This window comes from Rhodococcus cerastii, from assembly GCF_033042195.1.
GTDB lineage: Bacteria > Actinomycetota > Actinomycetes > Mycobacteriales > Mycobacteriaceae > Rhodococcoides.
This window is the reverse complement of the sequence record NZ_JAWLKF010000004.1, coordinates 456,437-501,313: the sequence shown is the minus strand read 5'-3', so window position 1 is coordinate 501,313 and position 44,877 is coordinate 456,437. Positions and strand designations below refer to the sequence as shown.

The 44,877-nt window shown below is 64.7% G+C and carries 43 protein-coding genes (1 of these 43 running past the window's edge); 23 read left to right on the top strand and 20 right to left on the bottom strand.

Annotated elements, in window-relative coordinates; translation table 11 throughout:
• Positions 1-195 precede the first annotated feature (195 nt).
• The 5 genes from R3P93_RS11775 to R3P93_RS11755 all read right to left on the bottom strand — a co-directional run bounded on the left by R3P93_RS11775 (position 196) and on the right by R3P93_RS11755 (position 5,265).
• Positions 196-1,176 (bottom strand): NAD-dependent epimerase/dehydratase family protein, encoded by a 981-nt coding sequence (locus R3P93_RS11775; RefSeq protein WP_317533069.1) that lies wholly within the window; start codon positions 1,174-1,176, stop codon positions 196-198.
• Positions 1,177-1,257: 81 nt separating this feature from the next.
• A complete protein-coding gene (locus R3P93_RS11770; RefSeq protein ID WP_068048531.1) occupies positions 1,258-2,577 on the bottom strand; it encodes an MFS transporter in 1,320 nt (439 codons plus the stop codon).
• Entirely contained in the window at positions 2,574-3,122 is a 549-nt protein-coding gene (locus tag R3P93_RS11765) for a 3-isopropylmalate dehydratase small subunit (RefSeq protein ID WP_149406823.1), read from the bottom strand. The genes R3P93_RS11770 and R3P93_RS11765 overlap by 4 nt, the downstream gene beginning before the upstream one ends.
• Positions 3,119-4,384 (bottom strand): 3-isopropylmalate dehydratase large subunit, encoded by a 1,266-nt coding sequence (locus tag R3P93_RS11760; RefSeq protein WP_394855283.1) that lies wholly within the window; start codon positions 4,382-4,384, stop codon positions 3,119-3,121. The genes R3P93_RS11765 and R3P93_RS11760 overlap by 4 nt, the downstream gene beginning before the upstream one ends.
• A 5-nt stretch (positions 4,385-4,389) precedes the next feature.
• Positions 4,390-5,265 carry an isocitrate lyase/PEP mutase family protein gene (locus R3P93_RS11755; RefSeq protein ID WP_149406822.1) on the bottom strand — a complete coding sequence of 292 codons (876 nt, stop codon included), beginning with the start codon at positions 5,263-5,265 and terminating at the stop codon, positions 4,390-4,392.
• Positions 5,266-5,374: 109 nt separating this feature from the next.
• On the opposite strand from R3P93_RS11755, the gene R3P93_RS11750 reads away from it, so the two are divergent.
• A complete protein-coding gene (locus R3P93_RS11750; protein ID WP_149406821.1) occupies positions 5,375-6,181 on the top strand; it encodes an IclR family transcriptional regulator in 807 nt (268 codons plus the stop codon).
• 41 nt (positions 6,182-6,222) lie between these two features.
• Here the strand turns inward: R3P93_RS11750 and R3P93_RS11745 are convergent, their stop codons facing one another.
• Entirely contained in the window at positions 6,223-7,056 is an 834-nt protein-coding gene (locus tag R3P93_RS11745; RefSeq protein ID WP_149406820.1) for a DUF72 domain-containing protein, read from the bottom strand.
• Positions 7,057-7,150: 94 nt separating this feature from the next.
• On the opposite strand from R3P93_RS11745, the gene R3P93_RS11740 reads away from it, so the two are divergent.
• Complete coding sequence (locus tag R3P93_RS11740; protein WP_149406819.1) at positions 7,151-8,254, top strand: S1C family serine protease; 1,104 nt, start codon at positions 7,151-7,153, stop codon at positions 8,252-8,254.
• Between the two features lie 3 nt (positions 8,255-8,257).
• On the opposite strand, the gene R3P93_RS11735 is transcribed toward R3P93_RS11740, so the two are convergent.
• Entirely contained in the window at positions 8,258-8,671 is a 414-nt protein-coding gene (locus R3P93_RS11735; RefSeq protein ID WP_149406818.1) for a VOC family protein, read from the bottom strand.
• A 59-nt stretch (positions 8,672-8,730) separates the two neighbouring features.
• On the opposite strand from R3P93_RS11735, the gene R3P93_RS11730 reads away from it, so the two are divergent.
• From R3P93_RS11730 to R3P93_RS11705, 6 genes are all read left to right on the top strand, one after another.
• Positions 8,731-9,708, top strand: coding sequence for an LLM class F420-dependent oxidoreductase (locus tag R3P93_RS11730; RefSeq protein WP_179272111.1), 978 nt, complete (start codon positions 8,731-8,733; stop codon positions 9,706-9,708).
• Positions 9,709-9,775: 67 nt separating this feature from the next.
• Positions 9,776-10,384, top strand: coding sequence for an AIM24 family protein (locus R3P93_RS11725; RefSeq protein WP_068048507.1), 609 nt, complete (start codon positions 9,776-9,778; stop codon positions 10,382-10,384).
• A 1-nt stretch (position 10,385) separates the two neighbouring features.
• Entirely contained in the window at positions 10,386-11,063 is a 678-nt protein-coding gene (locus tag R3P93_RS11720) for an AIM24 family protein (protein WP_094669906.1), read from the top strand.
• Between the two features lie 11 nt (positions 11,064-11,074).
• Positions 11,075-11,812 carry an AIM24 family protein gene (locus R3P93_RS11715; RefSeq protein WP_317533068.1) on the top strand — a complete coding sequence of 246 codons (738 nt, stop codon included), beginning with the start codon at positions 11,075-11,077 and terminating at the stop codon, positions 11,810-11,812.
• Between the two features lie 84 nt (positions 11,813-11,896).
• Positions 11,897-12,223 carry a hypothetical protein gene (locus R3P93_RS11710; RefSeq protein WP_037194906.1) on the top strand — a complete coding sequence of 109 codons (327 nt, stop codon included), beginning with the start codon at positions 11,897-11,899 and terminating at the stop codon, positions 12,221-12,223.
• A gap of 69 nt (positions 12,224-12,292) precedes the next feature.
• Positions 12,293-12,763: a hypothetical protein gene (locus tag R3P93_RS11705; protein WP_317533067.1), complete on the top strand. Its 471-nt coding sequence runs from the start codon at positions 12,293-12,295 to the stop codon at positions 12,761-12,763.
• Between the two features lie 7 nt (positions 12,764-12,770).
• Here R3P93_RS11705 and R3P93_RS11700 read toward each other — a convergent pair whose 3' ends face one another.
• Entirely contained in the window at positions 12,771-13,919 is a 1,149-nt protein-coding gene (locus tag R3P93_RS11700) for a macrolide family glycosyltransferase (protein WP_317533066.1), read from the bottom strand.
• Positions 13,920-14,123: 204 nt separating this feature from the next.
• Here R3P93_RS11700 and R3P93_RS11695 point away from each other — a divergent pair, with 204 nt between their 5' ends.
• The 3 genes from R3P93_RS11695 to R3P93_RS11685 all read left to right on the top strand — a co-directional run bounded on the left by R3P93_RS11695 (position 14,124) and on the right by R3P93_RS11685 (position 19,026).
• Positions 14,124-14,711, top strand: a complete 588-nt coding sequence (locus R3P93_RS11695; protein ID WP_317533065.1) for a GNAT family N-acetyltransferase — start codon at positions 14,124-14,126, stop codon at positions 14,709-14,711.
• A 9-nt stretch (positions 14,712-14,720) separates the two neighbouring features.
• Positions 14,721-17,090 carry a lysylphosphatidylglycerol synthase transmembrane domain-containing protein gene (locus R3P93_RS11690; RefSeq protein ID WP_068048496.1) on the top strand — a complete coding sequence of 790 codons (2,370 nt, stop codon included), beginning with the start codon at positions 14,721-14,723 and terminating at the stop codon, positions 17,088-17,090.
• Positions 17,091-17,181: 91 nt separating this feature from the next.
• Positions 17,182-19,026, top strand: a complete 1,845-nt coding sequence (locus R3P93_RS11685; RefSeq protein ID WP_231893754.1) for a bifunctional diguanylate cyclase/phosphodiesterase — start codon at positions 17,182-17,184, stop codon at positions 19,024-19,026.
• 23 nt (positions 19,027-19,049) lie between these two features.
• Here the strand turns inward: R3P93_RS11685 and R3P93_RS11680 are convergent, their stop codons facing one another.
• Positions 19,050-19,346, bottom strand: coding sequence for a putative quinol monooxygenase (locus R3P93_RS11680; RefSeq protein WP_068048495.1), 297 nt, complete (start codon positions 19,344-19,346; stop codon positions 19,050-19,052).
• Between the two features lie 24 nt (positions 19,347-19,370).
• Positions 19,371-20,876 carry a PucR family transcriptional regulator gene (locus tag R3P93_RS11675; protein WP_317533064.1) on the bottom strand — a complete coding sequence of 502 codons (1,506 nt, stop codon included), beginning with the start codon at positions 20,874-20,876 and terminating at the stop codon, positions 19,371-19,373.
• 148 nt (positions 20,877-21,024) lie between these two features.
• On the opposite strand from R3P93_RS11675, the gene R3P93_RS11670 reads away from it, so the two are divergent.
• The 6 genes from R3P93_RS11670 (at position 21,025) to R3P93_RS11645 (ending at position 28,686) form a co-directional block, all read left to right on the top strand.
• Positions 21,025-21,891, top strand: a complete 867-nt coding sequence (locus tag R3P93_RS11670) for an FAD binding domain-containing protein (RefSeq protein ID WP_149406811.1) — start codon at positions 21,025-21,027, stop codon at positions 21,889-21,891.
• A 2-nt stretch (positions 21,892-21,893) separates the two neighbouring features.
• Positions 21,894-22,367, top strand: a complete 474-nt coding sequence (locus tag R3P93_RS11665; RefSeq protein WP_068048485.1) for a (2Fe-2S)-binding protein — start codon at positions 21,894-21,896, stop codon at positions 22,365-22,367.
• Entirely contained in the window at positions 22,364-23,716 is a 1,353-nt protein-coding gene (locus R3P93_RS11660) for an 8-oxoguanine deaminase (RefSeq protein ID WP_149406810.1), read from the top strand. Before R3P93_RS11665 ends, R3P93_RS11660 begins: the two co-directional genes overlap by 4 nt.
• Positions 23,713-26,037: a xanthine dehydrogenase family protein molybdopterin-binding subunit gene (locus R3P93_RS11655; protein WP_269596614.1), complete on the top strand. Its 2,325-nt coding sequence runs from the start codon at positions 23,713-23,715 to the stop codon at positions 26,035-26,037. Before R3P93_RS11660 ends, R3P93_RS11655 begins: the two co-directional genes overlap by 4 nt.
• 122 nt (positions 26,038-26,159) lie before the next feature.
• Positions 26,160-27,602 carry an NCS2 family permease gene (locus tag R3P93_RS11650; protein WP_317533063.1) on the top strand — a complete coding sequence of 481 codons (1,443 nt, stop codon included), beginning with the start codon at positions 26,160-26,162 and terminating at the stop codon, positions 27,600-27,602.
• 1 nt (position 27,603) lies between these two features.
• On the top strand, positions 27,604-28,686 hold the full coding sequence (locus R3P93_RS11645; protein WP_317533062.1) for an XdhC family protein: 1,083 nt from the start codon (positions 27,604-27,606) through the stop codon (positions 28,684-28,686).
• Between the two features lie 13 nt (positions 28,687-28,699).
• On the opposite strand, the gene R3P93_RS11640 is transcribed toward R3P93_RS11645, so the two are convergent.
• Positions 28,700-29,455 carry a dienelactone hydrolase family protein gene (locus R3P93_RS11640; RefSeq protein ID WP_317533061.1) on the bottom strand — a complete coding sequence of 252 codons (756 nt, stop codon included), beginning with the start codon at positions 29,453-29,455 and terminating at the stop codon, positions 28,700-28,702.
• A 133-nt stretch (positions 29,456-29,588) separates the two neighbouring features.
• Complete coding sequence (locus tag R3P93_RS11635; RefSeq protein WP_149406807.1) at positions 29,589-29,948, bottom strand: hypothetical protein; 360 nt, start codon at positions 29,946-29,948, stop codon at positions 29,589-29,591.
• Between the two features lie 386 nt (positions 29,949-30,334).
• Between R3P93_RS11635 and R3P93_RS11630 the strand changes: the two genes are divergently transcribed.
• Entirely contained in the window at positions 30,335-32,821 is a 2,487-nt protein-coding gene (locus tag R3P93_RS11630; protein ID WP_317533060.1) for an HNH endonuclease signature motif containing protein, read from the top strand.
• Positions 32,822-32,825: 4 nt separating this feature from the next.
• Here R3P93_RS11630 and allB read toward each other — a convergent pair whose 3' ends face one another.
• The 7 genes from allB to R3P93_RS11595 are packed head-to-tail and all read right to left on the bottom strand — an operon-like array spanning position 32,826 to position 40,265.
• Positions 32,826-34,199, bottom strand: a complete 1,374-nt coding sequence (allB, locus tag R3P93_RS11625) for an allantoinase AllB (RefSeq protein WP_394855282.1) — start codon at positions 34,197-34,199, stop codon at positions 32,826-32,828.
• Complete coding sequence (gene alc / locus R3P93_RS11620) at positions 34,150-35,193, bottom strand: allantoicase (protein ID WP_269596138.1); 1,044 nt, start codon at positions 35,191-35,193, stop codon at positions 34,150-34,152. The genes allB and alc overlap by 50 nt, the downstream gene beginning before the upstream one ends.
• On the bottom strand, positions 35,190-36,323 hold the full coding sequence (locus R3P93_RS11615) for a glycerate kinase (protein WP_149406804.1): 1,134 nt from the start codon (positions 36,321-36,323) through the stop codon (positions 35,190-35,192). The genes alc and R3P93_RS11615 overlap by 4 nt, the downstream gene beginning before the upstream one ends.
• A 2-nt stretch (positions 36,324-36,325) precedes the next feature.
• Positions 36,326-38,125, bottom strand: coding sequence for a glyoxylate carboligase (gcl, locus tag R3P93_RS11610; RefSeq protein ID WP_149406803.1), 1,800 nt, complete (start codon positions 38,123-38,125; stop codon positions 36,326-36,328).
• Between the two features lies 1 nt (position 38,126).
• On the bottom strand, positions 38,127-39,023 hold the full coding sequence (locus tag R3P93_RS11605; protein WP_149406802.1) for a 2-hydroxy-3-oxopropionate reductase: 897 nt from the start codon (positions 39,021-39,023) through the stop codon (positions 38,127-38,129).
• Between the two features lie 9 nt (positions 39,024-39,032).
• Positions 39,033-39,857, bottom strand: coding sequence for a hydroxypyruvate isomerase family protein (locus tag R3P93_RS11600; RefSeq protein WP_317533059.1), 825 nt, complete (start codon positions 39,855-39,857; stop codon positions 39,033-39,035).
• Between the two features lie 12 nt (positions 39,858-39,869).
• A complete protein-coding gene (locus R3P93_RS11595) occupies positions 39,870-40,265 on the bottom strand; it encodes an allophanate hydrolase-related protein (RefSeq protein ID WP_032385160.1) in 396 nt (131 codons plus the stop codon).
• Between R3P93_RS11595 and uraD the strand changes: the two genes are divergently transcribed.
• Genes uraD through R3P93_RS11570 form a run of 5 tightly spaced genes read left to right on the top strand, consistent with a single transcriptional unit; the run spans position 40,264 to position 44,476 of the window.
• Positions 40,264-41,028: a 2-oxo-4-hydroxy-4-carboxy-5-ureidoimidazoline decarboxylase gene (uraD, locus tag R3P93_RS11590; RefSeq protein WP_149406800.1), complete on the top strand. Its 765-nt coding sequence runs from the start codon at positions 40,264-40,266 to the stop codon at positions 41,026-41,028. The genes R3P93_RS11595 and uraD overlap by 2 nt on opposite strands.
• Complete coding sequence (uraH, locus tag R3P93_RS11585) at positions 41,021-41,359, top strand: hydroxyisourate hydrolase (protein ID WP_149406799.1); 339 nt, start codon at positions 41,021-41,023, stop codon at positions 41,357-41,359. The genes uraD and uraH overlap by 8 nt, the downstream gene beginning before the upstream one ends.
• Before the next feature lie 5 nt (positions 41,360-41,364).
• Positions 41,365-42,255 (top strand): factor-independent urate hydroxylase, encoded by an 891-nt coding sequence (gene pucL, locus R3P93_RS11580; protein ID WP_149406798.1) that lies wholly within the window; start codon positions 41,365-41,367, stop codon positions 42,253-42,255.
• A 12-nt stretch (positions 42,256-42,267) separates the two neighbouring features.
• Positions 42,268-43,668, top strand: coding sequence for a nucleobase:cation symporter-2 family protein (locus R3P93_RS11575; RefSeq protein WP_317533058.1), 1,401 nt, complete (start codon positions 42,268-42,270; stop codon positions 43,666-43,668).
• Between the two features lie 31 nt (positions 43,669-43,699).
• Positions 43,700-44,476, top strand: a complete 777-nt coding sequence (locus R3P93_RS11570) for an IclR family transcriptional regulator (RefSeq protein WP_188078727.1) — start codon at positions 43,700-43,702, stop codon at positions 44,474-44,476.
• 12 nt (positions 44,477-44,488) lie between these two features.
• On the opposite strand, the gene R3P93_RS11565 is transcribed toward R3P93_RS11570, so the two are convergent.
• Positions 44,489-44,877 carry the 3' portion of a spermidine synthase gene (locus R3P93_RS11565; protein WP_149406796.1) on the bottom strand. 436 nt of this gene lie beyond the right edge of the window, so only the last 389 of its 825 coding nucleotides appear in the window; the start codon falls outside the window, past its right edge; it ends in the stop codon at positions 44,489-44,491.

Here is a 44,877-nt window from a genome sequence, read left to right as displayed (position 1 = left end):
CCGCCCCTGCACACCACAACCGCCCGCAACAGTCGGAATCAACAACAACCGACTCCAGACAGCTTGACATTGAGCGTTTTTCCGCAAACGCGCGCGCGTTCGCCATACGCGCGCGAATTCGACACCGATCCGTTGACGATTCCGAACGCGTCTGACAATTCCGCGCGCATCTGTTCCTGCGCGCAACTCGCCGACTCACGTGAGCCCGCGGGCCGCCAGAATTGCCGCTTCACGGTCTGCCGAGAGCCCGTCTGGACGTCGATCACTCCTCATCGGCGATCGACCTGTCAGCGATTGCAGCCACGTCCACGTGTCCGCGACGGTCTCCTGAATCGGTCGCGTCCGAAGCCCCACGGCGAATGCCTTCGATACGTCGGATGCATGCAGCGAATCATGATCCGCGCCCGGCGGAATCCAGATCGGGAGCTCCGTCCACGGCTGCACACCTGCAGTGCGGAGCACGTCCGGCTCCACCCAGCACAAGCGTGCGTCGGACCGGGTGGCGGCGATGCAGCACTGCAGAAGCTCGCCGATCGTGGCGTGACCCGGCCGACTCACCACGTCGAATGCCCCGCCGAGACCCCGGGCGGCAGCGTCCAGACTCCAAGCGACCAGATCACGGCCATCGATGTACTGCAGTGCCAGATCGACCGGACCGGGCGCAAGCACAGCCCCGGCGTGCTCGATTCTGTTCAGCCACCAGGGAAGTCGACCGATATTTTCGTAGGGTCCCAGGATCAGACCGGCACGAACCAGCAACGCATCAGTACCGAAGCCGGCGACTACGGCCTGCTCGCCGCCGAGCTTGCATCGCGCATAGTCCTCGCCAGGTCCCTGCACCGTCGGCCAGGTCTCGGTAGCTCCCGCTTGCGGGGCGTCGTACACCGAACAGCTGGAGACATACACGTAGCTACCGACTCGACCGGCGAGCAGCGCCGCCGACTGTGCCACCACGTCCGGTTCCCACGACCAGGTGTCGAAGGCTATGTCCCAGTTACCTTCTCGGGTCTCATTCAGTCCGTTGGGCGAGCGTCTGTCTCCCCGAAGTTGCGTGACACGAGGATCCGACGCGGTTGTGCCGCGATTGAGTACTGTGACGTCCCACTGCAGATCGAGAGCATGTTCGACGGCAGTTCGCCCCACGAAGTCGCTGCCACCGAGGACCAATAGCTTCATGAATCCAGTGTGCCGGTGAGCAGTCCGTCCGTTCTGCCGAACGCCCGGTTCGGATCTCTGCTGACAGCAGAGCGGCTCGGGCTACACAGGAAGCTTGCTGTGTCCCGTCTCCTTGATGGTCAGTACCGTCGCTACACCGATGACGCACACGCCCATGACCCAGTACGCCGGTGACATGGCATTGCCGGTCGATTCGACCAATTGTGCTGCAACGTAGGGGGCAGTTCCGCCTGCCGCGATCGTTCCGATGTTGAAGCCCAACGACACTCCGGTGTAGCGAACTGCCCGAGGAAAGAGTTCGGTGAACAGCGGGAAAGCCGGGACCTGCACCACACCGTTGAGCACCATGTAGACGAAGTAGACGACGCCGACGACGAGAATGCTCGACGTGGCACCGAGAATCATGAACACCGGCAGCGCAATGATCACGTAGGCCACATAGCCGAACAGCAGCACCGGTTTGCGGCCGAATCTGTCGGTGAGCATCCCACTCAGCGGGAATGTGGCGCAGGCCAATGCAATTGCCACAGCCGACGTCCAGTACACCGAGTCTTTCGAGAAGCCGAGGTCGTTGATCAGATACACGCTGAAGTAGGTCAGTCCGATGTACCCGGATCCGTTCATGGCGATCGCAATGCCGACGACGCGGAGCACCGACCACGGTTGCTTCTTCACCACGTCGCTCAACGGGCTCTTGGCGACCTCGTTCTTGGCTGCCATTTCCTCGAACTCCGGGCTGTCCTCGAGCTTGAGCCGCACACGGAGGCATACGAAGGCCAGGGGCAGAGCCAGCAGGAACGGGATGCGCCATCCCCACGACGACATTTGTTCGTCGGTCGTGATCAGAGCCACGAGCCCGACGACGGCTGCGGCGACGGCGAAGCCGAGAGTCGATCCCACCGGCGTGAAGGACCCGAAGAATCCCCGACGGTTCGGCGGTGCCGACTCGGCAATGTAGGTTGCGGCACCGCCGATCTCACCACCTGCCGAGAATCCCTGGGCGAGCCTGATGATGACCAGCAGAACGGGGGCCAGCACCCCGACACTCGAGTGCGTCGGCAGCAGTCCGAGAATGCCGCAGGCAACACCCATGCACACCACGGTGATGACGAGGGCGTGCCGACGACCCTTGCGGTCTCCGAGCCGACCGAAGAAGATTCCGCCGAGCGGACGGGCGACATAGGCGACGCCGAACACGGCCAGGGTCGCGAGAATCGACACGCCTGGGCTGGTGGATGGGAAGAACAGCGGTGCGATGATGACGGCGAGGAAGCCGTAGACCGCGAAGTCGTAGTACTCGATGAGCGTACCGACACCTCCGGCCAGCGCAGCTCGACGCGCGGTCGTGGTGTCCGCCTTGGGCGGTGCAACTCCTGCGCGGGAGTGTTCGGTGTTCGTCATCGCGCTGATCCTTCTGTGAGTGGTTGCTTGCTTCGGTGTTCGGAGAGAAGAAGTTCGTACGAACCGCCCGCTTCGATGACGGCGACGGTTCGGGCATTCGGTGGATGGCCGGTGATCGTGGTGCCGTCCTGCTTCGACACCTCGGCCCGACGCCAGTCGAGTCTGACATCGTCGCCAACGGCCACCGCGTCGGATATCCCGGGAACGGTGATCAGGGGCATACCGTTGAAGGTCTCTCCACGCCAGAATCCAGGCGAGAACGATTCCGCCACAACGCCGCTGATGCCCAGGTTGCGCAGCGCGACCATCGGCGGATAGTGCGGATGTCCGTAGCCGAAGTTCCGCCCACCGACGATGATGTCTCCGGGTCGAACTCGATCCACGAATTCCGGGTCGTACGCCGCCATGCAGACCGACCTCAAATGATCGGGGTCGTAGGACTTGATGTTCGCAACGCCCACGACCAGGTCGATATCGAAGTCGTCACCGAATATCCACGCGACCGCACCGTCGATGACGTCGGGCGGGGGCGGGTAGGCGCTCACGACCCCACCTGCGCGATCGTCCCGGCGAGGGCGCTGGCCGCGACGGTGAAGGGCGAACCCATGTAGATGTTGGCGTCGGAGCTACCCATTCGCCCGGAGATGTTGAGCACCCCGGTGGAGATACAGTTCTCGCCGGCCGCGAGGGGCTTCTGGTATCCGAAGCAGAAGTCGCAGCTCGACACCGCGATGTGTGCACCAGCTGACCGCAGGATGTCCAGCAGCCCTTCGCTTTCGGCTTGATCATGCACCTTCTGGGAGGTCGGTACCACGTTCAACTCGACGCCGGGGGCGACAGTCCGCCCGTCGAGCACCAGTGCAGCAGCGCGCAGGTCCTCGATGCGGCCGCTGGCGCAGGATCCGATGAACGCCTTCGTGATCGGGATTCCGGCCAGATCGGCAGCGGTATGGGTGTTGGCTGCGCGAGCCGAACCGGGTTGCACCACCTGCGGAACGATGGTCGACAGGTCGATGGTGTGGTGCGCCGCGTAAGTGGCACCCTCGTCGGGGAGCACGGGGGTGAACGCCTGCCGGGCGACGTCGTGGGCGTAGGCGAGCGACAGTTCGTCGGGTTCGAAGATCGCCGAGACCGCGCCGGTGAACATCGCCATTCCGCACAAACCCTGGCGGTGGTCGATCTTCATGGACCGCGCTCCTGGACCACCGAACTCCATCACCTGGTGGGCACACCCGTCGGCACCGACCAGATCGATGATCGTGTGAACGAGATCGCGACTGTCGACGCCGGCACCGAACTCACCCACGAGGTCGAACCGTGTGGTGGCCGGGATGTCGACGTACAGCTGTCCCGTCACCCAGGCCTCGATCAGATCGCGCCTGATGCCCCATCCGAGAGCACCGAAGGCACCGATTCCGCTGATGTGCCCGTCGAAGTGGACGAGAAAGTCTCCTGGCGTCGCGAGTCCGAGTTCGGCTGTGAGCTGGTGGCCGATGCCTCGGCCCTCGTGCAGCTCGATGCCGTAGAACTCGCACCAGTCTCGCGTGACCTGATGCACCTCTTGCTCTTTGGCGTTCTTCTTGGTGAGCATGTGGTCGATGAAGACGACGTAGCGAGATGGGTCGTCGAGTTCGGTGATGCCGAAGTCCTCGCGCATCTGCCGGAACATCACGTCGGTGTAGCCGGGGAAATCGTAGGCAATCATGCGAGCGGGCCGAACTGCGTGATTCTCTCCGGCGTGCACCACATCGGCATCACAGGTTCGGCCGAGGATCTTCTCGACCATCGTCAATGCGTCGGAGCTCATACCGATCACGCCTTCGCGTCGGCGGGAAGGTACTTGCGTTGTGCTGCTTCCACTTCCGGGAAGCCGATGAGATCGACGAACTCGTGGTGCTGCAACGCGTCGGCGCTCACGTCGGCCGGCGCTTCACCTCCGGCCAATCGGCGCAGAGCCTCACGAGCTGCTCCGGTGGCGGCCATCAGCACCTGGGTGGGCAGCAGGGCGAGTCGAACGCCGATCTGCTGCAACACGTCCGGTGTGAACTCACGCTCGGTCCAGGTCGACGCGGTCAGCGTCGCCATCAGCGGAACGCCTACAGCGTCGTGACAGCGAGCCCACTCGTCGGCGGTCTCGAAGGTCTTCGTGACGGGCATGATCATGTCGGCACCGGCGTCGACGTATGCAGTAGCGCGTCGGATCGCGTCGTCGCCACGAGCATCGGTGCGGGCGATCATCAGGACGTGCTCCGGCAGCGAATCCCGGACGGCTCGAACCTTGCCCGACGCTTCCTCGATGCTGATGAGGTCCACCGGCTCGCCAACGCAGATCGGGCACTTCTTGGGTGAGAGCTGGTCTTCCATGAAGACGCCCTGCACGCCCGCGGCAGCGAATCGGCCCGCGGTCCGCGCCGCGTTGACGGCGTTGCCGTAGCCGGTGTCGATGTCCGCGACGAGCGGGAGGGAGGACGCTTCGCCGATCGTGCGCACCGCCTGGAGGTTCTCGGTCATCGTGTAGAGCTCCGCGTCGGGCAGCCCGAGGGCCGCCGACACGGCGAACCCGGATGCACACAGGGCCGAGAACCCGGCCTGTTCGGCCAGCTTCGCCGTCAAGCCGTCCCACACGCCCGGGGCGTACACGAGGCCCTGTTCGGTCAGATCTCTGAGTGTCGCGGTCATGAGCACCATCCATTTCGTATTGCGGAACGCATTCCGAAACTAGAGTGGTGGCGATCACAAGTCAAGGGGGGTTCGTAGGATGGCGGCAGCACTTCCCAGTCCGATCGAAGGAGCACACGTGGCATCGCCCACCGAGTCCGACGACCACGCCGGCCGCGACATCGTGGGCGCGGTGGTCAAGGCCTGCACGCTGCTCGATCATTTCGATACGACGCACCCCGTGTGGACGCTCAACGAGCTGACGACGGCAAGTCGAATGAACAAGACGACAGTGCACAGACTGATGACCACACTGATCCACGCCGGCTGGGTGGACCGGACGGCCGAGGGCTCGTATCGAATCGGCATGCCCGTGTTCGAGATCGGGTCGTCGGCATTGACCCAACTCGACATCCGCGGTGCGGCACAACCGTACCTGTCGGAGATTGCGGAAAAGTTCGGCGACACTGCGTATCTCATGGTTCCCGCAGACGAGGGAGCCGTTTGCATCGATCGCCATGAAGGGAGCAATCCCCTTGTGGTCGCGGGTATTTCCATCGGTTCGGTTCTCCCGTATCACGCCACCGCAGGCCCGATGGCCATGCTGGCGTTCTCAGCTCGGACTCGCGACCGCTGGCTCACCCAGGATCTACCTGCCTTCACGGATCGAACACCGACGGCGCCGGACGAGTTGCTGACACGCCTCGAACAGATCCGATCGAAGGGGTACGCATTGAGCAATTCGGACTACCTCACCGGCGTCGCGGCCGTCGGCGCACCGATACTCGGACGGGACGCCGCGGTCGTTGCGTCGATCAGCGTAGGCGGCCGAGCGGAGACATTCGAGGGCGATGCCCTCAGCGCAAAGGTCGCGACGATTCTGGCCGCCGCGAAGAGTTTGTCTCGGGTTGCAGAGGCCCTACCTGCGCCAGGAGGAGAACATTGAACTATCCGCGTATCTATGAGCTGCGCTAGAGAGCCGAATACTCATCTACCGATTCGTTCGATCAGTTTCATTGCGTCGAAGGGTGCGTGGCCCTTGATGTCGTTGTCGAAGTACACGTGGACGTCTCTGCCGGTTGACGTCCAGTCCGAGATCTTCGCGGCCCATCGATCGAGCGCCGCATCCGTGTAGCCGCTGGCGTACAGCTCCTCGTCGCCGTGCAGGCGGGCGTACATGAAATCGGCTGTGGGGGTGTCGACGTACGGGTACTTACCGGCGGTGTCGGCGACGACGAACGCAATATCGTTCTCTCGCAGCAACTCCACTGCCGCGTCCGAGGCGAAACTCTGATGCCGCGCTTCCACACAGTGCCGAAGCGGCCGCGACGACGAAGCAGGCAACAACACACGATCCTCGGCCAATTTGTCGTCCCTCATGCCCGCCAACGAGACTGCGGCAGAGACCGTTCGGGGCAACATGGCGAAGAAATCCGACATCTTCTGCGCGTCGAATTCGAGGTTCGGCGGCAACTGCCACAGGAACGGGCCGAGCTTGTCGCCCAGCGTCAGTACCCCGGTGGCGAAGAAGTTCGCGAGTGCCGCCTCGACCCCGACGAGCCGCTTGATGTGGGTGACGTACCGACCACCCTTGATGGAGAACACGAAGTCGTCCGGCGTCTCGTCGTGCCACTTGGTGAAGCTCGACGGCTTCTGCATCGCATAGAACGTGCCGTTGATCTCGATCGATGTCAGATGTTCCGACGCGTACCCGAGTTCCTTGCGATGCGCCAAGCCCGCCGGATAGAAATCTCCTCGCCAGGGCGCATACGTCCAACCGGAGATGCCGATCAGAACTCGGGGTCGATGCGACGCGGGCATGAGCAGACTGTAGACGGCCGCACAGGCAGGCACCGCTGGCCGTGATTGCCAACTAGCTGGCACCACCATCGCCACCGGACCATAATCGGTCTCTATGCGGTCGGGTGGACGAGCGGTGGTGCTGACGCTGGTCGCTGCCGGTGTGTGGCTCTTCGCGACGCCGTCGCTCGATCCCGGAACCGCGGACTTCGTCGCAACTCCGGCACCGGCCGTCGCACCCGTCGTCGAACCGCCACCCCTGACGCTCGAAGAGCTCACAGCTCGCGTCGATCCCACCGTCGTCACCTTGTCGGCGTCCGCAGGATTCTCCGGGGTCGCGGGCACGGGCTTCGTCGTCGCCCCCGACGGAATCGTGCTCACCAACTTCCACGTCGTCGAGAACGCCACCGACATCAGCGCAGTGCACATGGGCAACGGACTCATCTACGACGCCACCGTGTTGGGTTACGACAAATCTCGTGACGTGGCGGTCGTGCAGTTGATCACCGCGGCCGACCTGCCGGTGGTCGAGCTTGCCCCGGACCCGCTTCCCGAGGTGGGTGATGCGGTGACCGCCGTCGGGAATGCCTCGGGTGCAGGGGTATTGGTTCCGGCACCGGGAGCGGTGACCGCCCTCGATCAGCAGGTGCGTACGCGCAGTTCGGTGGACGGTTCGGGAAATACGTTGGAGCGAATGATTCGCGTCGATGCCGATGTGCGAGCGGGGGATTCGGGCGGGCCCCTCTTCGATGCCTGGGGCCGAGTGGTGGGCGTGAACACCGCGGGGTTGTCGGACGAGGCGCGCAACGGCACCGAGTTCTCGCCGCCGCAGGCACCCGAGGCGTATGCCGTCCCCATCTCCGAGGCGGTCTCGGTACTCGACCAGGTCCTCGCGGGCCAGTCCGGTGGCACCGTGCATGTGGGTCCCACACCGTATTTCGGAGTGTCGGTGCGCGATGTGTCAGTCTTCGAGAACAAGCCGGCGATCGGGGCGGGGGTGGTATCGGTGACGTTCGATTCCCCGGCGGAGGTCCTGGGACTGTCCGCGGGGGACATCATCGTGACGTTCGACGGCGCGGAGATCGGATCCTCATCGGACCTGTCGGAGGCGCTGCTCGGACGTCGCCCCGGCGAGCCCGCCGTCGTCGAATGGGTCGATGACGCAGGCGTAACCAGCTCCGGCACAATCACACTCGCCGCGGGAATGCCGACAGCCTGAGGGTCAGTCCTGCAGCACCGACAACACATTGCCCGCCGGGTCGGTGAACCAGGCGATCAGCGGTCCGCCATGGCGAAAGATTCCCTTGTCGTCGGTACCCATGGCAGGAGTGGAGCCTGCGGAACGACCCTGTATGTCCGGATACTGCTCGAACACAACTCCTTTGGCGATCAAGGCGTCGACAGCGCTCTCGATATCGGCCACCGGAAAGTTCAGGATGGTGTACTGCGCGGGTACGTGCCCGGGACGCGGATAGATCAGCACGATCGTCCCGGTCCCCAGGTGCAGCTCGAGCATGCCCATCTCGTTCTCGGTGACCGTCAGTCCGAGCGTCTCGGCATAGAACGTGCGCGCCGCCTGCAGGTCGTTTACGCCGAATCCGGAGAACGGCTGCCTGGTCAGCTCCAAGGATGTCATCGTCGAATTATCGCGCTCCGGCACATGCCACGGGCCGATATCCGAGTAGCGTGGATCTCGTGACTATTCGCCTCGGTTACCAGATGCCCAACTTCAGCTACGACGGTTCGGTCGCAGAGCTCTTTCCCCAGGTCATCGCGCAGGCGCGCGAGGCCGAAGCGGCCGGGTTCGACACCGCATTCGTGATGGATCACTTCTACCAACTTCCCGGGATCGGCAAGCCCGACGAGCCCATGCTCGAGGCCTACTCTGCGCTGTCCGCGCTCGCGACGGCCACCGACACCATCCAGCTCTCCGCGCTGGTCACCGGCAACACCTACCGCAACCCGGCGATCCTCGCCAAGACCGTCACCACGTTGGACGTCGTCAGCGGCGGTCGCGCGATCCTCGGGATCGGAGCCGGCTGGTACGAACTCGAGCACCAGAGCTTCGGACTCGAGTTCGGCACGTTCACCGACCGTTTCGAGCGACTCGACGAGGCACTGCAGATCATCGAACCGATGCTCCGCGGCCAGCGTCCCACGTTCGACGGTCTCTGGTACCAGGTCGAGAACGCGATGAACGAGCCCCGCATCCGCGACGACCTGCCGATCATGCTCGGCGGTGGCGGCGAGAAGAAGACCTTCGGCTTGGCCGCCCAGTTCGCCGATCACCTCAACATCATCTGCGACGCAAACGAATTGCCGCGCAAGATGGCGGCCGTCCAGGCCCGCTGCGAGGAAGTCGACCGCGACCCGAAAGACCTCGAGACGAGCTTCCTCGCGTTCGTCATCGTCGACGAGAACGGCGACAAGGCCAAGGAACTGCAGCGCGAGTTCGTGCTGAAGCAGGGCCTCGACCTGACGAACCTGTCGGAGGAGGACGCCGCGAAGGCCACCGATCGGCACTTCTGCGGAACCCCCGACGACGTCGCCGAGCAGGTACAGAAGCGGGTCCTCGATCAGGGCATCGACGGCATCATCATCAACCTGATCACCAACGGTCACCAGCCGGGAGCCGTCGAACTGGCGGGTAAAGCCCTGAAGCCGCTCGTCTAGAAATTTGCTCCAGCAGTAGCCGCGGGGGCGCGTGCGGTGGCATAGTTCCCCCGTGGCTCAGCTGAGGATGAACGGGCACCGCGTCTTGGTCGCCGACCTGACCGGCGACTCCCTGCGCGCGATGTCGGGCTCGATGGTGGCGTACGAGGGCGATGTCGCCTTCAAGAGCGCCGGTATGGGAGGCGGCGGCGGTTTTCGCGCCGCACTCAAACAGAAGGTGACCGGCGAATCGCTGTCGCTGATGGACGTGTCCGGCAAGGGCACCGTCTACTTCGCCGTCGACGCTCAGGACATCACCCTCGTTGAGGTTCAGGGCGACAACCTGCACGTAGAGTCGTCCCAATTGCTGGCTCTCACAGGGCAACTGAAGACCGACATCAAATTCTCCGGCTTGCGCGGTGCCAGTTCCGGCCAGGGACTGTTCACCACCGTCGTCAGCGGGTCCGGCACCGTGGCATTGCTGTCCAAAGGTGGGCCGATCATCGCCCTCGCCGTCGATCCGCAGTACCCACTCGTCGTCGATCCCGACGCGTTCGTCGCCCATCGCGGCCAACTGAACCAGAGCTTCGTCACCGACGTCACGTGGCGCTCCGCCATCGGCGGCGGCAGCGGCGAGGCGTTCTCTCTCCGCTTCGACGGCCAGGGCGTCGTCTACATCCAACCCGAGGAGCGCTGACGTGCCACTCGAACTGGTCAACAGCAAAGTAGTGAAATCCGTTCTGGCACCCAACCAGAACGTGCTCGCGCGTCGAGGATCGATGCTCTATTACACCGGCGACGTTCGGTTCGTTCCGCACTCGATGGGCGGCGGCGCGGGTGCCATGCCGGGCATGGGCGGCGTTGCCGGCATGGCCGGCCGGATGATGGCAGGCGAGCACGTGGCGATGATGGCCGCAGAGGGGCAGGGCGAGGTCTTCTACGGTCACGCCGGGTTGTACATCGAGGTGATCCATCTCGACGGTTCGTCGATGCTCACCGTCGAAGCCGATCGACTCCTGGTGCACGACGGCTACCTCCAGAGTTCCATCGTGGCTCTGACCTCGCAGGGCGGAGTACGCGGAGCAGTGCGCGGCGCGATGACCGGACAGGGCTTGTTCACGACACAACTGACCGGCCAGGGCAGCGTCGCGGTTCTTTCGCACGGGGGCGCGACTCCGCTGCAGATCGGACCGGATCACCCCCAGGTGGTGGTCGATCCGCAGGCGTACGTCTGCCACATCGGCAACATCAACGTCGACATCTCTGCGAACGTCGGGTGGCGCGACGCCGTCGGCAAGGGCAGCGGCGAGGCGATCCAGTTGAAGATGACCGGCATGGGCACCGTGTGGGTGCAGGCGTCCGAGCAGAAGTTCTAGGGAGCACTGTCGTGGAAATACACACCCCGTACACCCTCCCGGTCAACGACAACGTTCCCGGCAACGACTATGCGTTCTGCGTCGAACTCGCAGGCCAGCCGTGGTTCACGTCGAAGGGCGCGATGATCGCGTACTACGGCAACGTTCGCTTCGAGCCGCTCGGGCAGACGTCCATGCCCGCCATCGTCGCGGCGCGGTTCTCGTCTCCGTTGTACTCGAACGACTGGGTACTCGCGCAGGGTCAGGGCAAGCTGATCCTCGGCGATCGCGGTTTCAATATCAACAGCTACGACCTCGACGACGGCAACCTCACCATCCGGGCGGCGAACCTCCTTGCGTTCGAGCCGACTCTGGATCTCAAGCAGTCCATCGTCCCGGGATTCCTGACCCTGCTGGGCACCGGCAAGTTCCTGGCCTCGTCCAACGGCCCCGTCATGTTCGCTGAGCCGCCGCTGCGTATCGACCCGGAAGCCCTTGTCGGATGGGCGGATTGCCCCTCGCCGTCGCATCACTTCGACGCCGACTGGATGCAGAACTTCCTCGGTGCAGCCCGCGGATTCCTCGGGGCGAACAGCGGCGAGGAGCGTCAGTTCGACTTCACCGGGGCCGGCACTGTGCTGATCCAGTCGAGCGAGAAGGTGCTCGACGATTCACACCTGCTGCGGTACGTCGAGTCGCAGACGGTCTCGTTGGGCCAGAACTCGCTGCGGGCGCTGCACAACACCATCGGGGCTCGGCTACAGCAGTAGCCCGCCTCGCAGCACCTCGACGGTGAACACGGCGGCCGTTCGGCGAGAACGCGCATACTGGAGTTTCACCTAGGAGGTACAGCCATGGCCAACCAAGGACCGTTCGGATTCGGATCCGACGACTTCGACAAGTTCGCCCGTGAGGCAACCGAGGGACTACGCGAGGTGGTCGGATCGCTGTTCGCATCCAACGCCGGGGCACCCAAAGCTCCGCCGGAGCCCGAAACCACAGGTCAGAAGGGCGACGGAGTCTGGGCGATCTACAGCGTCGACGACGCCGGATCACCCCAGATCGACCAGCTCTACGCCACCGAACTCGATGCCCTGCGTGCGCACAAGGACAACACCGACCCGCGCCGACGCGTCCGCTTCCTGCCCTACGGCGTGAGCGTCAGCGTTCTGGAGGACTGAATCGGGTGCACTGGACCGCGCTCAGCGCGGCTGGCTGCACCGGATTTGCTGTAGATGGAGTCGATTCTCATGACCGCACACACAGAGTCCGTCTCGATCCCGCTGGGACAACCCGCGTTCGTGCATGCGCTCAGGTACACAGCGTTGTTCGATCGGAAGCCGTTCTCCGAGGGCCTACTGATCTACACCGACAACGGCGCGTACAAGATCGTGTCACCGGGCGAGGATCACTACGGCAGCTACGTCTCGTACACCGACGTCGCCGAGGGCCCGCAGCATGTGATCTTCCTGTCGTGGCCGTCGGAGGATTGGGACCGGAACGTCGCGTCTCACACCCTGACGTTCAATCCCGATTCTGCGGCGTTCAGACAGGTGCTCGTCCTGCCCGGCAATCCTGTGCCACGCTCCCAATACGGTTACGCGCTGCCGATTCCCGATCCGCACAGCGTGGACATGACGGCATCCTGGGATCGGGTTCGCGAGACCTACGCCGAGACGTTCACGCAGCTGGAGCTCCTGGCCGCAGCTCGACAGCCGTGACGTCGAGCTAGTTCTGGAACTGCTCGATCGCGTCGGCCGCCTGGTCGACGCCACCGTGTGCTCGCACCTGGGCACTCATTGCCGCTGCGCGCGGTGCCAATTGGCGAGCTTGGGCAACTGCGTCGACCAGGCTCGAAGCCGTGACCTTCTCGAATTCCAGGTGCACGCCGACGCCGAGTTCGGCGAGCATCGCCGCATTGCCGAATTGATCGACGGCCTGGGGGATGGCCACGGTCGGGACACCGAACCACAGCGCCTCGGTACAACCACCCATCCCGGCGTGAGTGACGAAAACGGTCGCAGCATCGAGCACCGCGAGCTGCGGAACATGTTCGTGTACCTGGACATTCGCTGGTAGCTCACCGAGCACGGCCGGGTCGACGCGTCGGCCGATCGAGATCACCAGATGCCAGTCGGTGTTCGCGAAGGTCTCGATGCACAGTCGGTAGAACTCTGGTCGCTCGTTGTAGCCCGTACCGAAGGAGATGTACAGGATCGGCGCGTCGGGTGCCGTCCAGCTGCGATCACTCAGACGTACCGGATCGAGGCACGGCCCGACGAACCGCACCGATTCCGGTACCCGATCCGCGTTGGGCTGCATCACTTTCGGGATGAGCGACAGACAGTGCTGCGGGTGGGTGATCCATTCCCAGGGATCGGCGTCGATGTCGTTGTCTCGCAACCACGCCGTGTACGAAGCGTGGTACCGCAGACCACCAGCGGATTCACGCATCGGCGTCAGTACATCGGAAAGATCCTCGGCGTACCCATCCCACGCCACGTACGTCGGCGAGAGCTGTACTGCCGTCACCCCGTAGCGCACCCCGAGCACGGGTGCCGTCATTCCGCCGATGTCGTACAGAAGCAGATCCGGCTGATCGTCGTCGTAGAACGCGGTGAGCACCGGATACGACGCGATCGCCTCGTCGAGGAAGACCTGCATGGCCGCGGCCGGGTCATCCGGCCACGACGCCTCTCCGTCGGGAAGTATCGAGGTGAACGGCACCACCTCGACGCCCGCGGGTTCGACCACGTGTCGCAGAGAATCACCGACGGCATAGGTGACGCGGTGTCCTCGCCGGACCAGCTCGGCAATCACGGCCAGCGATGGATAGATGTGGCTGGGAGCCGTCGTGCCGATCATGGCGATGTGCATGATCCCCACCGTAGGGCGCATCACGCGCCGCGAGCCAGCGAATTTCGTCGGCGATCAGATCAATCAGTAACGGTAGCGAGACCGTGATGGTCGCCTGCTGTGACCCCGCCTTCACCGAGGTGATTGCCCTAGTACTCATGGCCGTCACCGCAGTGCTGATCGTCATGCTTTCCCGGACGGGCAGATCCGACGTATCGTCGGCGAATGCCCTTTCTGCAACCGGTGACCCTCACTGACGATCTCGTGACCCTGGAGCCGCTGAGCCACGATCATCTCGAAGGTCTGTGCGATGCCGCCCGCGACGGGGAGCTGTGGAATCTCTGGTACACCAGTGTTCCGAAGCCCGAGGACATGGCGGCCGAGATCGACCGTCGACTCGGATTGCTCGATGCAGGCACGATGCTTCCGTTCACGCTGCGCCGCAACGACACCGGGCAGATCATCGGAGCGACGACGTTCTGCAACGCCGACGCCACCAACCGTCGCGTCGAAATCGGATACACGTGGAATGCCCGCTCCGCGCACGGAACCGGCACCAATCCCGCGAGCAAACTGCTGCTGCTGACGCATGCATTCGAGGAACTGGGATGCATCGCCGTCGAATTTCGTACCCATTGGATGAACCTGCAGTCGCGGACGGCGATCGCGAAGCTGGGTGCGAAGCAGGACGGGATTCTGCGCAATCATCAACGCATGTCCGACGGTTCGTTGCGCGACACCGTCGTGTTCTCGATCATCGAATCCGAATGGCCCACCGTCCGCAACGAACTCCGCAGGCGTACCGCACGGTAGGTTGACCCCATGCGTGTGGATGGGCGGGACGTTCCCGTAGCGGGGAACCTGCTTCAGCCGCTGGTGCGCAGAACCAGCGACATCATTCGGGTCGTATCGGCCGCGGCGCTACTGGGTGTGGTGATCGCCGGTTCGCTGATCACCAGAAATCAGTGGGACGCGCTCGAGCAATCGGTGTCGAACATCGTCGGCGTGCTCAGCCCCGACCAATCCAATGCCGTCTACATCGTCTACGGCGTCGCAATTCTCGCGCTCCCGTTCGGCGTCCTGATCGGACTGATCGCGGGCCGCAAATGGAAACTGCTTGCCGGGTACGCGGCCGCGGCACTGCTGGCCGCGCTGGCGTTGTCGATCACCGGAACCGGGATCTCCACTCCCACCTGGGACCTCGACGTTCCCGAGCGACTCGACACGTTCCTCTCGCAATTCCTCGACGATTCGCGCTGGATCGCCATGTTGGCCGCGGCCCTGACGGTGTCCGGCCCGGGCCTGCCCGCACGATGGCGTCGGGCATGGTGGACGCTGTTGCTCGCGTTCGTGCCGATACACCTGGTCGTCTCCACCGTGGTCCCGGCTCGCTCGATGCTCGGACTTGCGGTCGGCTGGCTCGTCGGAGCCGTCATCGTGTTGCTCGTCGGCACGCCCGCGCTGGAGGTTCCGCTCGACGCGGCGGTTCGCCTGTTCCACAGCCGCGGTGTCACCGTTCGCAGCTTCACCGTCGTCCGCCCGGCCGGCCCCGGCCCGTTGGTGTTGAACGCACACACTCCCGACGCCGATGTGGTGGTCGAGTTGTACGGGCAGAATCAGCGCAGCGGTGGTGCCCTACGCCAGTCCTGGCGGTGGATCACACTGCGTGGCAGCGAAACTGCGCCACTGCACGCGTCGATGCGCCGGGCCGTCGAGCATCGCGCCCTGATGGGCCTTGCCATCAAGGGGTTGGGTGCGGCGGGAAGTCACCCACTGGCGGTGGCCGCGCTCGACAGAGGATGGACCCTGTACGCGCACAGCCTTCCCATCGGTGATCCGATCGAGGCGGAGCACGACGACGCCACCCTCGGCGCTCTGTGGTCGGCCCTGCACACTCTGCACGAGAACCAGATCTCCCACGGCGACCTGCACCGAAACGAACTCCGGATTCACGACGGCAAGGCCCTCTTCTGCGGTTTCGGTCATGCCGAACTGGGTGCCTCGGATTCCCAGATGCAATCCGACGTCGCGCAGTTGTTGCTCACCACCGCAGACCTGTTCGGCTCCCAGCGCGCCGTCGCGACCGCCATCGACGTACTCGGCTTCGAGACCGTGGTTGCGGCCTCGGGTCGCTTGACCAAGTCCGCCATCCCGCCGCGCATTCGCCAATCGGTGCGCGACGCCGACAAGACGATGAAGGCAGTCCGGCTCGAGGTTCTCGAGCAGACCGGTGCGGCCAAGATCGAGGCCGAGCAGGTCACCCGATTCAGCCGCAACCAGATCATCTCGCTCGTGCTGTTGATCGGATTGGTCTACGTCGCATACCCGTTCATCAGTGCGGTGCCCGCGTTCGTCACCGAACTCGGTTCGGCGAACTGGTGGTGGGCTCTGCTCGGTCTGGCGGTGTCCGCGCTGACGTACGTCGGTGCCGGAGCCGCGTTGTGGGCGTGCGCGCTGGGCAAGGTCAGCTTCTGGAATCTGACGGTGATGCAGGTCGCCAACACCTTCGCGGCGACGACGACACCCGCCGGCGTCGGCGGACTGGCCCTGAGCGTGCGATTCCTGCAGAAGGGTGGGTTGGGAACGGTTCGCGCGACGGCGGCTGTGGCGCTGCAACAATCGGTCCAGGTGATCACGCACGTGAGCCTGCTGATCTTCTTCAGCGTCGTCGCAGGCACCTCGTCCGGTCTGTCGAACATGGTGCCGGGCAACACCGTGCTGTATCTCATCGCAGGTGCCGCTTTCGGCGTCGTCGGGACGTTCATGTTCGTACCCAAGCTGCGACGCTGGCTGCGGGTAGCCGTTCGTCCGCAGATCAAGGAAGTCCTCGGCGAACTGGGCGAACTCGCCCGCGACCCCAAACGGTTCTCGATCATCATCCTCGGCTGCGCGGCCACGACGTTGGGTGCCGCGCTTGCACTGTGGGCGAGCATCGAGGCCTTCGGCGGCGGCACCACGTTCGTCACCGTGACGGTGGTGACGATGATCGGCGGAACTCTGGCCTCGGCCGCGCCGACGCCGGGCGGTGTGGGTGCCGTGGAGGCCGCACTCATCGGCGGTCTGGCCGCCTTCGGAGTGCCCGCCTCCATCGCCGTGCCGTCGGTCTTGCTCTATCGCGTCCTGACCTGCTGGTTGCCGGTGTTTCTCGGGTGGCCGACACTACGGTGGCTCACCAAGCGAGACATGGTCTGACGCACTGCAGACAGCGTGTATGCCCGATTCCGGCACAGCTCCACGTGGCGCTGGTAGCGTTCAGCCGGCCGGGGATCTGCCCATGAGAGGTATGCCCATTTCCAGACCGGGGATTGCGGTGACGGCCGAGGGCCGTACGCGATACAGGCCTGGGCTCCACGCCACGCGCGCGAGAGTCGACGACGACTACACGTACTTCGCGAACACAGCGCGCGAGCGTTGGGTGCGGTATTTCGTCGGAACCCTGACACTGTTGTTCGGCCTGTCCGGGATCCTGATGGTTCCCACCGGCATCCACTACGACGGCCTGGCGGTATTCGTCCTCCTCGGGGCGTTGACGACGATACCGGTGGCGATCGCGTGGTTCCTCGGACCATGGCCGTCACCGCGTCTGGCCAATGCCTTCGTGTTCTACGCAGACGTCGGCATCGTGGGCATCCTGTTCAGCAGCACCGACCGTTATGTGCCACTGGCCGGATGCATGATGTTCACGATCGTGGCTGTCTTCACCGTCATTGCAAGCTCGTTCCGAGTGATGTGGATTCACCTGGCGGTCTCGGTGGCGACGGTACTTGCACTCGGCATACTTGCGGTCGGTCAGGGAAAGAACCCGTGGCTGGTGGCCGCGACCGCAGTCACCGTCGTCACGTTGTACCTCACCCCCTTGATGATGCGGGCGTACATCCGGCATCTACGTTCTCGGGCATCGGGAGCCGTCATCGATTCGCTGACGGGCCTGTACAACCGGCGCGGATTGCTCGAGGCAATCGATGACGTCGGTACCGCCTCCACCGACAGCCCCTCGGATCGAACCATCGGGGTCACCGTTCTCGACATCGATCGGTTCAAGGACATCAACGACCGATTCGGTCACCCCACCGGCGATGCAGTACTGATCGAGATCGCCTCACGGCTCACCGCCGCGGTACCGCAGACATCGGTGGTCTCGCGCCTGAGCGGAGACGAGTTCGTCATCGTGCACATCGGTTCGCCCGGCGAGATCGAATCGGCCGACCACAGGATCCGGATCGGTCTCGACGAAAGCTTCTCCGGACCGCCTTTCACCGCCAGTGTCGGTTCTGCCTCGGAACTACTCGGCGGCGAACCCGTCACCCCTACCGTCGTGCGCAAACTGATCGCATCGGCCGATATCGAGATGTATCGCAACAAGTCTCGACTCTCCGAGGACGACGGCAGCGCCCGCGGCACCAGCACCGGAACGCGAGCGGACATCCGCACGCGCATCGAGACCTTGATCTCGCGAGGCGGGCCTGACGTGGTGTTCCAACCTATCTGCGACACGGTCACCACAAGGGTCGTCGGTTACGAGGCACTGTCTCGTTTTCCTTTCGGCTACGGCTCGCCGACGATGTGGTTCCGCGACGCCACCAATGCGGGAATCGGACCGCTTCTCGAAGCCGCCGCCATCGACCGCGCGCTGGCCGCGTCCGCGTCACTTCCCCGCGGAATCTTCGTTTCACTCAACGCGTCTGCCGACACCATTCGCTCCACCGACCTGGCCGCCGTACTGAAGCCGTTCCAGAAGAACCGACAGTTCCACATCGAAATCACCGAACACGAGCGGGTCCACGACTACCGCGCGGTCGCCCGAACCATCGAATCCATGCGCGGAGCAGGCATATCCATCTCCGTCGACGACGTAGGTGCCGGCTTCGCCGGACTTCGCCAGGTGGTCGAACTGCGCCCCGACACCCTGAAGATCGACTACGCACTGGTGCACGGAATCGACACCGACCCGATCCGAAGGGCCGCCGCTGCATCGGTGATCGGATTTGCACACGAGATCGGGTCGACGGTCATCATGGAAGGCGTCGAAACCGAAGCGGAACTCCGAGTGGCCGCCGAACTCGGAGCAGACATGGTGCAGGGCTTTCTCACCGGACGACCACTACCGCTGTCGGACATCACCGGGTAGTGCTGCGCGGCCCCTCCAGCCGATCAGATCGACGAGTCGACCGTGAACTTCGTCAGTGTCGGAGCGGCAGCAAGCATCGGCGGCAGTTCGGTGATCTGGCCGGGACCGGCGCGGAACTCGCGGTACTTCGCATCGGCCTCGGCCGACTCCCACGTCTCGTAGGCCACCACGTGGGCTTCGTTCTCCTCGTCGACCCACACGTCGACGCCGAGGCAACCCTCGAACGCGCGGGTTTCGGCCAGCACCGTGCGCAGCAGTGCTCGCGCGTCGGCAAGAGACTCGGGCTTGAACGTCAGATCCAGTGTTGCAATGAGAGCCATGGCTCCAGGGTAGACCGCGACGGGTCACCGCAGCCGTAGTGCCAAGTAGAACTCGATCCTGTCCTCCAGTCGCGACAGATCGCGGCCGGTCAGTTCCTCGATGCGCTGGATGCGATATCGGACGGAATTGACGTGCATGTGCAGTTGTTCGGCACATCGAGTCCAGGCTCCGTTGGTGTCGAGGTACACCGACAGTGTCTCGACGAGATCACTGTTGTGCAGGTCGTCGTAGTCGACCAGGGGAGTCAGCAGTCTCGAGGTGAACATGCGTCGCACGTCGTCGGGGACGTTGGCGAGAAGTATTGTCAGCGTGGCCAATTCGTCGTGACCGACGACACTGCAGTCCGAGCCACGACGCTCGGCGAGTCTGCGGGCGTAGCGCGCTTCCTCGATCGCGCTTCGGATGTCGGCGGGCGCGGTCGGAGCACTGACACCGATCGAGGTGCCGCTACCGATCAGTCCCGGTGCCAACGTGTGGACCGCTCGCCGAACGGAATCGGTTCGGTCGGTTCGCGCCTCCACCAACGCGATGGCCTCACCGTCGACGATTCCGAGGGTGATCTCCGACGGTGCCAGCACTTCTCGTAACAGCGGGCGTAGCTCGCCGAGCCGCAACGTCTCCCCGGACGTGGCCACAGCCACTGCAGCATACCGTGTTTCGATGTCGAGTCCGATGACGTGCATCTGGGCGAGGATGTCAGCGGCCGTCGCACCGCCGACGATCGTGCGCACGAATTCCTGCGCCAGAATTCCCGACCCGGACAGGCGATCGTCGACGCGACTGCGTTCCACCGCCACGATCGACGCCAGCTGTCCGGCCAGGGAAAGTCTCGGCGCATCCCATGTCTGCCAATCGCTTTCGAAGGCCACGAACCAATCCACGACGCGCGGTGCGGACTCACCGTCGACGGCGAACACCGAGACTCGCTGCTCCGGGCAATAGCGCGGCAGCCGTACCGAGCTCATGAAGTCCTGCGCCACCGCTTCGGTGTCCGGCGGATTTTCGGATCCGGCGAGTACCCGTCCCGACGACGTGACGACCCAGCAGTTCATACCCAGATCGGAGCTGACCATCTCCAGCAGCGGACCGAGGCCCCCACCGGGACCCGCGCTCGCGACCAGGCGTCGGTGCCGATCGAGCACCAGGCTCAGGTCCGAGGCCCGGGCCGTGGACAGCTGCCGGACGACGCTCTCGGTCACCGTGGCGAAAGCGATGTCGGCGGGGACCCGAAAGAGCGGCAGGCCGTGCTCGAGGCAGGCGTCGACCAGATCGTCGGGCACCACGCCGTCGTCGGATGCCGCCAGCGCCGAGATTCCGGCCTTGGACACCGCCCGGACGAACGTCCTCGAGTCCTCGGGGCCCGTCCGCCACATCAGACCGGTCAGCACCAGCTCTCCGCCGCTGAGGTAGCGACTCGGATCGAGCATGTCGGTGGTCACGACCCATCGGATGGTCGGATCGAAGTGCTCGGGAGTGACGATCGGCTGCAGTTTCAGGTCGGGGAGATCGGCCAGATCACGCAGTCTCACGGTGCATCGACCTCCTCTTCGTAGGATCCTCCAAAACCTACACTGTGATCGGCGTCATACTTCGTCGTTCCTGTCTCTCGTTCGCGTGGCCTCCGGCGGCTGTACTGGGTGAACACGACCGAAAGACACGTGAGCGGAGAACAGCACGATGGAATTTCTACGACCACAGACCTGGGGCGACGCGTTGGCCGCGAAGGCCGACGACGTCGACGTGGTGCCCATCCAGGGCGGCACCGACGTCATGGTCGAGATGAACTTCGACCTGCACCGGCCGGGCGCATTGCTGGATCTGAACCCGATCACCGAACTCACCGAATGGGAGCACCTTCCCGACGGGACGCTGCGGGTCGGCGCAGGCGTGCCGTACGTCCGCATCATCGCCGAGCTCGGAGACATGCTCCCCGGCATCTCCCAGGCCTCCCGCACCGTCGGTTCACCGCAGATCCGCAATCGCGGGACCGTCGGCGGCAACCTCGGCGGCGCGTCACCAGCAGGCGATCTGCACGCGCCTCTGCTCGCGGCGGGCGCGACCGTCGAGGTCGAATCGGCCGAGCGCGGAGTACGCATGATCCCCGCCACCGAGTTCTACCTCGGCGTCAAGCGCAATTCCTGCCTGCCCGACGAACTCATCCGCGCCTTTCACGTAGCGCCGGCAGCGGGACCGCAGTACTTCTCCAAGATCGGCACCCGCAACGCGATGGTCATCGCCGTCTGCTCGTTCTCGATCGCACTGTTTCCGCAGGAGGGTCGCGTGGGTACCGGACTCGGCTCCGCTGCGCCGACGCCGCGCCGGGCTTACGATGCCGAGAACTACCTCGCGGCCGAACTCGAGTGGGACGGTGCCCTCGATCCGCGGGTATCGGAGGAATTCGGCCGATTGGTCAGTGCGGCAGCAAGTCCCATCGACGACGTACGAGGCACTGCCGATTACCGCAAGCACGCCCTGTCCGTGATGGCCCGGCGAACACTGGGCTGGGCATGGCGAGACCTCACAGCCGCACGGAAGGTGGCCTGAACATGCGAGTCAACTGCACCATCAACGGAAAAGACATGGAAGCCGACGACGTCTGGGAGGGCGAGAGTCTGCTCTACCTGCTGCGTGAACGCATGGGACTCCCCGGATCCAAGAATGCCTGCGAGCAAGGTGAATGCGGTTCGTGCACCGTCTATCTCGACGGCGTCCCCGCATGTGCCTGCCTGGTGGCCGCCGGTCAGGTCGAGGGCCGCGAGATCCGTACCGTCGAAGGCCTCGCCGAAGGCGACAAGCTCGATCCGATGCAGGAGGCGTTCGTCGAATGCGGAGCCGTCCAATGCGGCTTCTGCACACCCGGGCTCGTGGTGCAAGCACACGATCTGATCGAGCGCGTTCCCAATCCGTCGGACGTCGAGATCCGTGAATCACTCGCCGGAAACCTCTGCCGCTGCACCGGATACGAGAAGATCCTGGACGCCGTGCGGCTTGCAGCAACTCGAAAGGCCGAAGCCAAATGACCACTGTCATCTCGGGTGCCTACATCGCGCCCATCGTCGGAGACGAAATCCCCGACGGCTACCTCGTCGTCGAGGGCACGATGATCACCGCCATCGGATCGGGTCCCGCCCCGATCATCCCCGGCGCCGAGACCATCGACGCCTCCGGTTGCCTGGTCACCCCGGGCCTGGTGAACACACACCACCACCTCTACCAGTGGGCGTCCCAGGGCCTGGCCAAGGACAACACGCTCTTCGAATGGCTTGTCGCTCTGTACAAGCCGTGGTCCAAGATGGACGCCGAGGTCGTCGGCGGTGCCGCCGCGGCCGGGCTCGGATGGCTGGCCAAATCGGGATGCACCACCAGCACCGATCATCACTACATCTTCCCCCAGGGCCGAGGCGATCTGTTCGCCGCCGAGATCGACGCGGCGCAACGCATCGGAGTCCGCTTCCAGCCGTGCCGAGGCTCGATGGACCGGGGTGTGTCCGACGGCGGCCTGCCACCGGACGAGGTCGTCGAATCACTCGACGACATCCTCACGGCCACCGCCGAGGCCATCGACACCTACCACGACGCCTCCTTCGGTTCCATGCTCCGCATCGCGGTCGCGCCCTGCTCACCGTTCTCGATCAGCAAGGAGCTACTCGTCGAGTCCGCGACCCTCGCTCGTGCGAAAGGTGTTCGGCTGCATACGCATCTGGCCGAGACCCTCGACGAAGAAGAGCACTGCCTCGCTCAGATGAACTGCACCCCGGTCGAATACATGGAGCAGGTCGGCTGGCTGGGCGACGACGTGTGGTTCGCACACGCAGTGCACCTGCACGATTCCGACATCGCAAAGATGGCGGCCACCGGAACCGGCACCGCCCACTGCCCGAGCTCCAATGCTCGGCTCGGCGCGGGTATCGCCCGGATCTCGGACCTGCTCGCCGCCGGCGCACCCGTCGGCCTGGGGGTCGACGGTTCCGCCTCGGCCGAAATGGTGCCGCTGGCAGGCGAGGTCCGTCAGGCCATGTACATGCAGCGGGCCAAGTACGGACCGACAGCACTGACCGCGCGTCAGGCACTCGAGATCGGAACACTGGGCGGCGCAACGGTACTGGGCCGTCAGAGCGAGATCGGTTCGCTCGAGGTCGGCAAGCTCGCCGACATCGCGATCTGGCGCACCGACGGGTTCTACTCGGCCGTGGACGACCCGGTCGTGGCGTTCGCGTACGGGCAGACACCACCGCTCGCGCGCTTGATGGTGGGAGGCCGGACGATCGTCGAGAACGATGTCTTGACCAGCGCACCGCAGGACGAAATAGGCCGCGCCGGAGCCGATGCGCACCGTCGCCTGATGAAACTCGCGGAGGACGTGCTGTGAGCGCCCCGACCACCACACCCCGGCAAGCTCCCGCCGACATCCCCGCCCCGGGTCGCGGTCGCGTCGGCGACAGCCCGCTGCGACCCGACGGCACGCTGAAGGTCAAGGGCGAGTTCGCCTACTCATCGGATCTGTTCATCGACGGGATGCTCTGGGGCGCAACCCTTCGTAGCCCACATCCCCGCGCGAAGATCGTCTCTGTCGACATCTCGAAGGCGCTGGCAACTCCCGGCGTCGAGGCGGTACTCACCCACGAGGACGTGCCCGGGCGCAAGTGCTTCGGACTCGACCACACGTGGGATCAGCCCGTGCTGGCCTTCGACGAGGTGCGGCACGAGGGCGAACCGATCGCGTTGATCGCAGCCGATCATCCCGAAACCGCCCGGCGCGCAATGGAAAAGATCGTCGTGGTCTACGACGTGCTCGAGCCTCTCACCGATGCCCGACGCGCAGCATTGGACCCGGACTACCCGAAGGTGCAGGAACGCGGCGGAGTGGCGCGGCATCAGCCGGTGCGCGTCGGCAACGTCGCCGCCGCCCGGGCCACCGCGGATGTCATCGTCAGCAGCGACTTCGCCGTCGGCATCCAGGATCAAGCGTTCCTCGGACCCGAGTCCGGCTTGGCCGTGCCCGCCGAGGACGGCGGCGTGGATCTCTATGTCGCAACGCAGTGGATGCACAACGATCTGGCGCAGATCGGGCCGTGTCTCGGCCTGCCCGAGGAGAAGATCCGAATGACGCTGGCCGGCGTCGGCGGTGCATTCGGTGGCCGTGAGGACCTGTCGATGCAGATCCACGCGGCGATGCTCGCCATGCACACCGGCAAGCCGGTCAAGATCGTCTACAACCGGTACGAGTCGTTCTTCGGCCACGTACACCGACACCCGGCGCAGATGCACTACGAATACGGTGCAACCCGCGACGGCAAGCTCGTGTTCGCCGATGTCGAGATAATCCTCGACGGCGGTGCGTACACCTCGGCCACCCTCAACGTGGTCGGCAACGCGGCCTCGCTCGGTGTCGGACCGTACGTCATCCCCAACATCGAGATCGACGCGTACGGGGTGTACACCAACAATCCACCGTGCGGTGCGATGCGTGGCTTCGGCGCAGTGCAAGCATGTTTCGCGTACGAGTCGATGATGGACAAGCTCGGCGAGGCCTGCGGTATCGGACCGGTGGCGATCCGCCAGATCAACGCCGTCAGCCAAGGTTCCATCCTCGCGACCGGCCAGGTCATCGAAGCACCTGCCCCACTGGCCGAAATGCTCGCCCGAGCCGAGGCGATGGAACTACCTGCCCCGCTGGACGCGTCGGACATTCGGAATCTGCCGGGTGGGGCATCGCAGACCACCCACGGCGAAGGCGTCGTACGTGGGATCGGGTACGGCGTCGGCATCAAGAACATCTGCTTCTCCGAGAACTACGACGACTACTCCACTGCTCGCGTCCGTCTGGAGGTGATCGGCGGCGAGGCAACGGCATTGGTGCACACGGCTGCTGCCGAGGTGGGCCAGGGACTGGTGACGTTGGAGGCGCAGATCGCGCGCACCGAACTCGGCGTCACCAAGGTCGTCATCCACCCCGCCGACACCAAGGTCGGTAACGCGGGCTCTTCGTCCGCGTCGCGCCAGTCGTACATGACCGGTGGCGCAGTCAAGACCGCGTGCGAGGCCGTGCGCGAGGCGGTGTTCGTCCTGGCCGGACTGTACCTGGGCCGCGCGGTGGCCGACCTCAGCCTCGACGGCGGCAAGATCGTCTCGGCAACCGACGGCGTGCTGGCCACGATCGAGGACGTACTCGGCGATCGCGTCATCGAGCAGACGCGTGAATTCCACCATCGCCCCACCAGCGGAATGGATCCGGTCACCGGACAGGGCGCGAGCCACACGCAGCTCGCCCTGTGTGTGCATCGCGCAGTGGTGGACGTCGACGTCGAACTCGGACTCGTCAAGGTCGTCGAGATGGCGGCCGTACAGGACGTCGGCAAGATCCTCAACCGGCTTTCACTCGAAGGCCAGATCCACGGCGGCACAGCGCAGGGCCTCGGCCTCGCGGTGATGGAGGAGATCGTCGTCGTCGACGGTCTGGTGAAGAACCCGTCGTTCACCGACTACCTCATCCCCACGATTCTCGACATGCCGCCCATGAAGCTGGACATCCTCGAGAACCCGGATCCCCTGGCACCGTACGGCCTTCGTGGTGCCGGCGAGCCACCCACCCTCTCGTCGACGCCCGCCGTCGTCGCCGCCATCCGCAACGCCACCGGACTCGCGTTGACCCGCGTACCCGTTCGACCCGAACACATCATCAACAGCTGATCTGAGTTCCATCCCCATTCGACGAAACCTTCTCCGGCACAACCGTACCGACGCCAACTCCCCCGGCATGTCGGCCCGGCCCGACGCTCGACGAGGTTGATCACGCCCTGGGAGGGCCGATCATGACCGACGTACACACATCCAGCACTCGCCAAAGCGGACGAGGTCGATCCCAGATCGACAAGTTCTTCGACATCACCGGCCGCGGTTCCACGCTGTCACGCGAAATTCGAGGTGGTGTCACCACATTCGTGGCCATGGCCTACCTGATCGTTCTCATCCCTCTGATCATCGGTGATGCACGCGATGTCACCGGTGCCACGCTCGATCCGGCTCAGTTGTCGACCATGGTGGCACTGTCCGCCGGGCTGACGACCATCCTGATGGGGGTCGTCGGAAACGCGCCCCTCGCGATGGCAGCCGGCCTCGGGGTGACGCCGATCGTGGTGTTCCAGGCGGCCCCGTACATGACCTGGCCGCAGGCGATGGGTCTGGTGGTTCTCGAGGGCGTCGTCATCGTCGTCTTCGCTCTCACCGGCATTCGGCAACTCATCATGGATGCCATACCGCTGGTGCTCAAGCAGGCGATCGGCGTCGGGATCGGTGCATTCATCGCGCTCATCGGCCTGGTCGACGCCGGGTTCGTCGGGCACCACGAGTCAGCAGCAACCGCCGTCACCCTCGGCACCTTCGGCAAGCTCGCCGGCTGGCCGGTGTTCGTGTTCTGTGTCGGGCTCATCCTGATGATCATGCTGTTCGTTCGGAGGGTGCCGGGCGCGATGCTGATCGGCATCTTCGTGGCCACCAATCTGGCCATCATCCTGAACTCGGTGTTCGATATCGAGCCGGAGGCGTGGGGCCCGGTGGTACCGAAAGTGCCCGACTCCATCGTCGCCACACCACAATTCGACCTGCTGTTCAACGTCGACCTGTTCGGCGGCTTCGCCCGAGCCGGAATCGTCACGGCATCGGTTGTCCTGTTCACACTGGTGTTGTCGGGCTTCTTCGACGCCATGGGCACCATCCTCGGAGTCGGCGAAGAAGCGGGCCTGGTCGACAAGCAAGGCAGGATGCCCGGACTGAGCCGCATCCTCACCGTCGACGGTATCGGTGCCATCGTCGGAGGCGCAATCAACGGCTCCGCCAACACCGCCGTCGTGGAATCTGCGGCCGGCGTCACCGAAGGAGCCCGAACCGGTCTCGCCAGCGTCGTCACGGGCGGGTTGCTGACCAGCTTGATCTTCTTCACTCCGTTGGCCGGGGTGGTTCCCGTCGGTGCAGCTGCGCCGGCCCTGGTTCTGGTGGGCGCGCTGATGATGACGCACGTACGCAAGATCGATTGGGAGAACACCGAAATCGCGATCCCGGCCTTCCTGACCATTGTCCTGATGCCCTTCACCTACTCGATCACCGTCGGTGTTGCGGCCGGTGTCATCTCGTACACCCTCGTTCGTCTGGCCAAAGGGAAAGCACGCCAGACGCATTGGCTGCTGTATCTGATGTCGGGTATATTCTTGGTCTACTTCGCCCTGCACCCGATCGAAGAAGCGTTGGGAATCTCGTAACGTGAAAGAGATCGTCGATCGTCTGTCGGCCTGGGATCGCGCCGGCATTCCCTATGCGGTAGCGACTGTCATCGCGGTATCCGGAAGTGCCCCAAGGCTTCCGGGTGCCGCGATGGCGGTCTGCGCCGACGGCGAAGCAGTGGGCAGCGTCTCCGGTGGCTGCGTCGAAGGAGCAGTGTACGAGCTGTGCCGCGAGGTTCTCGAGACCGGTGAGTCCAAGCGAGAATCGTTCGGCTACAGCGACGTCGACGCTTTCGCTGTCGGTCTGACCTGCGGGGGAGTGATCGAGGTGTTCGTCCGCCTCGGACCTCCGCGGGCCGTGCTCGCCGCCATCGCGTCGGACACTGCGGTGGCCACGGTGACGATGCTCTCCGGGTCAGGGGAATCGCTTGCAGTGTCCTCCTCGGCCACGATCGGCAGCACCGGGTTCTCCGATGTCGACGCGGTTGTCGTCGGTGAGGCGCTGGCGATGTTGGACTCCGGCGGTACCGGTATCCGCTCGGTGCGGTGCCGGCCTGATCTCGACGTGTTCGTGCAGTCCTACGCCACTGCCCCGAGGCTGCTGATCTTCGGGGCAATCGACTATGCAGGCGCACTCGCCCGCGTGGGTAAGTTCCTCGGGTATCACGTGACGGTCTGTGACGCGCGACCGGTATTCGCCACTGCTGCACGGTTTCCCGACGCCGACGAGGTGGTCACCGAATGGCCGCACAGCTACCTGGCGCGGACGGCCGTCGACGCCCGCACGGTGATTTGCGTCCTGACGCACGACGCCAAATTCGATGTGCCGCTGCTCGAGGTGGCCCTGCGGTTGCCTGTCGCATTCGTCGGGGCGATGGGATCACGCAGGACTCACGACGATCGCGCGGCCCGGTTGCGCGACGTTGGGTTGACCGAGCAGGAGCTCGCACGCTTGAAGTCGCCGATCGGCCTGGACTTGGGGGCAAGAACCCCCGAGGAGACCGCGCTGGCCATCGCTGCGGAATTCGTCGCCGTGCGACGCGGGGGTAGCGCTCTGCCCCTGACACGAACGGCCGGCCCGATTCATCACGACGGGGCGGCGGGGGACGCGAAGTACGCGTAAGTATCGGCCCGACTCAGCCCACACGTATCGTGCGTTCGAGCAAAGGCAACAGACGATCCCAATGCCGTTGCAGTGCAGCTGCATCGAATGCGGTGGTGTCGGCCATCGTAAATCCGTGTACAGCACCGGGATAGACCTCGGAGGTGTACTCGAGTCCAGCCGCGTCGAGGGCTCCGTCGAGCTCGTCGAGGGCCTCGGGCGTCATATCGCCATCAGCGTGGCCGATGTGGACAGCGGCAAGAGTGGAGCCTGCGGAACGATCCGACGTAGCCGCAACGTCAAGGAGTAACCGATGGGGACTGCCCGGCTCGTCGGTCACGAGCTTCCCCGGATGGAAGCTTGCAGCAGCGCTGACTCGATCGGGGAATGCGGCCGCCGTGCGGATCGCCAGGACTCCGCCCATGCAGTAGCCGACCACTGCTACCTTTCCGGCGCCCACTGCCGGCTGTTCGTCGAGAAATGCGAGATAGTCCTCGGCGTCGGCGCGGGCTCGGTCAGCGGTGTGCTCGGCCAACAGCGGCATCAGCTTCTCCACGAGCGCCGGGCGTGACTCGCTGTCGATGAGCTCGGGTAGCTCGACCACCGGTGCTGGTCCGTGTCGGTAGAAGAGGTTGGGGACCAGCACGTAGTAACCGTGCTCGGCCAGTTCGCGGGCCATGGCCTCCAACACTGGTCGCACGCCGAATATGTCCATGTAGAGCAGGACTGCGGGATGCGGCCCATCGCCGTCAGGGTAGGTGACGAACGCGTCCGCCGCGCCGTCGGTCATGGGAATCTGCACATGTGAACTGGGCACTGGAGTCCATTTCGAGTCGAGGAATCGGGCCCTTGCGACCGTACGCCTGTTGCGATTCGACCTTTCGTGGTGTGAGCAACGTAGAAGTGCCCGGCGAAATCTCGAACTAGTGCTCGCGTCGTGAGCGCCATTGACCACGCGCGATGATCGCGATGACGATCACGACCGCCGAGGCAACGGTCGCACCGAACGCCCCTCCAGTGGGAAGCGCGTTAGTCAGGACCGGAACCGGTGCGAGCACAGCCAGCATGACGGCCACAACCACAACCGGGAAGATGACCACCGCCAAGAACTTGTCCTTCTGCCGATCCCAATTCGGTCCGGCTTGCAGTGCCTTCTCCTTACGCATCACCCACGCATAGAACGGGACCAGCGGTACCACGAGCAGTAGAACCGACAGTGGGTATCCGGTTCTGCCGAGGAGCGCGTAGATCAGCGTCGCTGTCGACGCCGAAGCCCATGTCATGATCACCGCCATGCCGAGAGCCAACAAGAATGGGGACTCTCGTTGCGGTCGATCAGATCCGGGCGGAATCTTTTGATCGTTCACTGTCACAACCTCCACGCTGGAAGCACGCCGCGATGATGCCACCGACGCCCGACAAACATGCGGTCGGCTTCCGCGGCTTCAGCGGAAATCGCTCGGAACGTACCACCACTGATACAGGTGAACATGATTCGCGCGGAACTCGCAATGCCGCCGAGCTCGCGGGCGCACCGAGCAGCAGTTCCTCCTGTTGCCCTTGCTCAGAGCGCCCGAGCCAATGTATTTACGTTTCTGTCGGTGGGTCGAGATACCATTCTCTTATTCGAACAGGCGTTCTTGTTTCGGCTCACCGGGGGGTGAAAAAATTGGGTGCTGTACCGACTGTGTCACTGGAGGCGTTGACCGCGGCTGCGCGTGAGGAGAATCGGCAGGCGGCCCGCAAGATCACCGCCTGCTATCGCGTGCACTGCGACTGGATCGCCCGGGACGCCAAGCACAAGCATTACAGCCGATACGGGCGCACGGAGATGGCAGTGGCATTGGGCTGCTCGGCGACGGTCGCCGAAGCGTATGTGTCCGTCGGTGTCGCCCTGCACACCCGGCTTCCTCTGGTGAAGACCACGTTCGAGGCAGGCGAGATCGATCTCCCCCGCGTGCGGACGGTATGCCGGATCCTCGACAACCTCTCCGACGACATCGTCACCCGCGTCGAAGCCGAGGTGGTCGAGGCGGCGCGGAGGTCGTCCCCGGGCCCGCTCGAGCAGGCGATCTGGGACATCCTGCTGCGCGTCGCACCCGAAGAAGCCGCGGCGCTGCGGGAGTTCGCGAAGAAGTTCCGGACCGTCACCTACAGTCCCGCCGGCGAACTGGCCCGCATCCGAGCCGAGCTGACCGCCCCCGAAGCCGCCGCCGCATGGCAACTCCTCGAAGAGATGGCCGACACCCTCTGCCCGAAAGACCCGCGGGGGAAGAAAGAACGCCTGTGCGATGCCTTCATGGCCCGCATGCACGGAGAACCCCGACTGGCATGCCTGTGCCAACGCGAGGATTGCCCGAAGAAAGACACCGCGTTGCCGGATCGACGGGTGCCGCTCACGATGATCACCGTCGACATCGCCACCCTCATCGGGCTACTCGCCAACCCCGCCTACCTCGCCGGGCACGGATCCATCGACCCCGACCTCGCGCGAGAGTTGGCACGCAACAGTCACTGGCAGATCCTGCTTACCGAAGCAGTGACCCTCGCCGAGAAACTCGGACTCGCTGTGCAGAACCCAGAGACCGGGGAATGGGAACGACGCCCAGACAGCGAGAAGACATCGGCTGCAACAGAACCCGAGACGGAAACAGCGACGGACGAAGACAACGACACGGGCTTGGGCTTGGGCTTGGCTGCAGACTCGGCTGCGGCTGCGGCTGCGGCTGAGGGAACTGGGTCGGGGGCGGACTCGAGGTCGGCGACAGATTCCTCGACCGAACCGACCCCGGCCAGTTCACCGGCAGCCGCAGGTGCACCTGCACCTGCACCTGTACCTGTACCTGTACCTGTACCTGTACCTGTACCTCGAAATACCTCGACACCGGCACCGGAGCCCGCAGCACCGGCACCAGCGGCACCTGAGTCACTCGCAGCTGAGGTCGCCGATGCCGAGGAGACCGACGAGACCGGCGAGACCGGCGATGCCGAGGAGAACGACGAGTCCAAACCCGCACCTGCGACCGCCCCTCCAGCTCAGGCAACGTCGGCCACCGACCCAGACACCGATCCTGTTCGGAAGCACGCAGCGACACGCGCAGGGACGCCAGTGATCGCCCCTCCCGCTCAGGCAACATCGGCCACCGGCCCTGACCTCGCTGCGTCGCCTGAACCGGCGTCAGCGTCACCACCACCTGCGAGACGGACACCGCCGGCACCTGCTATCGCACCGAACTGTTCGGAATCACGCTCTCCCGCAACTCCATCCGACTCTGCGACATCCGGGGCGACGTCAGCCCAAGGCCCGGAACCGAGAACAGGCTCCACTGCCACTGCCACTGACGTTGCCGCTGACGCTGCTACTGCCGCCAGCGACAATCCACGCCAGCGTCGCCTGGGATCACTGACCTCCGCTGCAGCCCTGTTCTGCACCCACACACCCGTCGGCCGGGGCACACGGCACAGCTCTGCCCTCGACCTGGACGACATCAGACATCCCGCCCGCAACATGAGAGCACTCGACCTTCGCTCGGCAATCCGGCTGAACAACCCAACAATCCCCACTGCAGACAACACACCCGCAAACCGCACACCCTCAGGCCTCTACCTCGGCAACGCCACCCTCGCCGCAGCGCTCGAAGCCGCCATCGCCGCCGACCCCACCCTCGGCAAATCAGTACCCCGCGATCCACTCACCGACCGCGCCCTGATCTACCGGCCCGACGCCCTCACCACCGCCGCCGTCCGCCTGCGCGACAAACACTGCCGCTTCCCCGGCTGCCACCGACCCGCCGCACGCTGCCAACTCGACCACATAGTGCCCTTCGACCACGCCAACCCTCGCGGCGGCGGCTGGACCACCGTCAACAACCTCCAATGCCTCTGCGACTACCACCACTCCGTCAAAACCGCCGGCTACTGGACAGCCATCATGCTCCCCGGCGGAGCCATCCTGTGGACATCGACATCCAAGACCACCCGAATCACCCTGCCCACCAACGCAACATCCGTACCCATCCTCGGCAACGACCTCAGGCCACACATCCCCACAAAACCGAAACGATCCGGCCACATCGCCTACCCCAACCCACCCGACAACCTTGAGCCCGACAACCACGAGACCGGACGCCACGAGGACACGAAGCCACCGTTCTAGAAGGTCAGCGCTGGCGGCGCAACAACTGTCCGGTCGACAACTCCGAGCCCGCGATCCACGACCGTCGCACCACACCCGATAGGCCCAGTCGATCGTAAGCAGTCACCGGGTTACGGTGGTACAACTGCGCAACGTCGACGCTGAACTCCTCCTCGGGTGCGAACACCACAAGGTCTGCAGCGCAACCGATTTCGATGCGTCCACGATCTGCCATACCCACCTGATCAGCCGTGTTCGTGGCCATCCACCGCACGATGTCGGTCAGCGCGAACCCACGGGCACGCGCCTCAGTCCACACCGCTGCAAGTGACACCTGCAGCGACGCAATCCCACCCCACGCATCGCCGAAGTCTCCGGTGTCGAACCGCTTCAGGTCGGGCGTACAGGGGGAGTGATCGGTGACAATGGTGTCGATCGTGCCGTCGGACAGACCCTGCCACAACAACTCACGGTTACCGGCCTCGCGGATCGGCGGGCAGCACTTGAACTGAGTCGCCCCGGCCGGAACAGCCTCGGCGTCGAAACACAGATAGTGCGGACAGGTTTCGACCGTCACCCGAACACCGTCCCGCTTGGCCGCCGCAATCATCGGCAACGCATCCGCGCTCGACAGGTGCAGAATGTGCACCCGACACCCCGTCCGCCGAGACAGCTCGATCACCTGCTCGATGGCCCGGTTCTCGGCCGCACGCGGACGCGATTCCAGAAATCCCGAGTACTCGCGGCCCGACGCGGACGGTGCCTCGGCGATCACCTCTGCGTTCTCCGCATGGACGATCATCAGCCCGTCGAACGATGCGATCTCGATCAGAGCCTTCTCGAGCTCCGGAATCGTCAGCGGCGGAAATTCGTCCACGCCCGACGCCAGCAGGAAGCACTTGAAGCCGAATACGCCTGCATCGTGCAGTGGCCGCAGCTGATCGACGTTCCCCGGCACGGCACCGCCCCAGAACCCGACGTTCACGACCGACTGATCCGCTGCCACCCGCCGCTTGATTTCCAGAGCTGCTACGTCGACAGTCGGCGGAATGCTGTTGAGCGGCATATCGACAATGGTCGTGATGCCACCCGCCGCGGCAGCCCGGGTGGCGCTCGCGAACCCTTCCCATTCGGTGCGCCCCGGCTCGTTGACGTGAACATGCGTGTCCACCAAACCCGGCAGCAACACCTCGTCCGAGCCGAGCTCGACCACGATGCCGGAGAGCACCGAAGCACCAGCATCATAGGAGTCGATCGCCACGATCCGGCCGTCCACCACCGAGACCGAAGCGGCGACCTCCCGTCCGCCGATCACCGCTCGCGAAGCGCGGACAACGAGATCCGCCGAATCAGACTGCACTGGAGGCACTCTGAAGCTCGGACGACTTCCACGCAACATCTGCCGCATCGAGAGCCTCGGCGTCGAGTTCACCGAACAATCTCAATCGGGACAGTCCGCCGTCGGGGTACACGTCCAATCGCAGGTGCGTGTACGCGTCGAACTCGTTCAGCAGGAAGCGATGACGCGTATCCGGCTGAACGGCGGTGCGGGGCAGAATCTCGCTCCATGCCGTCGGGTCCGTGATGTGTCGACGACGAGAATCGATGGCGCTGAGTCGAATCCACCCCGGCGCGTTTCCGACGTAGTAGCTGGTGTCGACCTCCACGTGCCGCGGAACACCGGGTGAAGCGAGGGCGAAGACTGCGAAGTCGTTGCCGCCGTTGCGTCGTCGCGAGTTTTCCCAACCTTCACCCATGTTGCGTGCCCGCCCGGGCAGGATGATGTTGGCCGGGGAGGAGTAGAACGCGTCGGAGCAGTCGATCAGCCGAGCTCCGTTCTCGGCGGCCAGCAGATCGACGGTGCCGGCGAGGAACCGCGGATCCTGCACCACCTGGCCGTGCACACGGAACCGGGCAACGCCGCCGTCGGGGTAGATCGACAGACGCACATGCGTCCACCGGTGCCGATCGTCCACCGCATACATGTTCGCAGTGTCACCGGCTGCGGGGGACTTGTCGACGATGCTGTGCCATTCCGCATTCTGCACGTCCTCGATGGACGGGTAGCCCTCGATCGATGCAGCCTCGACGGAGACGAACGGCGGGTAGTTCCCAGTGAAGTGAGCGGTGTCGACCACGACTCCGTGCACGATGCCGGGGGCTCCAAGTCGCACGATCGCCCAGTCGTGACCGCCTTCGTCGCGGCGACGCCGAGTCTCCCAGCCGTCGTACACCTTTCCCTTGTGCCCGAAGTCCTCGGGATCGAACAGCGGAGCGTCCGGCTTGATCAAGTTCTCGCGCTGGGCGAACAGCTCGTCGTTCGCTGCGGAGACGCTGCCGCCGAGCGCCCGAGAAGCAAGGTCGGTCAGCGTGGTGAAATCGGTTCCGGTCATGAAGTTCCTTCCAAAATGTGTGTGGTGGCCAACGTTCGACCTACCTCGTGCAACAACCGAGCCGCGTCACGCATGGAGATCTGCGGGTCCGGCTCCAGGTCGGTCAGCGAATAGGACGCGGTGATACCGAAGGGGCGCAATCGATCCAAGCCGACGACGCTGCGTCCCGCCACGGTGATCACCGAGACCCCCGCCGCGCGCGCTGCATGAGCGACTCCGATCGGTGCCTTTCCGTGCAGGCTCTGCTCGTCCAGCGAACCCTCACCGGTGACGACAAGGTCGGCCGACGCCAGAGCGCTGCCGAAGTCGATCAGCTCGAGCACGGTGTCGATCCCCGGCTTGGCCGCAGCACCGAGTACAGCCATGGCACCGAAGGCGGTTCCGCCGGCCGCCCCGGTGCCGGCGAGACCGCTCACGTCGCGGCCGATTGCGTTGCGTACCAAATGCGCCCACTGCCGCATCCCGTGTTCCAGATACAGCAACTCCTGCGGCCCGGCACCCTTCTGTGGGCCGTAGACAGCCGCGGCTCCGGTGACACCGAGCAACGGATTATCGACGTCACAAGCCAGCTCGAACACCGCATTCCGAGCCGACGGCATTAGACCGCTCAGGTCGAGGTGGACTGCACCCCGCAGCGGACCGCCGCCGAGCGCAACGTCGTTGCCGTCGGCATCGAGGATGCGGGCACCGAGCGCGCTGAGCATTCCGGCACCGCCGTCGGTGGATGCGCTGCCCCCGAGTCCGACGACGAGATGCCGCGCACCTCCCTCCAGAGCGTGCCCGATGACGGTACCGAGACCGAACGTACTGGCCCCCAGCGCATCCGGCTGTCCATTCGGCAGCAGCTCGAGCCCTACCGCCGAGGCCAACTCGACGACCGCAGTATCACCACGACGGGCATACGACGTATCGACCGGCTCACCGGTCGGCCCCGAGCAGGTCACTGCCACTCGATCCCACCCGGCGGTGACGGCAGCATCGACGGTGCCGTCACCGCCGTCGGCGACGGGTAGGCACACCGTTTCGAGCGACGAGTCGACCGAGAGCATCCCCTCGGCCACCGCCTGCGCGACCTCCGCTGCCGACAGCGAGCCCTTGAACTTGTCGGGAGCGAGCAGAATGCGCGTCATCTCTAGTCCAGCAGGAGCAGCGCAGTGGGGGCATCGGCCGATGTGTTGGCCAGCTCCTCGAACTCGCCGACGTTGTCGATTTCGGTGCCCATCGAGATGTTCGTGACCCGCTCGAGAATGATCTCCACCACGACGGGGACCTTGTGCTCGTTCGCCAACGTCCTGGCCCGCACCAACGTCTCGCCGATGAGGTCGGGCTCGGTGACTCGAAGCGCTTTGCAGCCCAGCCCTTCTGCCACCTGCACGTGGTCGACGCCGTAGCCCTTCGGGATACCGGGCTGAGCGTCCAAGGTCTCCTGGTGGTTGATGTTGTCGAATCCGAGCTGCACGCAGAAGTCCATGTCGAAGGCGCGCTGCGCCTGCCGGATCAGCCCGAGGTACGAGTTGTTCACCACCACGTGCACGTACGGCAGGTTGAACTGCGCACCGACGGCCAACTCCTCGATCATGAATTGGAAGTCGTAATCACCGGACAGTGCAACGACATTCGCCGACGGATCGGCAGCCACTGCTCCCAGTGCCGCGGGAATGGTCCAGCCCAGTGGGCCGGCCTGACCGCAGTTGATCCAGTTGCGGGGAGAGTAGACGTGCAGGAACTGCCCGCCCGCGATCTGCGAGAGTCCGATGGTGCTGATGTAGCGGGTGTCGCGGTCGAAGACCTTGTTCATCTCCTCGTACACGCGCTGCGGTTTGATCGGCACGTTGTCGAAGTGCGTGCGCCGATGCATCGTGCGCTTACGCGTCGCGCAGTCATCCACCCAGCCCGAGAGATCACGCAGCGTGCCTGCCGCACGACGCTCCTCGGCGACGGCGACGAACTGCTCGAGGGCCGCCTTGGCGTCGGAGATGATGCCGTAGTCGGGTGCGAAGACACGTCCGATCTGGGTCGGCTCGATGTCGACGTGGACGAACTTGCGTCCCTTGCGGTAGGTCTCCAGCCCGCCGGTATGCCGATTGGCCCAACGGTTTCCGATGCCGAGTACGAAGTCCGAGGCCAACATCGTTGCGTTGCCGTAGCGGTGGGCGGTCTGCAAGCCGACCATGCCTGCGGCGAGACGGTGATCGTCGGGGATGGTGCCCCAGCCCATCAGGGTCGGGATGACCGGAACGTCGAGAATCTCGGCGAGCTGCACGAGCAGGTCGGAGGCGTCGGCGTTGATGATGCCGCCGCCGGCCACGATCAACGGGCGCTCGGCAGCCAGGAGCATGTCGATGGCCTTCTCTGCCTGAGCGCGCGAGGCAACGGGCTTGTGCACGGGCAGCGACTGGTAGGTGTCGGGATCGAAGTCGATCTCGGCCAGCTGCACGTCGATGGGCAGATCGATCAGCACCGGGCCGGGCCGTCCTGAGCGCATCAGGTGGAACGCCTGCGCGAAGGCACCGGGAACCTGGGCCGGTTCGAGCACCGTCATCGCCATCTTGGTCACCGGTGCGGCGATCGACGCGATGTCGACGGCCTGGAAGTCTTCCTTGTGCAACCTCGCGACGGGGGCCTGTCCGGTGATGGCGAGGATCGGAATCGAGTCGGCCATGGCCGAATACAGCCCGGTGATCATGTCGGTTCCGGCCGGGCCGGAGGTTCCGATGCAGATGCCGATGTTGCCCGGAGCAGCCCGGGTGAATCCCTCGGCCATGTGCGAGGCACCTTCGACGTGGCGGGCCAGCACGTGGCGGATCCCCCCGTGGTTGCGCATCGCCGCGTAGAACGGGTTGATCGCGGCACCGGGCAAACCGAATGCCGTTGTTGCACCTTCGAGTTCGAGGATCTTCACTGCGGCATCGGCCGCGCGCATCTTGGCCATGTCAGTTGTCCTTGCTCGAGATCGCGGAGCCCGAGAGCCGAGCGACACCGCGGTACAGCGCCGAATGGTCGAGACCGCCATCGCCGTTGGCGCGGGCCGAGGCCATCAGCTGCGCCAACACGGCACCCATCGGAATCACGACGCCCGCCTCACGTGCAGCGGAGGTGACGATGCCCAGATCCTTGTGGTGCAGGTCGATGCGGAAGCCGGGCTCGAACGAGCGGTCCAGCATCTTCTGCGCCTTCTGATTGAGCACGGCCGAACCGGCGAGGCCTCCGCCGAGAACCTCGACCGACGCTGCCAGATCGACGCCGTAGGCCTCGAGGAACGCGATCGCCTCGGCCAGCACCTGAATGTTGCCGGCCACGATCAGCTGGTTGGCTGCCTTGACCGTCTGCCCGGAGCCACTGGGGCCCACATGAGCGACGGTCTTGCCCACGACGTCGAGAATCGGCTTGGCAGTGGCGAAGTCGTCCGCGCTGCCGCCGACCATGATCGACAGCGTCGCGTTCTCGGCACCGGCCTGGCCGCCGGAGACCGGAGCGTCGAGGATACGGAAGCCGCGCGAGATCGCGTCGGCAGCCAACGTGGCGGTGACGTCGGGACGGATGCTGGAGAAGTCGATGATCAGCGCGTCGCGTCGAGCATTGTCGAACACCCCGCCCTCACCGGCGAGAACCTCCTGCACATCCGGAGAATCGGGGACCATGATCGCGATGACGTCTGCGTCGTGAACGGCCTTGGCGATGGAATCGGCAGCAGTGCCGCCTGCCTCGACCAAAGGACCTGTGCGATCTGGGGTCAGGTTGTAGCCGACCACCTGATGGCCCGCCTTGGCGAGATGAACGGACATGGGGCTGCCCATGATTCCGAGGCCGATGAATGCAATGGTGCTCATGAAAAATCCCTACTTGGTAGTGGTGGCCAGTTCGAGCCACGCGAACGGATCCGGCTGGGTGGCTTTGTATTCGAGTCCGACGTAACCGTCGTAACCCCGTTCGGCGAGGCCGGCGAGTTGTCCGCCGAGGTTGAGTGAGCCGGTACCCGGTTCTCCGCGGCCCGGTGAGTCGGCGATCTGCACGTGCCCGATCAGATCGTGGTGGGCATCGAGCGCCGCGGGCACGTCGTCTCCGTTGACGGCGAGGTGGTACAGGTCGGCAAGCAGACGCAGGTTGTGTACGTCCTGTTCACGCGCGACGCGGAGGATGGTGGCGACGGCACCGGCAGCAGACTTGATCGGGTAGGCGGGCGCGCCGCTGACGGGTTCCACCAGCACGACGGCACCGATCCTCGCTGCGGCCTTCCCTGCTGCCGCCAGGTTCTCGATCGCGACCTCGTCCTGGTCGAGCGGGTCGACGCCGTCGATACGATTTCCGTAGAGGGCGTTGAACGCGGTGGTGCCGAGTTGTTCGCCGATGCCGACCGTGGCGTCGATGTTGTCGCGGAACGCCTGCTTCTGCGCTGGATCGGACAGAATCCCGCGATCGCCTGAGGGCATGTCGCCGGCGGCGAAGTTCAGTCCCGTCAGCTGCACCCCGGCATCACGGACCGAAGACACGAACGCGGTGACATCGGCGTCGGACGGCACCGGATTCGAGAACGGCCACCAGAATTCGACGGCATCGAAGCCGGCATCGCGGGCTCGCTGCGGTCGATCGAGCAACGGAACATCGGTGAAGAGAATGGAACAGTTGACGGTGTAGTGGAGCCGAGAGTCAGCGAAAGTGTTCATGCACGGTGCCTTTCAGTTCTGAGGTTGCGGTAGTCCGCGGTAGCGACGCCAACTGCCGGCATAGGTGATGTCGGTCAACTCGTCCGGTTGCGCATCGAGCACCCCTGGCCGCAGGCCGACGCCCAGGACCGACCGCCCGTCCTCGAGCGCCACCACGGTGAGCTCGAGCTCCGGCGGTTCGTCCGGCAGGAAGGCCGTCCGGATGTCGTCGAGCGGAATGTCGTACAGCTCGCCTTCGATGGCCGCACCGGCAGTGTGATCGAGCAACAGCGCCGGGAATTCGTCCCGTACCGAGAAGAAGCGGTAATTCGGGGTGGTGCGCACCGTCCCCACGAACGGGTGGGACGAGACGTTGTGGTGCAGGCTGCCGCCACGCATCGCACCACCGTTGCAGAAAAGCTCCGTCATGAAGTCGTTCCTCTCGGGCTCGAAGGGCAGGACTAAAAGTCCGTATGGTGGAATATGTATTCCGGTCGATGGACCGAGTGTGGCGTGCACCACGTGGATCTGTCAAGACCCGAGTGCACGGTCCGCGCGACCGCAGTGTCCAATACCGCAGTGCAGCAACGCCGAACGGATCGACGTGGATGCCTCGAGATCGACCCTTGACACTGCATGTGATCGGTGTCACGCTCATTTGGTGGAATCAACATTTCGTATTGCGGAATCGGATACGGTCGCTGACTTGAACACGGCCTCCGAGGCCGACGCGGCACGCACACTCTCGCTGTGCCTCGACGTGCCCCGCTGGGTTCGGGAAGTTCTGAACGCCCGGCCGTTCACCGACGTGCAGGCCCTGCGCCACGCCATCCATCGCGCTGCCACACCATTGACAGCCGATGAGGTTCACCGCACACTCGCCGTACATCCGCGCATCGGCGAGACACCCGACGGAGACGACGCAAGCGCTCGGCACGCGAGTAACGAGCAATCCGGCGTCGACGTCTCGGATGAGGGCGTCGAACAGCGGCTGAGAGCAGGAAATCTGGCCTACGAGAACCGGTTCGGGCAGGTGTTTCTGATCAGGGCCGCCGGCCGGGATGCCCACGCAGTTCTCGACGCTCTGCACAGCAGGCTCGGCAACGACCCCGCGACTGAGGCCGTCGTCGTCGAGCACGAACTGCGGGAGATAGCCGAGATTCGTGCAACAGGAAGCCTCGGCGATGTCTGACCCGAGAAGCCATGTGACCGCTCACGTGCTCGACGCGGCGAGAGGCGTTCCTGCGCAGGGTGTCTCGGTAGTCCTCGCCGATCATCACGGTATCCACGTTGCCGACGCCGTCACCGATGAGCAGGGCCGGGTCGGGACGCTCGGCCCCGCCGAACTGGAACCGGGTACCTACCGACTCACCTTCGCCACCGGTGCGTACTTCGCGGCCCAGCACACCGAGTGCTTTCACCCCGAGGTCGTCGTCACCTTCGAGATCACCGCACCCGACCAGCACTACCACATCCCACTTCTGTTGAGCCCATTCGCTTTCACCACCTATCGAGGGAGCTAGAACCCATGACCATCGTGCTCGGAGCAAACCAGTACGGCAAAGCCGAATGCAGACTCGTCCGCATCGACCGCGAGACTCCTCGCCACCGCATCACCGACGTCAGTGTCACCTCGCAGCTGCGCGGCGACCTCGAGGCCGTCCACACCGAGGGCGACAACGCCCACGTCGTCGCGACCGACACCCAGAAGAACACCGTGTACGCCTTCGCACGGGACGGCATCGGCGCGATCGAGAGTTTCGCACTTCGTCTCGGGAAACACTTCACCGGCAACTTCGACTGGATCACCGGTGGACGCTGGGAGATCGAGCAGTATCAGTGGTCGCGGATCGCGAACGGTGAGGACGGACGCGACCACTCGTTCGTCAAGGCCGGCGACGAGAAGCGGAACACGATCGTCACGATCGACGGAGAAGACATCTCCATCGTCTCGGGCATCAGCGACCTCGTCGTGCTCAATTCGACGGCGTCGGAGTTCTGGGGTTACCCGAAGGACCGGTACACCACACTGAAGGAGACCACGGACCGCATCCTGGCCACGTCGGTCAGCGCCCGCTGGCGGTACCTCACCACCGAGCTGGACTTCGACAAGACCTTCGACGACGTCCGTTCCATCATGCTCGACGCCTTCGCGTCCACTCACTCTCTTGCGTTGCAGCAGAGCTTGTTCCAGATGGGTAAGCAGGTTCTCGAAGCCCACCCGGAGATCGGCGAGATCAAGTTCTCGATGCCCAACATCCATCACTTCCTCGTCGACCTCGAGCCCTTCGGACTCGACAACCCCGGTGAGGTCTTCTACGTCGCGGATCGCCCCTACGGTCTGATCGAGGCCACGGTGGAACGCGACGATGCCCCGGACGCGGGCCGCGCCTGGGATACCGTGCCCGGATTCTGCTAGGAGCGAGGCAACATGAAGCTGACGAAGCGCAAGCCGAACAACAACCGTGCGCCGCATGACCCCGCCCGTCCCGAGGACGAGCGTTTGTCGATCGGCAGGTCGTATGTCTATGGATTGCAGCACATCCTGACGATGTACGGCGGAGTCATCGCACCGCCCCTGATCGTGGGCGGCGCAGCGGGACTGACCGGAACCGAGATCGCGCTGCTGGTCTCGGCCGCGTTGTTCGTCAGCGGAGCGGCCACCTTGCTGCAAACCCTGGGAGTGCCTTATTTCGGGGCGAAGTTGCCGCTGGTGCAGGGTATTTCGTTCGCGTCGGTGTCGACGATGGTGGCCGTCGCGAGCGGGCCGGGTGGCTTGAACTCGGTGTTCGGTGCCATCATCGCTGCCGGTGCCATCGGGATCCTCATCACCCCGTTCTTCAGCAAGATCGTGCGATTCTTCCCACCGGTGGTGACCGGCACGATCATCACCGTCATCGGTATATCGCTACTGCCCGTTGCGGTTCGGTGGGCGATGGGCGGTGATCAGCAGGCCGCCGACTGGGGCTCGATGTCCAACATCGGGCTTGCGGCCTTCAGCCTCGTGGTGGTGCTGCTGGTGAGCAGGCTGGTGCAGGGCACTCTCTCGCGCTTGTCGATCCTGATCGGCATCATCGTCGGCACGCTGTTCGCCGTTCTCGTCGGCAAGGCCGATTTCTCCGGAGTGGGCGACGGTGCCATCTTCAGCCTCCCCGAGCCGTTCGCGTTCGGAGCCCCGACCTTCCAGATCGCGGCGATCCTGTCGATGGTGGTGGTCATTCTCGTCATCATGACCGAGACCACCGCGGACATCCTGGCCGTGGGCGAGATCGTCGGCACCGATGTCGATGCTCGACGCGTCGGCGACGGACTGCGAGCGGACATGGTCGCCACCACCATCGCTCCCGTGTTCGGCACCTTCCCGGCCAGTGCGTTCGCCCAGAACGTCGGTCTCGTGGCCGTCACCGGAATCAAGAGTCGTTACGTCGTCGCGGCCGGCGGCTCGGTACTGCTGTTCCTCGGGCTCTTCCCCGTCCTCGGACTGGTGGTCGCCTCGGTGCCGCTGCCGGTACTCGGCGGTGCGGGCATCGTGCTGTTCGGCTCGGTGGCAGCCAGCGGCATCCGGACGCTGTCCAAGGTGGAATTCGAGGGCAACCTGAACCTCGTCATCGTGGCGGTGGCCATCGGCTTCGGCGTCATCCCCATCGCGGTGCCGGGCTTCTACGCGGCATTCCCGGACTGGGTCCACGTGGTGCTCGACTCCGGCATCAGCGCCGCGAGCATCGTCGCCGTCGTGCTGAACATCCTGTTCAACGTCATCACCATGGGTCAGAAACCCTCGCCCTCGGTGGTCACCGCTGCACCGCCGGTGGCGACGCGGCATCACCAGTAGTGTTCTATCGAGATCGGTAGAAGCTACGAGCATGCGAGGTGGGACTGTGGCGGCAGGTGGCGGGGTGCAGTCCGTGGAGCGTGCGTTCGAGTTGCTCGACATCATGGCTGCCTCGGGCGGATCCATCGGGATCAGCGAACTGGCCGAGGGTACCGATCTGCCGATGCCGACGGTGCACCGACTGATCGGAACCCTCGTCTCGCTCGGCTACGTCCGCCGGCTGCCGTCCCGCCGATACGCACTGGGCACCAAGCTCATTCGGCTGGGCGACAGCGCCTCGAAGTTGATCGGCGGATGGGCCAAGCCGTATCTGGCGGAACTGGTCCGGATCACGCACGAGACGTCGAACATGGCGTTTCTCGAGGACGACATGGCGGTGTACGTCGCGCAAGTCCCGTCCGAACACGCGATGCGGATGTTCAACGAGGTGGGTCAGCGCGTGTTGCCGCATTCCACCGGCGTCGGCAAGGCGCTGCTCTCGCAGTTGGACGACGACGCTGTCCGTGCGATCGTCGGCCGCCTCGGCATGGCTCCCCGCACCGTCAACACCATCACCACGCTCGACGCGTTGCTCGAGGACCTCGCGGTGATCCGCGAACGCGGCTATGCCATCGACGACGGCGAGCAGGAAGTGGGCGTCCGCTGCTTCGCCGTACCGGTACTCGGTGCCCCGACCCTCACTGCGATGTCGATCGCCGGACCGACTGCGCGCGTCACCCTCGAATCGGCCGAGCAGTTCGTGCCCCTGCTGATCTCGGCCGCCGAGCGACTGGCGAAAGACCTCGCGAGCAACAACCCAGCACCTTGATGTTGCAGCGCCCTAATCCCGCAACACTTTCGCATCACGCGCGAAGGACTGCACTTCCTCCGTCAACCACACGTGCGCCGGAACAGCGCCACCGAGAAGCTCCCGAGCCAGAGACGGCGAATCCCCGATCGGCACATCGCTGCCCGCAATGATGATGTTGCCGTAGCGCCTGCCCTTGAGCATCGCCGGATCCGCGACGATCGCGAGGTGCGGAAAGACACTGCGAAGAGTCGACGCCTCCTGCTTCGCGAGCGACAGATCCCGGCGGTCACCGCAATTGATGACGTACATGCCGCCGGGCGAGAGGACGCGTCGAACATGCTCGGTGAACTCGGCCGTGAGCAGCGGCTCCGGAGTTGTTGCTCCCGCGAACACATCTCGCACGATGAGGTCGCGACTGT

Excerpts from the sequence above, each read along its gene's own strand:
- R3P93_RS11570 (WP_188078727.1), top strand. The coding sequence starts at position 43,700 with ATGCGAGGTGGGACTGTGGCGGCAGGTGGCGGGGTGCAGTCCGTGGAG.
- uraD (WP_149406800.1), top strand. The coding sequence starts at position 40,264 with ATGAAGTCGTTCCTCTCGGGCTCGAAGGGCAGGACTAAAAGTCCGTAT.
- R3P93_RS11695 (WP_317533065.1), top strand. The coding sequence starts at position 14,124 with ATGCCCTTTCTGCAACCGGTGACCCTCACTGACGATCTCGTGACCCTG.
- R3P93_RS11745 (WP_149406820.1), bottom strand. The coding sequence starts at position 7,056 with ATGCCCGCGTCGCATCGACCCCGAGTTCTGATCGGCATCTCCGGTTGG.
- R3P93_RS11595 (WP_032385160.1), bottom strand. The coding sequence starts at position 40,265 with ATGACGGAGCTTTTCTGCAACGGTGGTGCGATGCGTGGCGGCAGCCTG.
- R3P93_RS11760 (WP_394855283.1), bottom strand. The coding sequence starts at position 4,384 with ATGAGCTCCGACGCATTGACGATGGTCGAGAAGATCCTCGGCCGAACC.
- R3P93_RS11600 (WP_317533059.1), bottom strand. The coding sequence starts at position 39,857 with ATGAACACTTTCGCTGACTCTCGGCTCCACTACACCGTCAACTGTTCC.
- R3P93_RS11670 (WP_149406811.1), top strand. The coding sequence starts at position 21,025 with ATGGAATTTCTACGACCACAGACCTGGGGCGACGCGTTGGCCGCGAAG.
- R3P93_RS11690 (WP_068048496.1), top strand. The coding sequence starts at position 14,721 with ATGCGTGTGGATGGGCGGGACGTTCCCGTAGCGGGGAACCTGCTTCAG.
- R3P93_RS11605 (WP_149406802.1), bottom strand. The coding sequence starts at position 39,023 with ATGAGCACCATTGCATTCATCGGCCTCGGAATCATGGGCAGCCCCATG.
- R3P93_RS11735 (WP_149406818.1), bottom strand. The coding sequence starts at position 8,671 with ATGACATCCTTGGAGCTGACCAGGCAGCCGTTCTCCGGATTCGGCGTA.
- R3P93_RS11725 (WP_068048507.1), top strand. The coding sequence starts at position 9,776 with ATGAACGGGCACCGCGTCTTGGTCGCCGACCTGACCGGCGACTCCCTG.
- alc (WP_269596138.1), bottom strand. The coding sequence starts at position 35,193 with ATGACCGGAACCGATTTCACCACGCTGACCGACCTTGCTTCTCGGGCG.
- R3P93_RS11665 (WP_068048485.1), top strand. The coding sequence starts at position 21,894 with ATGCGAGTCAACTGCACCATCAACGGAAAAGACATGGAAGCCGACGAC.
- R3P93_RS11710 (WP_037194906.1), top strand. The coding sequence starts at position 11,897 with ATGGCCAACCAAGGACCGTTCGGATTCGGATCCGACGACTTCGACAAG.
- R3P93_RS11775 (WP_317533069.1), bottom strand. The coding sequence starts at position 1,176 with ATGAAGCTATTGGTCCTCGGTGGCAGCGACTTCGTGGGGCGAACTGCC.
- R3P93_RS11615 (WP_149406804.1), bottom strand. The coding sequence starts at position 36,323 with ATGACGCGCATTCTGCTCGCTCCCGACAAGTTCAAGGGCTCGCTGTCG.
- allB (WP_394855282.1), bottom strand. The coding sequence starts at position 34,199 with ATGTTGCGTGGAAGTCGTCCGAGCTTCAGAGTGCCTCCAGTGCAGTCT.
- R3P93_RS11660 (WP_149406810.1), top strand. The coding sequence starts at position 22,364 with ATGACCACTGTCATCTCGGGTGCCTACATCGCGCCCATCGTCGGAGAC.
- R3P93_RS11650 (WP_317533063.1), top strand. The coding sequence starts at position 26,160 with ATGACCGACGTACACACATCCAGCACTCGCCAAAGCGGACGAGGTCGA.
- R3P93_RS11680 (WP_068048495.1), bottom strand. The coding sequence starts at position 19,346 with ATGGCTCTCATTGCAACACTGGATCTGACGTTCAAGCCCGAGTCTCTT.
- gcl (WP_149406803.1), bottom strand. The coding sequence starts at position 38,125 with ATGGCCAAGATGCGCGCGGCCGATGCCGCAGTGAAGATCCTCGAACTC.
- R3P93_RS11700 (WP_317533066.1), bottom strand. The coding sequence starts at position 13,919 with ATGCACATCGCCATGATCGGCACGACGGCTCCCAGCCACATCTATCCA.
- R3P93_RS11705 (WP_317533067.1), top strand. The coding sequence starts at position 12,293 with ATGACCGCACACACAGAGTCCGTCTCGATCCCGCTGGGACAACCCGCG.
- R3P93_RS11770 (WP_068048531.1), bottom strand. The coding sequence starts at position 2,577 with ATGACGAACACCGAACACTCCCGCGCAGGAGTTGCACCGCCCAAGGCG.
- R3P93_RS11640 (WP_317533061.1), bottom strand. The coding sequence starts at position 29,455 with ATGACCGACGGCGCGGCGGACGCGTTCGTCACCTACCCTGACGGCGAT.
- R3P93_RS11755 (WP_149406822.1), bottom strand. The coding sequence starts at position 5,265 with ATGGTGCTCATGACCGCGACACTCAGAGATCTGACCGAACAGGGCCTC.
- R3P93_RS11575 (WP_317533058.1), top strand. The coding sequence starts at position 42,268 with ATGAAGCTGACGAAGCGCAAGCCGAACAACAACCGTGCGCCGCATGAC.
- pucL (WP_149406798.1), top strand. The coding sequence starts at position 41,365 with ATGACCATCGTGCTCGGAGCAAACCAGTACGGCAAAGCCGAATGCAGA.
- R3P93_RS11740 (WP_149406819.1), top strand. The coding sequence starts at position 7,151 with ATGCGGTCGGGTGGACGAGCGGTGGTGCTGACGCTGGTCGCTGCCGGT.
- uraH (WP_149406799.1), top strand. The coding sequence starts at position 41,021 with ATGTCTGACCCGAGAAGCCATGTGACCGCTCACGTGCTCGACGCGGCG.
- R3P93_RS11635 (WP_149406807.1), bottom strand. The coding sequence starts at position 29,948 with ATGACATGGGCTTCGGCGTCGACAGCGACGCTGATCTACGCGCTCCTC.
- R3P93_RS11685 (WP_231893754.1), top strand. The coding sequence starts at position 17,182 with ATGCCCATTTCCAGACCGGGGATTGCGGTGACGGCCGAGGGCCGTACG.